This is a genomic window from Streptococcus nidrosiense (assembly GCF_042140045.1).
Taxonomy (GTDB): Bacteria; Bacillota; Bacilli; order Lactobacillales; family Streptococcaceae; genus Streptococcus; species Streptococcus nidrosiense.
This window is the reverse complement of the sequence record NZ_CP152419.1, coordinates 489,606-547,276: the sequence shown is the minus strand read 5'-3', so window position 1 is coordinate 547,276 and position 57,671 is coordinate 489,606. Positions and strand designations below refer to the sequence as shown.

Genomic DNA, 57,671 nt, shown 5'->3' with positions numbered 1-57,671 from the left:
CATCGACAAAAACCACATCCTTGGCATCATCTCCAGCTTGAACGAGTTCGAGTGCTCGACTAGGTAGATACACCAAGTGGGCGATAGTAACCGTCCAGCCCCGCGGATCACGGCCTGGTGTAGACACTGTCATCAACTGCTCGATTTTTTCCAAAGGAAGGTCGAGATTAACCTCCTCTCTCACTTCACGCTGGCAAGCATGCCTTGCATCTTCACTCTTATCCATAAAACCACCGACCAAAGCCAAACAGTTTTGATAAGGATGGGCCTTACGACGGATTAGCAAGAGTTTGATTTTCCCTTCCACAAAGCAATAAGCTACCATATCCACCGTCACGCTTGGTTTTTCATACTGAGGAAGATCCTGTTTGCAGTACCAGTCTAAAAATTCCTTCTCCGTCGCATGAATCTCAAAATATTCTCTTTCTGTCATTCCAGCCGGGATTATCGTTTCAGTCATCCTATCCCTCCCTGACAGCTTTTGTCCATTGGTACCAACCAACTAAACTATTGATGGTGTAAACCCAGTACATACCTTGGATATGGATATTTTCACCCCACCAGAGGTAAATACTAAAGAGATTGGTTGCAATCCAGAAAATCCATTGCTCACGGTAAAGACGTGTCATCAAGAGCTGACCAACACCATTGGTCGCATCGGTAACACTGTCACGGAAAGGACGAGCGCTATGGATACTTTGGTAGGCAAAGCCCATGCCAATCCAGATGATGGCTGTCAAAGTCAAATATTTGAGCCAATCAATCAGGCCAAGTTTCTTAGCTTCAAAGTGAGATTCTTCTGGTTTTCCTTGCTCATTGATACGATTAGACAACCAAGTATAGAGACCAATGGGCTGCATCACAAAGAAATAAACTGTTGTCAAAACTTCTCCGTAGAAAGTAGCATTCATAGCTAGAACCAAATAGATTGCAGAGTTAATAGCTCCAAAAAGATAGTTGCTAGCCCGACCTTCTGCAACCAAGATAACGCAGACAATCCCTGTCCAAGAGGCCAAGAGACCAACCCAATCATGACTTTCCGTGTTTTGTGTAAACTCCAGAATAAGAGGGACACTTGATAAAGCAATCAAATAGAGCCACTGGAAAAGACTGCGTCCCACAAAGAGGTCTTTCCAAAGCAAACGCATTACTCCTGAAAAACCAATTTTACGAGCTTCTGCGTGAACATTTTTAAAATTTGCAATAAATCGAGTAATTTTTTCAGTTATTTTTTTCATTTTCTTCTCCTAATCTGCTTGGTAAATGACATCGATAGCTACTTTTGCTGCTTCATAATTTCCTAGATAGTCATCAGCTAGATAAACATGAGGGATAGTAGCTAGATATTGCTCCCTCATCATATCCAAATGCTGAGAAAAACTATGACGGATATGGTCTTCTGCCATGGTCATGTCGCGAAAACCATCATTGACATAAGAGCCGACAGGTTGCACAAAGAGGATTAAATCCCACTTTTCCTTGGCTAAGATGGAAACAAAGAGATTATCAAAGGTCTCTACGGACAAGTCCTCCTGCTCTTCAGTTTCCATGTAGTAATCGTAGTAGCCCTTGGTTACCAATGAGTTGGTGTCTGCAATGACCAAGCCTCGATTGGCATTGCTATCGATTAACTTGGAAGTTTGGTCATATTGCCCCAATAGAAGGTAATAATAGTCTTTTGGGGTAAGCTCATCATCTCGGACATTATTTTTTATCTGATACTCACGAGCATATTCCAGACTGACTGGCGCATCATAGAAGCGAGCTAAATCCTTTGCTAGAGTTGTTTTACCATTACTAGCACTTCCCATAATCAACACTTTTTCGTAAACTGACGGCGGAAAGGTTGAGCGATATATTTCCAATATTTGCTTGGATTTTCACGAATCATGCTAGCCGAAATTCCAAATTTTCTTTCCTGTAGAACAGTCTCGAAACCACGTTTTGACAATTCTTGTTGGTATTCGGACTCTCCTACAAAAAAGATTAGTTCCTCACCAGTCTGGTCATAGGAAATGGCCTGCAACATCTGATCCAACCACTCCTGCCAGCCCATTGGATAGCGAGGGATATTGGTTTCGTCAAGTTTACAAACAGAGGTCAACTCATCATCTCGAAATGCTTCACGAATATAGCGAAACCTCTTTTGTAGTGTAAGTCCAACCTGTTCACCACGATCTCCCTTATAACCTGAAACTACCACCCATACAGCATCGCATTGTCGTTTTGCTCTTTGGATTAAATCAATATGCCCCTGATGCAAGGGAGCAAAGGTTCCAAAAACCACTGCTATCTGTTTTTTCATGTCTTTTTAACCTTTTTATAACTTTTTATATTTTATATCATACTCTATCTTGTTCTGTTTGTCAAGACTTTTTTATTATTTTTTATAAAAACATTTCTTAATTATAAGATTTTTTTCTTGATATACAAAACTTGATCAGTAGAAATTCGTTTTTGAAATCCTTAAAATAAATCCACAATCCAAGTAGCTATTTGGGCAACAACTTTTCAAAAAAGAGGCTGAAACAATCTGTTCCAACCTCACATTTTTAAACAATCTCAAATTTTAATTGACCAGCTTTGACACCAATCTTCAGAGTCTTGCCAGCTTCCAATTCACCTTTAAGGAGAAGCTCTGCAAGTTTGTCTTCCACTTCCGTTTGTAGGGTTCTACGAAGTGGACGAGCCCCCATCTCTGGATCATAGCCTTGCTGAGCTAGAAGTTTAAGGGCAGATGCTTGGAGTTTCAAGTCAATTCCTTTTTCTGCAAGACTAGCAATCAATGGTTTGACCATAATCTTAACTACTTCTTGCATATCTTGACTTGACAAGCTATGGAAGACTACCTTCTCATCAATACGGTTGATAAACTCTGGACGATAAGCCTTTTTCAGCTCCTCAAACATCCGTTTTTCCATATTTTCTTGGTCAAAACGAATGTCCTTAGCTCCAAAACCAACTGTCTTATCATCACGAAGAGCTGTCGCACCAAGGTTTGAAGTCATGATGATGATGGTATTAGAGAAGTCAACCTTGCGACCCTTACTGTCTGTCAAGACACCATCATCCAAGACTTGCAAGAGCACATTAAAGATATCTGGGTGTGCCTTCTCTACTTCGTCAAAGAGCAAGACTGAGTACGGTTTGTTACGAACCTTCTCGGTCAACTCCCCGCCTTCTTCGTAGCCTACATAACCTGGAGGAGCTCCATTGAGACGACTGGCTGCAAATTTCTCCATGTATTCACTCATGTCAAAGCGGATAAGAGCAGACTCATCATCAAAGAGAACTTCCGCCAAGGCCTTGGCCAACTCGGTCTTACCAACACCTGTTGGTCCTAGGAACATAAAGGAGCCAATTGGACGTTTGTTATTGCGAATACCCGATTGATTTCGGCGAATGGCACGACTGATACTAGATACAGCTTGTTCCTGTCCGATAACACGTTTATGCAGTTCAGCTTCAAGATTGAGATACTTCTTGGCATCTGTTTGGGTCAATTTTTGAACTGGAATACCTGACAAGCGACTCAAGGTGGTCAAAATATCTGATTCTGTCACCAAGTCTTTATAGACTGGAACTTCCTGCTCTTTTGCAATGAGTTGAGCTGCTTGCTTCCATTTACCATCCATCAAGGCCTTATCAGCTGGTGTTAAACCTGACTCATCTTGTTTAGCGTGTTTCGATTTATTTTGCACTGTTGCAGCTGCTTCGTCCAATAGATCAATGGCTGAGTCTGGCAAATGACGACTCGTCAAATAACGATGTGCCATTTTGACAGCTGTTTCTACTGCATCGTCTGTAATTTGGACATGGTGGTGTTTCTCGTAAGTTGCTTTCAAGCCCTGCAAAATAGCCATACTATCTGCTAAACTTGGCTCCTCAATCATCACTTTTGCAAAGCGACGAGAAAGGGCTGCGTCTTTTTCGATGTGCTTTTGATACTCTTCCTGAGTGGTCGCACCGACAGTTCTCAGAGTTCCACGTGCCAAGGCAGGTTTCAAGATATTAGCCGCATCCAAGGTCGAATCGATCCCACTTCCTGACCCCATAATGGTATGAAGCTCATCGATAAAGAGGATGACCTTTCCATCTTCCTCAATATCTTTGATGATATTGTTCATACGTTCTTCAAAGTCACCACGGAAACGAGTTCCCGCAACCACATTCATCAAATCAAGTTCTAAAACTCGCATCTTAGCCATTTCATCAGGTACATCCCCGTTGGCAATACGTTGCGCAAGACCAAGTGCTAGAGCTGTTTTACCGACACCTGCATCTCCAACTAGGACTGGATTGTTTTTTGTCTTACGGCTCAAGATTTGAATCATACGAGAGATTTCTTGGTCGCGCCCGATGACTGGTTCCAATTTACCCGAACGAGCTTGCTCCGTAAGGTCATGCGTATAATCTTCCAAACCTCCACTTGGTGTCTGAGGCATACCCATCATATTAGCCATGGAATTTTGCTTATCCGCTACCGTACGATGACGCTGGCGAAGGGCCTTCAAATCTTCTCTAGTCCAACCAGCACGCGCTTCAAGACTTCGACGAAGTCCAGCAATCTTGACCTGATCCTTCTGATCTTCGTAAGAAAATCCCGCTTTTTCTAAAATGCGAGTAGCTAAGGCATTGCCATCATGTAAGATAGCATAAAGAACATGCTCTGTTCCCAATACCTTGGCATGTACGACAGATGCAACGTGCTCTGCTTCCAATAACAATACCTTCAACCGGTGTGAAAAAGGCAGCTCCTGATAATGTTCCTTATCGCTATACTTTGTTTCAGTCAACTCTACAGCAACTTCCTCCAGACGATCAATCTCATATGGAAATTCGTTCAAAGTCGCCCCAGCTACACTGTAACCATGATTGGCCATAGCAATCAATAGATGCCATGACTCTAGGTATTCTGCCCCAAAATGACTGGCGACCAGAAAGGCACTTTCTATACATTCTCTCAATGCTTTTGAATATTTCATTTAGTTCTATTTTCCTTTTCTATCTACCTCTTGTAATAACTGACGGAGCATATTGGCACGGATAAGATTGGCATCATCGCCTAAAACTCGGTCTGTCGCCATTGCTAATAATAGATTCATCTCCTGACGAGTCACCAAATCCTGCTCAAACAAGAGTCTTAAAACATCTTCAAAGATAGCTAGGCTAACTTCTTCACCTACCGAATACAATAAATCGCGGAGCATTTCATGGTGGTTTGAGAATTCAATCCGACCAATGCGAATATAACCGCCACCTCCCCGCTTACTTTCAACTAAATAGCCTCTGCTTTCAGTAAATCGAGTCTTAATCACATAATTAATCTGGCTAGGCACGACTTGAAAGGTATCCGCTAATTGGCTTCGTTGCAATTCAACCATACCCGACTGCTCCAAAATCGCCTTGATATAGGCCTCTATATGGTCTGATGTATTTTTAAATCTCATAGAACGCCACCTCTTTCTTTGAACCTTGACTATCTTTGACTATTATACCGAATTTTTCGATTTTTTAAAAGAAAAAGGGGCTGGTAATGAAGAATCCTCACCAACTCCCTATTTTTCTACTTATCTAAGCCTAATTCTGCCAAGATTTGCCGTTTATAGGCAATTTTTTGAACTTCCTTGTCTTCGGTTTCAGACCAGTCGAGTTTGACTTCAGAAACAATCTGCCCAGGCCTATTTTTCAAGATATAGATACGGTCACTAAGATTGAGGGCCTCCTCGATACTATGCGTAATGATGAGTGTCGTCAGGCCTAGCTGTTTATGAATCTCCAGATACCAAGCATGGAGTTCCATCTTGGTCATCTCATCCAAGGCGCTAAAGGCCTCATCTAGAAGAAAGAGCTTATGCCCAAAAAGATAGGTACGAAGCAAGGCCACACGCTGACGCATCCCCCCACTGAGTTCATGAGGGTACTTATCCCTTACAGCCGTCAACTGAAAGGTAGCAAGGATTTCATCCGCACGAGCAATGGCTTCTGCCTTATCCACCTTTTGGATCAAGAGGGGCAAAATGATATTGCCAAGTACCGTCTTGTGTTCCAAGAGTAGATCCTTTTGGAGCATATAACTCACGCGCCCCTTGGGATTTTCCTCACCGTCAAGAATGATTCGTCCAGACTGGACTTCTAAAATCCCTGCAATCAGGTTAAAGAGAGTAGTCTTTCCTACACCACTGGGGCCTAGGATAGAGACCACTTCACCTGAAGTCACTTGTAGGTTAATATCCTCTAAAATCTTTTCATCATCGTAGGCGTAGCTTACGTGTTCTAGTCTAATTTCTGTCATTATTTTACAAATTCGTTGGTAAATCCTTTATCTGTCAAGTCTTCCTTGAGGATTCCATTTTCTTTATCCCATTTGTAGAAGGCATTCCAGCGATCCGCATCAAATTGTCCCCATTTTTCCTTGTCGCTAGCATACTCTTTTGATAAGTATTTCTGAGATTCGATGACAAAGTCACGTTTATCCTTTAACTCAGGTGCATTCTTGATCAAGATATCAGCCGCTTCTTCTGGGTGATCCATAGCGTATTGGTAACCTTTTTTAATAGCTTGGATGACTTTACGAGCTTCTTCTTTGTTGTCTTTCAGATAGTCATTGTTAGCGATGATAACTGGTGAGTAGTAGTCAAACTCTTTGACGTAGTCTTTCAAATACATAAAGTTGGCATCCACTCCTTGCGATTTAGCAAGAATACCGTCCCAACCATAATAAATCCAAGCAGAGTCAAAAACGCCATTGGCAATCGGTGTGATCGAGTTCGAGTCGTTGTTTGGTACTTTTTCAACCTTCTCGAAGTCTCCACCTTGAGATTCTACCAAGGTTTTCAGCATAGCAAGCTCAGTTGGGTCATTCCAAGTTCCGTATTTCTTACCAACCAAGTCTTTTGGACTGGTTACATTATCAGATTTACGAGAGATGATACCTGATGTATTATGCTCAACGATCGCTGCAACGGCAGTAATACCTGCTCCTTTTTCCAATTTCTTAGCCATGTAGTCTTGGAAATAGATAGCAAAAGGTGCCTTGCCATTGATAACCAAGTCAGATGAGCTTTCTTCTGGTGGCAATTTCAAATCAACATCCACTCCAGCTTCTTTGAAATACCCTTTTTCTTTGGCTACATAAAGTCCCGTATGATTGGTATTTGGTGTCCAATCTAAGATAAAGTCAATTTTTTTGAGTTCTGCTTCTTTGTTGTCCTTAGAAGCAGTTCCTTGGCCACAAGCCACAAGCACGACAGCTAGAAGAGCTGTTACAATCGTTAAAAACACTTTCCATGTTTTCTTCATTTTTATTTCCTCTTTTCTTTTTACAAAACGCTCTATTTTAAGTACGTTTCCATTTAATCACATATTTTTCACTGATATCGACTAGCTTCATCCCCAGAAGACTGATCAGTGATACCAGAATAATAATCGCAAACATGGTATCATACTGAAACAGTTTCTTGGACTGAATCATGTAGACACCTAGTCCTTCAAAGCCTCCCAACCACTCAGACACAACTGTTGTGATAAAGGCATAGGAGACACTGACCCTCAGTCCTGCATAAAAGTAGGGCAGGCTAACAGGGATTTTAAAATGCCACAGGATTTGCCAAGGATTGGCTCGCATCAGACTAAACAAGGTCAGCATATCCTTGTCACAATGCCTAAAACCATCTAAAATACTGACGATGATAGGGAAGGTCGTCGTCAAGATAATCAAGACAATCTTAGGCAAGATTCCATAACCCAACCATAAAACTAGGATAGGGGCCATGGCAATGGTCGGGATGGTCTGGACAACCACCATCATGGGGTAAATCAGGTCATTGAGCCAACTCAGACTATCCATAAGAACGGCCATGATACAGGCAATCAAGACACCCAGCACCAAACCTAGTAAGGCTACTCTCAAGGTTGCCCAACTATGGTACCAAAGAAATTCTCTATCACGAACAAAAGACTGGAGGATTTCAAGTGGTGTCGGTAGGATGAACTTTGGTAAGAGTTTTAAGAATCCCGCCACCTGCCAAACGGATAAGACACCCAAAAATCCTAGCAGACTAATATGTCGTCTCATTATACTTTTCAAGTTTCTCATCGATGCTTAAAATCTCTCCTACATTTATTTTCACATTGGCAAAAACATTGTCTGCTCCTTGGCCCGCTACCTCTAACGCTTCTTTGAGAATGCGCATAAGCTCATCAAATTCTCCCTCTAAAACTGTTTCAAATGGTGTCACCACCATGGTCACTTCTTGAGCTTGCAGATAAGCAATGACCTTATCAATTACAGCTATGCGGTCAATCCCCTGTGACAGGGGCAGGACTTGTAAAGCAATGCTTGCTTTCATTCAAACCTCCTTCTAATTTACAGTTTTTCTTTATGAAAAAAGAAAAACCTCTTTCATATATGAAAAAGGTGCAAAATTAGGCCAAGTATCGTTCCCTACGCTGGCATTACCCAGATCAGGTGCGGTCGAAGTTTAACACTTCCTCTCAGACTGTACACAGACTCCCATATATTATATGGACATATGATAGCGCAAAATAAACAAGATGTCAAGGAAACTGCTTACAGAAAAAGAGGCGGCAAACCTTCTCTTTCTCTAATTATACCGATGAACTAGCTCTTTCGATTAAAGCATAGGGGCGAATAACTGAGCTACTTCTTTGATTAATGTTTGATACCAAGTAGGCTTGATTGTTCCAGGAAAAATTTCTTGTGATACTTCAAAAATCTCTTCAAAGTCCTTACGAATATCTACAATCGATGGTGTTTCGTACAATAAAACTGCATTTTCATAGTGGTGAACCAAGCTGCGATAATCAAGATTTATGGTTCCAACAACCGCAAATCGATCATCAACAATCATTTGCTTACTATGGATAAAACCAGGAGTATACTCGTAGATACGTACACCAGCAGACAAAAGGTTAGGATAAGACCCTCGAGTTACTAACTGGATGAGCTTTTTATCTGGGATAAATGGAGTTATAATTCTCACATCTACGCCTCGCATAGCCGCATTTTTGATATCCTCTGTCAAATCATAATCAATAATGAGATAAGGCGTGGTGATGTAGACAAAATCTTCCGCTTGATTAATCAGATTTTGATAAACGATTTTACCCACCTTCATTCTATAGATAGGCTTGGGTCCACTGCCATATGGGATACATAGACCGCCACCTGGTCGTGTCTGATTTTCCAAATGATACTGATCAAAATCACTGATTTCTCCACGGTTGATATACCAGTTCATGAGAAATAGTCTGGTAAAGGCCTGAGTCGCTGGACCATCTATCCGAATCCCACTATCTTTCCAGTGTCCAAAACGTTCAATCTGATTGATATATTCGTCTGCAAGATTAATCCCGCCAGTATAGGAAATTTGCCCATCAATGACTAATATTTTTCGGTGGTCACGGTTATTATAGGCCACTGTCATACGTGGAATCACCTTATTAAACTTATGAGCATCAATCCCTTTAGAGCGTAAATGAACAGTATAATCCCCCGGCAAGGTCACCATGCAACCAATATCGTCGTAGAGCATCTTGACCTCGACTCCCTGAGCTGCCTTTTCTTCCAGAATCTCAAGCATGCTATCCCACATTAACCCCTCTTCGACAATGTAGTATTCTAGAAAAATAAATTTTTTAGCTCTCTTTAGATCCTCCAGCATCTGTTGCCACATTTCCTCACCATTTGCAAAGAATTGTGAGTCTGTCTGATCATAAACTTCTGCATTACTGTCCATATGCAATAAGGCATTGATAATCCCGTAGGCAGATTTATCAGTTTCCTGTATATCTTTATGAAGACTATGTTCGTGCTTTTCATGAGATGTGATAGCACGAAGTTCCTGTAATTGTTTAAATTCCTTTTTTGATAATCGACGCTCACCAAACATGATATAAAGCAAGGGACCAAAAACAGGGACAAAAGTGACAATCAACCACGTCACCTTGCTTTCAGGCGACATAGAACGATTAACAATGGCTAAAACAGTTGCCACGCTGACCAGAAATACAAGAGCAACCCAAACAAGTGGAGCAATCTGGCTCATGTAAAGAATGACTGCAAAAACTACAAATAATTCTATCAGGATAATCGCAATACTAAAGCCATACTTGGACATCAATAGTCGAAATTTTCTAGTTCCCATAACTCCCCCTCAATTTCTAAGTCTACTCCCTAATTCAACGTCTGAAAACGCTTGTTACCTTCTAGTATACTTAGTTTCATAAAACTTAGCAAGTCTTTTCTGTTTAGGCCGATAGTTCTACCTATAAAATCATTTAAAAAGCAGGCAATTTACATTTGCCTGCTTTTTACAATTTCAACGCCAACATATTGACCGTCATACCAGCTGCAGTTCCCATCAAGAAGATAGTATCTCCTTCCTTCACATAGCCATGATCGAGTGCATAGGCCAAGCCAAAAGGTACAGCAACGGAAACCATATTCCCATACTCACTGACAATATTGAGATACTTGTCTTTGCTAACTCCTAGTTTATCCATAACAAGTGGTAATGCTCGGCTAGCTTGGTGTGGAATAATATAGTCTACAGCATCTTTAGAGATACCAGATTTCTCTTGGAATTCTTGGAACATTTCTGGAATGACACGAGCAGAAAGCAAGAGGATCTTCTTCCCTTTCATATCAAACATGAAATTGGTCTTAGTTTCCTCAGAGTACTCTTTTGGTTGATAAGAAGTCAGACCTCCACGGATTTCAGTATCGTGGACTCCCTCCGACCAAGTGCGTTGAAGGCTTGCTATCACTCCCTTATCCTTGTCACTTGCTTGGAAAATAAAGGCTGCGGCCCCATCACCAAAGAGTTCATAACTTTCTTTTTGCTTTGGATTGAGACCCAAGCTACCAACTTCACTAGATACAATCAAAACGCGATGATATTCTCCTGCTTCAATCAAATATGACATCGTTGATAGAGCAGAGATAAAACTTGTACAAGTCGTATTGATATCCATAGCTGGAATAGAAAGTCCTTTTGCCACGCGTTCATGGATCAAAGCTGCCGTACATGGAATAGGCTGAACACCTACCGCGCTAGCTGATACAAGGCAATCAATGTCTTTAATACTTAAGTTTGCATTTTCAAGTGCACGTTGGATAGCCGCTTCTGCCAAATCTAGCTGTGTTTGTTCATTTTCTACGACACGATAACGCGTTTGGTCTTTAAATTGCACTGTATTTTTTGGAAGGTAAACTCCATAGCCTGCAATTTCTACATGTCTTTTCACTTCTGTCATAATCTTTTGTCCTTTCATAAACGTTGGATACGTTTGAGCTTACGACTTGTATCCCATTGATAATCTGAAAATCGAATTTCAGGTACTTTAAACTCTTTTTGTTGAGCCAGGAGTTGGAACTGCTCTGTAATTGCTGTTTCAACTTGCTCATCCCTTCGACTCAGACAAACTTCTACTAACTTTTCAGAATGCTGTTTAACTTGATAATCTCCGACATTCTCCACAAAGAGAATGCAACGTCTGATAAAGTCAGGATAAATCGTGACCTGACCTCCATCTTGTCCATCAAAATAGAAGATATCGTCAGAACGTCCTTCAACCTTGTCAATCCTTGTATAATGAGATCCACAAGGACAAGGTTCAGGATTTTCAACCAAGATATCATTGAGCTGGTAGCGATAAACAGGCTGACTACTTCGCTTAAAGTCCGTAATCACTGGATAAAAACGGCGGTCATCTAGATACTGCTTTTCTACAAAGATAATGTCTTCGTTAAGATGCAGATTGCCAGCTGAGCAAGTGCAGGCTAGGAAACCTTCTGTCGCCTGATAAACTTGATCAATAATGGATAGAGAAAAGGCTGCTGCAATCCGTCCCCTATCACTATCTTCCAAGATTTCCGCCACCGAAACGATTTTTTGTGGGTGAATAGCTAACTCTCCATCCTTGAGACGCTTGCTCAATTCAATCAACATAGAAGCAGGTGCCACCACAATGGTCGGTTGATAATTGTTGAGACGCTCGATATGCTCATCTGTATTCTTGAAAATATCAAAGTACTCTAAACGAATAAGTGCCGTATTGATTGTCTGATACAATTCATTATCCGCTCTGAGGAAAAAGGCTATGCGATGTCCAAAAAGGTGACCTTTGGGCAACATCTTGGCTAGAATTGCCGCCGCCCACATACTTCTCTCTTTTTCGGTTGTGATAAAGAGTCCCCGGTGTCCAGATGTTCCAGAAGACAGCCCAACAGCTATTTCTCCTTTGAGTTCTGTAAAATTTCGAGTCTTTTCACTTTCGATAGCCAAAGCCAAGGCCTCATCTCGATCCACTCCTTGAGTATTGAGCTCATTGAAATGCGTCATCATAAAAGCTTTATCCATATGGTCAAAGTCGTGAGGCACACCATTTTTAAAATAAGGTGATTCACGTTTTAGAAATTCCATATAGGCATCTAGTTGCTTTTTCTGATAGCTTTCTAAGGCTTCTCGAGACTTAAAATTATGAAGCCAACGAGTCTGGATAAAAGTTTTAAGAAAGGTTATTTTTTTCATACAAAATCCGCTCAATCCTTTCTATAGGGTCATGGCTGACAAGCGCTTCTATACCATCATTTAACACCTCTTCCAGCAACTCTGTTCCTTTGATATAGTCAGTCTTACTATCTTGAACCAAGGAAGGAATCAGATGCATCTGTTTCGTATAGGGTAAGAGGTCAATTCCCCAACAAAGATCCGCTGCGATAAAGAGACGATAATCTGGCATAAAGAGACAGGCTTGACCCTTAGCATGCCCATCAATAGAAGCTACCAGGATACTTCCGTCTCCAAAAAGATCATTGGTGAAAAAACGATAATTGAAGTTGGAGTTTTGCTGATCTGCCTTGATGACTGTCAATCTTTCCTCGAAGTCACTCGGCAAAAATTCTTTAAAAATTAAATCTTTTAGTTTGGGTTTCTTATAAACATCATATACTTCTTGAGTCAGTATAAAGGTTGCGTTCGGAAAGAAGCTAGCCCCTCCTAAATGATCTGGATGTAGATGAGACAGCAGGACATAATTAATTTCTTCTGGTTTAATTCCTTTAGCCTTCAGCAAATGCGAAATCTGATCCTGCTCTGTCATTTGAACGGGCGTCCCCAAGCGATATAAAGCATATCTTAGTTTTGTCTTAATATCGTAGTGATAGCCCGTATCATAGAGCAAATAACCTTTATCCCTGTGCTTGATAAGGAAAACTCCTGCTGGGAAAGTCATCTTTCTATTCTTGACACCTTTAAAGAGCAAGCCGGCATAACTCGTACAATATCCCGCTGGGAAATACTCAATGCTTTCGATAATCTTGGACATATTGTTCAATCCCTTCTGAAATACTAATTTTCGGACGATACCCCAATTCCCTCTCAGCCTTGCTAATATCCAGTGTTTGACTATAGCGAAGCAAGTAATAGGTATATCGTGTCAAAGGTGGTTCCCCTTTCAGATTCAAGGACTTGTAAAGAAACTCTAAACTACTTGCAATTCCCGATAAGAGATATGCTGGAATTTTTCTATACCTGATTGGGTAGCCCAAACCTACCAAACTTTCCTCTAGCAAATCTCTAAAAGCCCTCGGTTCACCATTAGTAATGTTATAGACCTCACCTTTTGCTTCTGGGACTTCTAAGGCTAAACGGATTGCGAGAGCAACATTTTCCACGCAAGTCATGTCCATGAGCTGACGCCCATCTCCAATTAAAGGAATACCAATTTTTTGACTAAGATTGATAACCCGTGGCAGGATGCTAGTATCTCCAATCCCAAAAAGCCCCCGAGGTCTCAAGATAATACTAGGAACATCTGGATAATCTTTAAAGAGTTTCTCTGAAGCCAATTTGCTACGGATATAATTATTGAGATTATTTCCCTCTGGAGCATCACTTTCTTTGATCCCTAGTTGATCTTTTGGAGCAGCATAGATGCTTGGTGAGGAAACATAGACTAAACGCTGCATACCTGTTTGGCGACATGCCTCGAGAACATATTTGGTTCCTAAAACATTGGCCTGATAAAAATCTTCCCAGGGACCCCAAACTGTTGACAGAGCTCCCGCATGAACGACCATATCCATCCCCTTGCAAGCTTCTACTACATCCTCAGCTTTGGTCAGATCTCCCTGAAAAAAACTAACCGAAGAATTCTCTAAAGAGCGACCAACCTGACTATTTCTACCAAAGGCTCTTACTTGATAACCATGTTCTACTAGTTCTTCTACTACATATTTACCCAAGAAACCAGTGGCTCCTGTAACTAATACTTTTTTCATCATTCTTTCTCCTTATCTGCTAACAGACGGTGGATTTCGCTTTCCAAAATTTCTGTTGGATGATAGGATTGTGCAGCCTGGCGGAGATTCTCCAATTCTGGCCAATTTTCTTTAGCTATTAATTTTTCAAAGGCCTGCCCAATCTCCTTGCTATTATCTCTTTTAGCTGTAAAAGCAACACCCGCTTCCACACCACGAACGGCATAATCAAATTGGTCGTAGTCATGAGGCAAAATCAAAGCTGGTTTACCATAAATGATACACTGATAAAAAATCCCAGCTCCACCATGATGAATCACATAATCCATCTGAGGAATGTATTCTTTGTAAGGAAGATAAGAAACAAGGGACAGATTCTCCATCAGATTCTCACACTGAAAAGGTTCTCCACCAACTCCACGAGTCACAAAAAAGTGAAAATCAGGATGCGCTTTGGCTAGTTGCTTCGCTTGAAAGATCAGATTATCTTTGGCCCATGCCAGTTGTGTCCCACAAGTAACCAAAACCTTTTTTCGATTAGGGAAAACCGACAAATCTAATGGATAATCCTCTCCAGCCTCAACAGAAGCACCAGAGGGCCCTACCCATTTATAGTGTTTTGGGAATCCTTTTTTTAACTCTACTTCTTTCATCCCTATACCAAGGATTGAATATGGAGAATAAATAGTCTCTTGGTCCAGCTGATTATAGAGTCTAAAATTATATCTCTTTAAACGATCACGAAACGAAAAAGATACAATCCGTTTCACTAACCGAGTTCCCTTTCTACCTAAAAATTGTACCGCAGCCTGCCAGGCATTCTTGGGACTCCCCATCCCACCGATTAGACATGGCGGGCCATCAGTAGTCTCTAAAACAAATTGTGTAGCCATGGTAGTTATCCAAGGAATACCAAGTTGATTAGCTACAAGACCACCAGATAAGGTTATAAAATCAGCAATAACAATATCTGGACGATTCTTTTGCCACTCATCCAATAATTGATCTGAAACTGAGTTAATTAAATCAATACTAGCAGACAACTGCCGATAGGCTGAAATAATTCCTAACTGCTCCTTATTGTTGGCAGCTTTTTCAAATTCCTTTACGTGTCCTTCTAAAATGGGAAGAACCTGAAAACCAACCGCCTCTGCAACAGCCTTTTTCTGAGGACCTGTAAGTAAACGAATCTCATACTGAGGATTTTGTAATAGTGGTGCAAGTAAATTCAAAGTAGGATAGAGATGCCCACTTAAGGGAACAGCCACTACATCGATTTTGATTTTCTTCATAATCCTAGCATATCAAATTTTCCAAAAAAGAACTATCACGAGGATAGTTCTTCTTAAATATTATTGGTTTTAAATCATAGGAATAGTATTTGATTCCCTAGTACATTATTTAAATATTCGGGAGGAATTCCTAATGTAAGAATCTTAAATTTACAATCCCTACAAAATTTTCCAAAAGAGCTTTGCTTAGAACAATTCCTTGTAGAAAGCAATAGTTTCTTCCAAAGTTGGCATGAATGGATTACCTGGTGCACAAGCATCAATCAAGGCATTCTTAGAAAGGTATTCAAAGTCAAAGTCTTTTTCTTCGATACCAAGCTCAGTCAGCTTCTTAGGAATACCGACAGTCTCAGAAAGTTTTTCAATTTCAGAAATAGCATAAGCCGCACATTCCTCATCTGATTTTCCTTCGATTTGCATACCCAAGGCCTTAGCAACATTACGGAAGGCTACAGGTACACGTTTGGCATTTTCACGCTCAACGACTGGCAAAAGCATAGCACAGCAAACGCCATGAGGCAAGTTATAGACAGCACCCAATTGGTGAGCCATTGAGTGAACATAGCCGAGTCCAGCATTGTTAAAGCTCATTCCTCCAAGGAAGATAGCATTAACCATACCTTCACGAGCTTCGATGTCGTGCCCGTTTTCTACTGCACGTGGAAGATATTCTTTGATCAGCTCGATAGCTCCGATAGAGAGTTTCTTAGTCACATCATAAGCACCTGGTGTTACCAAAGCTTCAACAGCATGAGTAAGAGCATCCATACCAGTAGCAGCAGTCAAAGCTTGAGGTTTTGAAACCATCAATTCAGGGTCATTAACAGAGATAAGAGCAAGACTGTTCTTATCAACCATTACCATTTTAACCTTACGTTCTTCATCAGTGATAACGTAGTTGATAGTAATTTCTGCTGATGTACCTGCAGTAGTATTGATCGCTACAACAGGAAGGCCTTTTTTAGCAGACTTATGCAAACCTTCATAATCCTGTGGCTTACCGCCATTAGTAGCGATTACAGAAATACAGCTAGCTGCATCCTGTGGAGAGCCACCACCGACAGAGATGATAAAGTCACAGTTATGCTCTTTCAAAGCAGCGACCCCATCCATGACATTTTTACAAGTAGGGTTCGGTTCAACATCACTAAAGATAACATAAGCAATTCCTTCATCATCTAAAGGTTTTAAAATTTTTGGCAAGATATCACTTGATTCAATATACTTATCTGTCACTAAAAGAGCCTTAGTATAGCCCAACTCCTTAACATAAGGACCAACTTCATTTACCACACCTTTACCAATAAGGTTGACTGCTGGAACGTAAAATGTTGCCATATTTTTTCCTCCTTGCGTTTTTCACGCTCTATATTTAGGTTAATTATATAATATATTTTCTGTATTTTCAAATATTTGTGATTTTTTTAACAAATAGGAGATTGAAAAAATATTTTAATAAAATTTCATAAGGAACAGATAACTAGACAAATTTGAGATGGATTATTTTATTGAAAAAAAATGGCTCTATAATTTCTGTAATGGGTAAAACCACCGTAGGAATTATGGAGCCTATTTTGTTGTAGAAAAAAAGCCTCATATGACCTATAATGAAAAGCGACAAAACAACTCATTAGAAAGATTCATATGGAACAATTACATTTTATCACAAAACTCCTTGATATCAAAGACCCTAACATCAAGTTTCTAGATATCGTCAATATGGATACACACAAGGAAATCATCGCTAAACTGGACTATGACGCCCCGTCTTGCCCTGATTGTGGAAATCAAATGAAGAAATATGATTTTCAAAAACTGTCTAAGATTCCTTACCTTGAAACGACGGGCATGCCTACTAGAATTCGCCTTAGAAAGAGTCGATTCAAGTGCTATCATTGCTCGAAAATGGCTGTCGCTGAGACCTCTCTCGTCAAGAAAAAACACCAAATTCCTCGTATTATCAACCAAAAGATTGCTCAAAAGTTGATTGAAAAGACTTCTATGACTGATATTGCCCATCAGCTATCCATTTCAACTTCAACTGTTATTCGTAAGCTCAATGACTTTCACTTTAAGCATGATTTTTCTCGTCTTCCAGAGATTATGTCTTGGGATGAGTATGCCTTTACCAAGGGAAAGATGAGCTTTATTGCACAAGATTTTGACAAGCTCAATATCATCACCCTTCTTGAAGGAAGAACACAAGCTATCATCCGCAATCACTTTCTTCGCTACGATAGAGCTGTTCGCTATCAGGTGAAAATCATTACTATGGATATGTTTAGCCCTTACTATGACTTAGCTAGACAACTTTTTCCGTGTGCTAAAATCGTTTTGGATCGTTTTCACATTGTTCAACATCTTAGCCGAGCTATGAGTCGGGTTCGTGTCCAAATCATAAATCAATTTGATCGAAAATCTCATGAATACAAGGCTATCAAGCGGTATTGGAAACTCATCCAACAAGATAGTCGTAAACTCAGCGATAAACGATTTTATCACCCTACTTTTCGCATGCACTTAACGAATAAAGAGATTCTAGACAAGCTTTTGAGCTATTCAGAAAAGTTGAAACACCACTATAATCTCATCAAACTTATCAAACGAAATGCTTTTGGCTTCCGGAACTTTGAAAACTTTAAAACCAGAATCCTCATTGCTTTGAACATAAAAAAGGAGAGAACCATGTTGGTCCTCTCCAGGTTATAACTTTTCATCAACCCACTACAGTTGACAGAGAGCCTAAAAAAAGAACAACCAGTGTTCTTACTCTGTAATATCAATCGGGAAGACAGGATTCGAACCTGCGACACCTTGGTCCCAAACCAAGTACTCTACCAAGCTGAGCTACTTCCCGAGTTAAATAGAAAAAATGCACCCTAGAGGAGTCGAACCTCTAACCGCCTGATTCGTAGTCAGGTACTCTATCCAGTTGAGCTAAGGGTGCTCATTATATGCCGAGGACCGGGATCGAACCGGTACGATCGTTACCAATCGCAGGATTTTAAGTCCTGTGCGTCTGCCAGTTCCGCCACCCCGGCCTCTCTAAGCGAACGACGGGATTCGAACCCGCGACCCCCACCTTGGCAAGGTGGTGTTCTACCACTGAACTACGTTCGCATCGACCTCTTGGTTATATTAAAAAAATGCCGGCTACATGACTTGAACACGCGACCCTCTGATTACAAATCAGATGCTCTACCAACTGAGCTAAGCCGGCTTATTTCTATTATGCGGGTTAAGGGACTTGAACCCCCACGCCGTTAAGCGCCAGATCCTAAATCTGGTGCGTCTGCCAATTCCGCCAAACCCGCAATGATGACCCGTACTGGGCTCGAACCAGTGACCCATTGATTAAAAGTCAATTGCTCTACCAACTGAGCTAACGAGTCTAAAATAACTTCCGTTATCTTAAACGGTCCCGACGGGAATCGAACCCGCGATCTTCGCCGTGACAGGGCGACGTGATAACCGCTACACTACGGGACCTATGGGAGTTAACGGGATCGAACCGCTGACCCTCTGCTTGTAAGGCAGATGCTCTCCCAGCTGAGCTAAACTCCCTTTAGCTAAGCGACTTCCTTATCTCACAGGGGGCAACCCCCAACTACTTCCGGCGTTCTAGGGCTTAACTTCTGTGTTCGGCATGGGTACAGGTGTATCTCCTAGGCTATCGTCACTTAACTTTGAGTAATACCTACTCAAAATTGAATATCTTTCAAATTTCACTTAAAATAATCACGCTTCGTATTCTCAGTTACTTTGGATAAGTCCTCGAGCTATTAGTATTAGTCCGCTACATGTGTCGCCACACTTCCACTTCTAACCTATCTACCTGATCATCTCTCAGGGCTCTTACTGATATAAAATCATGGGAAATCTCATCTTGAGGTGGGTTTCACACTTAGATGCTTTCAGCGTTTATCCCTTCCCTACATAGCTACCCAGCGATGCCTTTGGCAAGACAACTGGTACACCAGCGGTAAGTCCACTCTGGTCCTCTCGTACTAGGAGCAGATCCTCTCAAATTTCCTACGCCCGCGACGGATAGGGACCGAACTGTCTCACGACGTTCTGAACCCAGCTCGCGTGCCGCTTTAATGGGCGAACAGCCCAACCCTTGGGACCGACTACAGCCCCAGGATGCGACGAGCCGACATCGAGGTGCCAAACCTCCCCGTCGATGTGAACTCTTGGGGGAGATAAGCCTGTTATCCCCAGGGTAGCTTTTATCCGTTGAGCGATGGCCCTTCCATACGGAACCACCGGATCACTAAGCCCGACTTTCGTCCCTGCTCGAGTTGTAGCTCTCGCAGTCAAGCTCCCTTATACCTTTACACTCTGCGAATGATTTCCAACCATTCTGAGGGAACCTTTGGGCGCCTCCGTTACCTTTTAGGAGGCGACCGCCCCAGTCAAACTGCCCGTCAGACACTGTCTCCGATAGGGATCACCTATCTGGGTTAGAGTGGCCATAACACAAGGGTAGTATCCCAACAGCGTCTCCTTCGAAACTGGCGTCCCGATCTCATAGACTCCTACCTATCCTGTACATGTGGTACAGACACTCAATATCAAACTGCAGTAAAGCTCCATGGGGTCTTTCCGTCCTGTCGCGGGTAACCTGCATCTTCACAGGTACTAAAATTTCACCGAGTCTCTCGTTGAGACAGTGCCCAAATCATTACGCCTTTCGTGCGGGTCGGAACTTACCCGACAAGGAATTTCGCTACCTTAGGACCGTTATAGTTACGGCCGCCGTTTACTGGGGCTTCAATTCATACCTTCGCGTTTCCGCTAAGCACTCCTCTTAACCTTCCAGCACCGGGCAGGCGTCACCCCCTATACATCATCTTACGATTTAGCAGAGAGCTGTGTTTTTGATAAACAGTTGCTTGGGCCTATTCACTGCGGCTGACTTAAAGTCAGCACCCCTTCTCCCGAAGTTACGGGGTCATTTTGCCGAGTTCCTTAACGAGAGTTCTCTCGCTCACCTGAGGCTACTCGCCTCGACTACCTGTGTCGGTTTGCGGTACGGGTAGAGTATGTTTAAACGCTAGAAGCTTTTCTTGGCAGTGTGACGTCACTAACTTCGCTACTAAACTTCGCTCCCCATCACAGCTCAATGTTATAGAACTAAGCATTTAACTCAATTCACACCTCACTGCTTAGACAGACACTTCCAATCGTCTGCTTTAGTTAGCCTACTGCGTCCCTCCATCACTACATACTCTAGTACAGGAATATCAACCTGTTGTCCATCGGATACACCTTTCGGTCTCTCCTTAGGTCCCGACTAACCCAGGGCGGACGAGCCTTCCCTGGAAACCTTAGTCTTACGGTGGACAGGATTCTCACCTGTCTTTCGCTACTCATACCGGCATTCTCACTTCTATGCGTTCCAGCACTCCTCACGGTACACCTTCTTCACACATAGAACGCTCTCCTACCATACCTATAAAGGTATCCACAGCTTCGGTAAATTGTTTTAGCCCCGGTACATTTTCGGCGCAGGGTCACTCGACTAGTGAGCTATTACGCACTCTTTGAATGAATAGCTGCTTCTAAGCTAACATCCTAGTTGTCTGTGCAACCCCACATCCTTTTCCACTTAACAATTATTTTGGGACCTTAGCTGGTGGTCTGGGCTGTTTCCCTTTCGACTACGGATCTTAGCACTCGCAGTCTGACTGCCGACCATAATTCATTGGCATTCGGAGTTTATCTGAGATTGGTAATCCGGGATGGACCCCTCACCCAAACAGTGCTCTACCTCCAAGAATCTCTAATGTCGACGCTAGCCCTAAAGCTATTTCGGAGAGAACCAGCTATCTCCAAGTTCGTTTGGAATTTCTCCGCTACCCACAAGTCATCCAAGCACTTTTCAACGTGCCCTGGTTCGGTCCTCCAGTGCGTCTTACCGCACCTTCAACCTGCTCATGGGTAGGTCACATGGTTTCGGGTCTACGACATGATACTAAGACGCCCTATTCAGACTCGGTTTCCCTACGGCTCCGTCTCTTCAACTTAACCTCGCATCATATCGTAACTCGCCGGTTCATTCTACAAAAGGCACGCTCTCACCCATTAACGGGCTCGAACTTGTTGTAGGCACACGGTTTCAGGTTCTATTTCACTCCCCTCCCGGGGTGCTTTTCACCTTTCCCTCACGGTACTGGTTCACTATCGGTCACTAGGGAGTATTTAGGGTTGGGAGATGGTCCTCCCAGATTCCGACGGGATTTCACGTGTCCCGCCGTACTCAGGATACTGCTAGGTACAAAGACTATTTTGAATACGAGGCTATCACTCTCTTTGGCTGATTTTCCCAAACCATTCTTCTATAATCTTTGAGTCCACATTGCAGTCCTACAACCCCGAAGAGTAAACTCTTCGGTTTGCCCTTCTGCCGTTTCGCTCGCCGCTACTAAGGCAATCGCTTTTGCTTTCTCTTCCTGCAGCTACTTAGATGTTTCAGTTCACTGCGTCTTCCTCCTCATATCCTTAACAGATATGGGTAACAGGTAGTACCTGTTGGGTTCCCCCATTCGGAAATCCCTGGATCATCGCTTACTTACAGCTACCCAAGGCATATCGTCGTTTGTCACGTCCTTCTTCGGCTCCTAGTGCCAAGGCATCCACCGTGCGCCCTTATTAACTTAACCTTATTTTTCTGACCTTTCAGTCATAAACTCTTTATTAATACTACAGCGTTTTCGGTTTATTTTCTTGTTACTATTTGATATAGATATTCAATTTTCAATGTGCATTACTTGGTGATCTCTCACCAATGGAGCCTAGCGGGATCGAACCGCTGACCTCCTGCGTGCAAAGCAGGCGCTCTCCCAGCTGAGCTAAGGCCCCACAAGACCTCTCAAGACTAAACAAGACCAATGTGCTTTCCTTATCCTTAGAAAGGAGGTGATCCAGCCGCACCTTCCGATACGGCTACCTTGTTACGACTTCACCCCAATCATCTATCCCACCTTAGGCGGCTGGCTCCTAAAAGGTTACCTCACCGACTTCGGGTGTTACAAACTCTCGTGGTGTGACGGGCGGTGTGTACAAGGCCCGGGAACGTATTCACCGCGGCGTGCTGATCCGCGATTACTAGCGATTCCGACTTCATGTAGGCGAGTTGCAGCCTACAATCCGAACTGAGACTGGCTTTAAGAGATTAGCTTGCCGTCACCGACTTGCGACTCGTTGTACCAGCCATTGTAGCACGTGTGTAGCCCAGGTCATAAGGGGCATGATGATTTGACGTCATCCCCACCTTCCTCCGGTTTATTACCGGCAGTCTCGCTAGAGTGCCCAACTGAATGATGGCAACTAACAATAGGGGTTGCGCTCGTTGCGGGACTTAACCCAACATCTCACGACACGAGCTGACGACAACCATGCACCACCTGTCACCTCTGTCCCGAAGGAAAACTCTATCTCTAGAGTGGTCAGAGGGATGTCAAGACCTGGTAAGGTTCTTCGCGTTGCTTCGAATTAAACCACATGCTCCACCGCTTGTGCGGGCCCCGTCAATTCCTTTGAGTTTCAACCTTGCGGTCGTACTCCCCAGGCGGAGTGCTTAATGCGTTAGCTGCGGCACTAAACCCCGGAAAGGGTCTAACACCTAGCACTCATCGTTTACGGCGTGGACTACCAGGGTATCTAATCCTGTTTGCTCCCCACGCTTTCGAGCCTCAGCGTCAGTTACAAGCCAGAGAGCCGCTTTCGCCACCGGTGTTCCTCCATATATCTACGCATTTCACCGCTACACATGGAATTCCACTCTCCCTCTTGCACTCAAGTTAAACAGTTTCCAAAGCGTACTATGGTTAAGCCACAGCCTTTAACTTCAGACTTATCTAACCGCCTGCGCTCGCTTTACGCCCAATAAATCCGGACAACGCTCGGGACCTACGTATTACCGCGGCTGCTGGCACGTAGTTAGCCGTCCCTTTCTGGTAAGATACCGTCACAGTGTGAACTTTCCACTCTCACACTCGTTCTTCTCTTACAACAGAGCTTTACGATCCGAAAACCTTCTTCACTCACGCGGCGTTGCTCGGTCAGACTTCCGTCCATTGCCGAAGATTCCCTACTGCTGCCTCCCGTAGGAGTCTGGGCCGTGTCTCAGTCCCAGTGTGGCCGATCACCCTCTCAGGTCGGCTATGTATCGTCGCCTTGGTGAGCCGTTACCCCACCAACTAGCTAATACAACGCAGGTCCATCTGGTAGTGATGCAATTGCACCTTTCAAGCAGATATCATGCAATATCTACTGTTATGCGGTATTAGCTATCGTTTCCAATAGTTATCCCCCGCTACCAGGCAGGTTACCTACGCGTTACTCACCCGTTCGCAACTCATCCGGAGAAGCAAGCTCCTCCTTCAGCGTTCTACTTGCATGTATTAGGCACGCCGCCAGCGTTCGTCCTGAGCCAGGATCAAACTCTCATTAAAAGTTTGAGTTCTCACTCATTTCTGTCACTGACAGATTTATTGTTTTTTTCATTGTTCAGTACTACAACCTTAGTTGTAGTGCCCTGCACATTGGTTCGTCTTGTTCAGTTTTCAAAGGTCTTTGTCACTCGTTTCTCTCAAGTGACAACTATATTAGTATATCACAGTCGCTTTCGCTTGTCAACACTTTTTTGAAACTTTTTTTAATTTTTTTCATTCAGTGTTCCAACTGCTTCATACTATAGTCCGTACGGGATTCGAACCCGTGTTACCGCCGTGAAAAGGCGGTGTCTTAACCCCTTGACCAACGGACCGGAGTTGTTATTTTCAACTCTTACTATTATACCGACTTTTTTTGCTTTGTCAACACCTTTTTTTAATTTTTTTTAGAAGTCTTGTAATGTTTCCTTCAGCTCTCTGAGAAGGGCTTTGCGGCCTTTAAATCGTTCGTCTGCCCAGAGGCGGTCGTAAGCTTCTTGTTTATCTTCTGGTAATTTTCTTCTATAAGTATTCAACAATTCATGAAGGGCGTAGTAATCATCCAACCACAATCCTCCTTCTGGTAGGCGATGGCTAATCTCCCCTACTTCTTCATAGGCCATCCGGTCTAGGCGACGCTTTTGACTCTCTTGTTTTCTGACGCTATCAAGGATTCGATTGCGAAATTTTGTTTTGAAGTAGATGTAGAGTTTCTTTTCTTCTTCCACTAGTTCTGGATCCTTTTCTAGAAGTTCATGGAGACAGATCATGCCTTCTTGATCCCAATCCTCTTTCTCCCACAGGTGGAGATAGTAGTCTTTTCTACATTTATGAACAATTCCTTTTACCTTTGCATAATACTTCTCAAGCATTTGCTTTCCCCCTTTCTCTGCTTTTAGTTTAGCAGAGAAAGGGGGAAAGAGGGGCCATCGTTCCTATCTTGTGTTTTTTCAAGTCCAAGGTGTATCAGGAAGCATGAATACTGACATGTGAGATTAAAAAAGACAAAGATTTGAATCCTTGTCTTTTAGCTTATAAACGTATTAGCGAAACAGATCTACAATGGTATCCCAAACTGTCTGAGCTTTTTCTTTAATTTTAGCATCCGAAAATGCTCTTCCTGCTTCATCGACCAGATTTTGCGCCCGTCCACGAATATCTGATAGTATATCATCAGACTGTGCACTAGTGTCACTTGTAGTTTGTTTAGGTGCGTTTTCTGGTGCAATGCCATTCATTTTATAAGCATTTTCAACTGTAAAAGTACTTCCTAGTGTATAAGGAAGAATTGTTTCTGCCATACTTCTAAAAATGTGAGCAGCACCATTCGAAGTCGAACCTGCTAAATAGTGATTTTCATCAGTAGTAGGGAAACCAAGCCAGTGGCTAATGACTAGATCAGGTGTATAGCCAATCACCCATTGATCACTCGTATATTCTGGATTGAAGGCAGCCTCTGTCGTTCCGGTTTTTCCAGCCATAACATAACCATCTGGAGACGAACTTATCCCCGTACCATTTGTAAAGGTTCCGAGCATCATACTTGTCATTTTATCAGCTACCGATTTGTCAACTACTCGTTTTTGAGTGTTTTTATGAGTAGCAATCACTTGACCACTAGCATTTTCAATACGAGTGATAAAGTGAGCATCCGGCATGAGTCCTTCATTTGCAAACACTGCGTATGCTTGGGCCATCTGAAGAGGGTTAGTTTCTACGCCACCACCTAAAGCCACTCCAAGCACACGATCTACATCGCTCATGTTGAGACCAAACTTTTCACCAGCTTCAAAGGCTTTATCTATTCCAAGCTCTTTAACAGTAGCTACTGCAGGTAAATTTAGAGATTTAGCCAAAGCTTGATACATGGGTACTTCTCGTGATGTCTTGATTCCTGCGTAGTTGTCTACTTTATAATCACCATATTGCATGGTATGATTATCCAACTCCTTATTAAGAGACCAGCCTGCCTCAACCGCTGGTGTGTACACTATCAAGGGTTTAATAGTAGACCCTGGACTTCTTTTGGATTGGGTTGCATAGTTAAAATTTCTGAAACCTGCTTTATCATCCCCGGCCACTCGACCAACAACTCCTCGAACTCCACCTGTTTTTGGTTCTAATGCGACACTACCAGACTCTGCATGTGTTCCATCTTCAGCTGTCGGAAAGAGAGAAGTATTTTGGTAGATAACCTGCATATTTGCTTGGTAATTTTGATCTAGCTCCGTATAAATTCGATAACCGTTATTAACGATTTCTTCCTCTGTTAGATTATACTTTTCAATAGCTTCATTAACAACTGCATCAAAATAGGAAGGATAACGGTAGTCTGATATTTTCCCTTCATAACTATCTTTCAACTGAGAAGCCATATCAACACTTGATGCTTCTGCTTCCTTATTTTTATCAAGATAGCCGGCAGCCACCATATTTTGCAAGACAGTATCTCTTCGATTAGTTGAATGCTCAATAGAATTCAGAGGATTGTACAATTCTGGGCCTTTAAGCATACCTGCTAAAGTGGCGGCTTCATCAAGAGTTAATTCCGATGCCGAAACACCAAAGTACTTTTTACTAGCATCTTCAACACCCCAAACTCCATTACCGAAGTAGGCATTGTTCAAATACATGGTTAGAATTTCTTTTTTACTGTATTTTTTGGTTAATTCTAAAGCAAGAAAGAATTCTTTGGCCTTTCTCTGCACAGTTTGATCTTGTGAAAGATAAGCATTTTTCGCCAACTGTTGAGTAATTGTAGATCCACCACCCGAGCGACCAGCTGTTAGGATAGCTAGGAAAAAACGACCATAGTTAATTCCACTATTTTTATAGAAGCTTCTATCTTCTGTCGCAATAACAGCATTCTGCAAATCTTCACTAATTTCCGAGAGCTCAACGTAGGTTCCTTTTTGGCCTGACAAGGCACCAGCCTCATTCTCTTCTCTATCAAAAATCACCGTTCGTGTTTTCAAAGCATTCTGCAAGTCTGTAACATTTGTCGATTTAGCCAAGGCAAATAGATAAACCCCAACAAACAAGCTTGCACTTAGTCCAAGAATTAGAAAGATTTTGGTCAGATGATAGCGACGCCAAAATTTTCGAATGGGTCCGACTTGCCCAGCTTTCTTTCGCCCATCTCTTGACCTTCTTAAATTAGTCGAGGTATTTTCTTCATTATTAACTTCATCGATTTCTATTTCTGCCATTTCAGATTCTTCTTTTTTAAATAAAGCAAGAAACTTTTCAAATAATGTATCTAATTTCATGCGTTTATTTTATCATCTTCCACATAGGAAGACAAGAATTTAGCTAGTTTCCCTATCCAAATAATCTATTTTTTGTTACAATATCTGTATGAAATTTACCTTTGTTATCCCTGATTCTTTTCCTGAAATGACTGTCAAAGTCTTCTTGGAGGAGCAACTACTCATTCCGAGAAAAATACGGCATTTCTTGAGAATTAAAAAGCACATTCTCATCAATCAAGAAGAAGTCCACTGGCATCAAACTGTCAAATCCGGAGATGAATGTCAACTGATTTTCGACGAGGAGGATTATCCTACAAAAGAAATTGTTTGGGGAAATCCTAATCTTGTCCAAGAAGTCTACCAAGACCAACATTTGATCATCGTGAACAAACCAGAAGGTATGAAAACTCACGGGAATCAACCAGAAGAAATTGCACTTCTCAATCATGTCAGCGCCTATGTAGGTCAAACTTGCTATGTCGTTCATCGGCTAGACAAGGAAACGAGCGGTCTCATCCTCTTTGCTAAAAATCCATTTATACTGCCCATCCTCAATCGATTATTGGAGAAAAAAGAGATTTCCCGCGAGTACTGGGCTCTGGTTGAAGGAAAAGTAGCTTCTAAAGAACTTATCTTCCGAGATAAAATAGGTCGCGATCGTCACGACCGTAGAAAACGGGTGGTGGATTTCAAAAATGGTCAATATGCTGAAACTCATGTAACTCGATTGAAGCAATTTCAAAGCAAGACCTCTCTGGTCCGCTGTAGATTAAAAACAGGACGTACTCATCAGATTCGAGTTCATCTATCTCACCACGGTCATCCAATCCTTGGAGATCCTCTCTACAATCCACATTCGAAAACTAAGAGACTAATGTTACACGCATTTAAACTATCCTTTGTCCACCCTCTGACTTTAAACCAATTAAGCTTTACTGCGCTATCAGACACATTTGAAAGAGAATTAAACCAAAATGGATGACATTTTCATCCATTTTTTCTTATAGATACAAAAAATAGATACAAAAAAAGTCCCATATGACCTATAATGAAAAGCGATCAAACAACTCATTAGAAAGAATCCTATGGAACAATTACATTTTATCACAAAACTGCTCGATATCAAAGACCCTAATATCCAGATTCTAGACATCATCAATATGAATACCTACAAAGAAATCATCGCTAAACTGGACTACGACGCCCCATCTTGCCCTGATTGCGGAAGTCAAATGAAGAAATATGACTTTCAAAAACATTCTAAGATTCCTTACCTCGAAACGACTGGTATGCCTACCAGAATTCTTCTGAAAAAGCGTCGATTCAAGTGCTATCATTGCTCGAAAATGATGGTCGCCGAAACCTCTCTCGTCAAGAAGAATCATCAAATTCCTCGTATTATCAACCAAAAGATTGCTCAAAAGTTAATTGAAAAGACTTCTATGACTGATATTGCACATCAGCTATCCATTTCAACTTCAACTGTCATTCGTAAGCTCAATGACTTTCACTTTAAGCATGATTTTTCTTGTCTTCCAGAGATTATGTCTTGGGACGAGTATGCCTTTACCAAGGGAAAGATGAGTTTTATCGCACAAGATTTTGATCAGCTCAATATCATTACTGTTCTTGAGGGAAGAACACAAGCTATCATCCGCAATCACTTTCTTCGCTACGATAGAGCAGTCCGATGTCGAGTGAAAATCATTACTATGGATATGTTTAGTCCTTACTATGCCTTAGCTAAACAGCTTTTTCCATGTGCTAAAATCGTTCTAGATCGTTTTCACATTGTTCAACATCTTAGCCGAGCTATGAGTCGGGTTCGTGTCCAAATCATGAATCAATTTGATCGAAAATCTCATAAATACAAGGCCATCAAGCGCTATTGGAAACTAATCCAACAAGATAGTCGTAAACTCAGCGATAAACGATTTTATCGCCCTACTTTTCGCATGCACTTAACGAATAAAGAAATTCTAGACAAGCTTTTGAGCTATTCCGAAGACTTGAAACACCACTATAATCTCTATCAGCTCTTGCTTTTTCACTTTCAGAATAAAGAGCCTGACAAATTTTTCGGACTTATTGAGGAAAATCTAAAGCAGGTTCATCCTCTTTTTCAGACTGTCTTGAAAACCTTCCTCAAGGTTAAAGAAAAGATTGTCAACGCCCTTCAATTACCTTATTCCAACGCCAAATTGGAAGCAACCAATAATCTCATTAAACTCATCAAACGAAATGCTTTTGGTTTTAGGAACTTTGATAACTTTAAGAAACGAATTTTCATCGCTCTGAATATAAAAATGGAGAGGACAATCGTTGTCCTCTCCAGATGTTAGCTTTTTATTCAACCCACTACAGTTGACAAAGAGCCCCAAAAAAGCAAGACCAGTTGGCCTTGCTTTTATCAACTCAAGAATTATTTAGCGATTTTAGCGAAGTATTCAAGAGTACGTACAAGTTGTGCAGTGTATGACATTTCGTTGTCGTACCATGAAACAACTTTAACCAATTGTTTACCGTCAACGTCAAGAACTTTAGTTTGAGTTGCGTCAAACAATGATCCGTAAGACATACCTACAACATCTGAAGATACGATTGGATCTTCAGTGTAACCGTATGATTCATTGGCTACTGCTTTCATAGCTGCATTCACTTCATCAACAGTAACGTTCTTTTCAAGAACAACTACCAATTCAGTTACTGAACCAGTTGGTGTAGGAACGCGTTGTGCAGCTCCGTCAAGTTTACCGTTCAATTCTGGGATTACAAGACCAATAGCTTTAGCAGCACCAGTTGAGTTAGGTACGATGTTAGCAGCACCAGCGCGAGCACGACGGAGGTCACCTTTACGGTGTGGTCCGTCAAGAATCATTTGGTCACCAGTGTAAGCGTGGATAGTAGTCATCAATCCTTCAACAACACCGAAGTTATCTTGAAGAGCTTTAGCCATTGGAGCCAAGCAGTTTGTAGTACATGAAGCACCTGAGATAACTGTTTCAGTACCGTCAAGAACGTCGTGGTTAGTGTTAAATACAACTGTTTTAACATCTGATCCACCAGGAGCAGTGATAACAACTTTTTTAGCTCCACCTGGGTGCAAGTGTTTTTCAGCAGCTGCTTTAGTAGCAAAGAAACCAGTTGCTTCAAGAACGATTTCTACACCGTCGTTAGCCCAGTCAATTTGTTCTGGATCACGTTCAGCAGAAACTTTAACGAATTTACCGTTAACTTCAAATCCACCTTCTTTAACTTCCACAGTTCCGTCGAAACGACCTTGAGTTGTGTCATATTTCAACAAGTGTGCAAGCATAACTGGATCTGTAAGGTCGTTGATGCGAGTAACTTCAACACCTTCTACGTTTTGGATACGGCGGAAAGCAAGACGACCGATACGTCCGAAACCGTTAATACCAACTTTAACTACCATTAGTGATTTCCTCCTTATGAAAATCATGAAAATTTTATTGTGAAAAGAGTAACTTGAATCACTACAAATCACCTTTCAACATACCTATTATATAACTATTTTAGTTTAATTGCAAGCGCTGGCCTTGTTTTTCTGATAAGCTTTGGTGATATTTTCATTTCTTTACTTAGCCTTGCAGCCTACTCCAATTCTATGCATTTCTTAATAAAAAATATATTCTCTAAGCATAAAAAACCGAGGTTTACCCTCGGTTTTGGCTGATAATCAATTATTTACGGCGTCCTGGTCTTTCTTTGTAACCATAGTAAGCATCTTCGATGATTTCTTGCATATGGTCAACCATTGGAAGACGTGGGTTAGCAGGTGAACATTGGTCTTCATAAGCAAGGAAGGCCAATTCACGTGAATGTTCTTTCCATTCTTTTTCGTCAATACCTTGTGCTTTGAAGTTCATTTGGATACCTACGCGCTCACCAAGTTCGTAGACAGCTTTTGCGTAAGATTCCACCCCTTCTTCTGGTGTAGAAGCTGGAAGTCCAAGCATACGAGCGATATCTTGATATTTCTCGTCTGCACGGTAGTAGTTGTACTTAGGCCATGTAGCTGTCTTAGCTGGGCGAGTACCGTTGTAACGGATAACGTATGGAAGCAAGATTGCATTTGTACGTCCGTGAACTGTGTGGAATTGTGCACCAATCTTGTGAGCCATTGAGTGAGAAATACCTAGGAAGGCATTGGCAAATGCCATACCAGCGATTGTTGAAGCGTTATGCATTTTCTCACGTGAGTGGAAGTCTGCATTCTTAACTGAGCTTTCAAGGTTTTCGAATACAAGTTTGATTGCTTGAAGAGCAAGTCCATCAGTATAGTCGCTAGCCATTTGTGATACGTAAGCTTCAGTCGCGTGAGTCAATACGTCCATACCAGTATCAGCAGCAACAAATCCAGGAACTGTCAATACCAAGGCAGGGTCTACGATTGCCACAGTTGGTGTCAATGAGTAGTCAGCGATTGGGTATTTACGGTTGTTTGCTTTATCAGAGATAACGGCAAATGGAGTTACTTCAGATCCTGTACCAGATGTAGTTGGGATAGCGATGAATTTAGTCTTCTTACCAAGCAATGGGAATTTGAAGGCACGTTTACGGATATCCATGAATTTTTGTACAAGGTCACGGAAGTCCACTTCTGGTTGTTCGTAGAAGAGCCACATTACTTTAGCAGCATCCATTGGTGATCCACCACCAAGAGCGATGATTGTATCTGGTTTGAAAGAGCGCATAATCTCAGTACCACGTTCAACTGTAGTGATATCTGGATCTGGTTCTACATCAGCAAATATTTGGTAAACAACCTTATTGCGACGAAGGTCAAGTTGTTCGATGATACGATCAAGGAAACCAAGCTCAACCATAGCGTGGTCAGTAACGATCATGACACGCTCAACGTCACGACATTTTTGAAGATATTGAATTGAATCACGTTCAAAGTATGTTTTTGAAGGAAGTTTCATCCATTGCATGTTATTTCTCCGTCTTCCGACTTTTTTGATGTTCAAGAGGTTAATGGCGCTAACGTTATCCCCAACTGAGTTACGTCCGTAAGAACCACATCCGAGTGTCAATGATGGCAAGAAGGCATTGTAAACGTCCCCGATACCACCGAAAGTAGAAGGTGAGTTACAGATAACACGAATAGCTTTAACAGCTTTACCAAATTCTTTAGTCAATTCTTCATCAGCAGTATGGATGGCAGCTGAGTGTCCAAGACCGTTAAATTCAACCATTTGACGGGCTTTAGCAATACCATCTTCACGGCTTTCAGCTTTCAAAACTGCGATAACTGGTGACAATTTTTCACGAGTCAATGGCTCGTTTTCACCAACTTCTTTACATTCTGCAGCAAGAATGTTTGTTCCTTCTGGAACAGTAAATCCTGCTTGTTCTGCAATCCAAGTTGCTGGTTTACCAACGATGTCAGCGTTCAATTTTGCACCAGCACAGTTTTTGCTGTTAGCTTTTACACCGAAGCAGAACTCTTCAAGGAGAGCTTTTTCTTTTTTGTTTACAAAGTAAGTGTGGTAAGATTTGAACTCTGCTACAAATTCATCGTAAATTTCTTTATCAATGATAACCGCTTGTTCAGATGCACAGACCATACCATTGTCAAATGATTTAGACATTACAATATCGTGAGTAGCTTGGCGGATGTTAGCTGATTTTTCAACATAAGCTGGAACGTTTCCGGCACCTACCCCAAGAGCTGGTTTACCACATGAGTATGCCGCTTTAACCATGGCATTACCACCTGTTGCAAGGATAGTTGCAACACCTTCGTGGTTCATCAATGCACTAGTTGCTTCCATAGATGGTTCAGTAATCCACTGTACACAGTTTTCAGGAGCACCTGCTTTAATCGCTGCATCACGAACGATTTGAGCTGCGTGAGCTGATGATTCTTGAGCTGATGGGTGGAATGCAAAGACAATAGGATTACGAGTCTTCAATGAAATCAACGCTTTAAAGATTGCTGTTGAAGTAGGGTTTGTTGTTGGAGTGATACCACAAACAACACCAACTGGTTCAGCGATAAGAGTCAATCCTGTTACATCATCTTCTTCGATAACACCAACTGTTTTAGTGTGGCGCATGTTGTTTACTACGTGCTCACAAGCAAATAGGTTTTTAGTTGCTTTATCTTCAAATACTCCACGTCCTGTTTCTTCAAAGGCATGTAAAGCCAATTCTCCGTGAGCATCAAGTGCTGCAACTGAAGCTTTTGCTACGATATAATCGACTTGATCTTGGTCGAGTTTACGCATTTCTTCAAGGGCAACTAAAGCATTTTGCACCAAACCATCGACATGCTTTTCAGCAGCGAGTTTCTTTTCTTCTGGTGTTACAGTTTTTTTATCAGCCATATTTTCCTCCATAGCTTTCAAGGATTGTAAGTCCTTTGTTAATTTTTTCACAAGTTCATTATAACTCTTTTTTAAACATTTGTAAACAGTTTCATATACATTTCACAAACTTTTTTTATTTGTTTGTGAAAACAATTTCAAATATACCCACACATGCACTTTTTCACTTAAAGTTTGTGAATTATTCCATAAAAGTTTTATTTTTCACAAACTTAGTTGTAAAACAGTCTTGTAAGCCGTTTTAATTTCCATGTAAGCGCTTTCTGTCATTCTGGAAGAATACCTCCTTCTAGGAGGAGGTTATTGTGCTTGTTGAAATAAACCTTGTTTGAAGTCCCCTTCATAGACTACTTCTTGTTCGGTAGTCAGTTTTCCTTTTCCTTCAGCTTGGCCATTTACAAAGGCTCCCTCATATACCCAACCTGCTTTAGCTTGGTAGGTACCTTTACCATTGAAGGCACCATTGCTAAATTCTCCAGTATAGGTATCACCGTTTGAGAAGGTAACAGTGCCCTGACCATTCATCTTACCACGAACTAGGCTCCCGTCATAAATAATAGCATCGTTATCAAGCTTAAGAACGCCCTGTTTTGGAAGATTGGTCAGAAATACGAGACCTGCACAGACAACAATGACGATCACTGTCGCAATTTCTAAACGGGGACGTGTTAAATAGACGCTATATTTTTCATAGAGTTTTTTTAAATTTTCCATGTTCACTCTCATTTTCTAAGCGACTTAACCAAGCCTGGCAACCAGCTAAAACTCGGTCATAAGTTTCTTCAAAATCACCTGTATACCAGGGATCTGGAACGCTTTCAGATGCAAAAGGCTGTATCTTATATTGTTGATCCTGTGGACACATCTGACGCAAATTAGTGAGATTAGACTCATCCATCCCAATGATATAGTCAAAATACTCAAAATCTTTTTTAGAAATTTGTTGGGAAGTTTTTGAAGTATCATAAGGAACACCATGACTTCGAAAGATTCCTTGCGTTCCTTTGTGGATTGGATTACCATGTTCCCAGGAAGAAGTCGCACGACTTTGAATCTCATATTTATCGGTCAGGGATTTCATTACAAATTCCGCCATGGGACTACGACAAATATTGCCAAGACAGACAAAGACAACTTTTTTCATCATTGTTCCTCTCATTTATAGAAAAACGGGAATGCATTCCACCCCGTTTTATTCTTCAATAGCACTGCCTTCTTCGATAACTGCACCTTCAGGTGTGACAGCTTCTTTGACTGGCAAAACTGTTCTAATTGCACCTAATTCGAAAGTCAAGTATACTCCGTCTACATCAAGTACAATCGTTTTGTTTTCAGTATCAACTTCGTCGACTGTACCGTAGAGACCACCGATAGTGATTACTTCGTAGCCTTTTTGAAGTTTGTTGAGGCTCTCTATACGTTTTTCAGCTTGTTTTTTTTGAGAACGTTGCATGAAGAACATCAAGCCGAACATCAAAACAAGCATAATCAAGAATGTTAAATTCCCACCCATTATTTTTTCTCCTTTGTAATTCAGATAAAACTACTATATCAAATTTCACTTGTTTTTACAAGATTGCACCTTGATTTTAGGTCAATAAAAAAACCAGAGCAAATGCCCTGATTTTTCTTATTTCAAGTTGTTTACAAGTTCTACTAAGTTTTCAACTGTAAATCCATATTCTGCTAAAACTTTTGGTGCTGGGGCAGATGCTCCAAAGGTATCAATACCAAGAACTGCTCCATCAAGACCAACGTATTTATACCAGTTTTGAGTTGCTCCCATTTCAACTGCCACACGGCGACGAACTGCATTTGGTAAGATTTCTTCTTTGTAGGCTGCATCTTGTACGTCAAATACATCTGTAGATGGCATGCTGACTACGCGAACTTTGCCACCTTGACTTGCCAATTCTTTAGCAGCTGCAACAGCAAGATTAACCTCTGAACCAGTCGCAATCAAAATAGTGTCAAAGTCAGTTGCATTTTCATAGACAACATAAGCACCTTTCGCAACCTTGTCAAAGTCTGTTCCTTCTTCAACAGTCAAGTTTTGACGAGTCAAGACAAGAACAGTTGGTGTTTTCTCGCTCTTCACTGCTTGATACCAAGCTGCTTGAGTTTCACGCGCATCTGCTGGACGGAAAACATTGAGGTTTGGAATCGCACGAAGACCTGCCAAGTGCTCAATTGGTTCGTGAGTTGGACCATCTTCTCCGACTGCGATTGAATCGTGGGTGAAGACATAAGTTACAGGAAGACCTTGTAGAGCTGACAATCGAACTGCTGCCTTAAGATAGTCTGAGAATACGAAGAATGTTCCACCATAAACACGAAGTCCACCGTGAAGAGCCATTCCGTTCAAGACAGTACCCATTGCAAATTCACGAACACCAAATTGGATGTTACGATTTAAGCGATTTGCATCATCTTGAAGTCCATCAGTTTTGATGTAAGTCATATTTGAATGAGCAAGGTCTGCTGATCCACCGAGGAAGGTTGGCAATTTAGCAGCTACTACATTCAAAGCATCCTGGCTTGAGTTACGAGTTGCTTGAGAGAAGCCATTTTCTAAAGCTGGGAAGTCTTCTGGAGTCAATTCAACTGGATCGCGCCCTTCGATGATTGCTTCCACTTCTGCAGCAAGTTCTGGGTGAGCTTCTTTATAATCTGCGACAAGTTTTGTCCATGCTTCGTATGCTGATGCACCACGGTCTGCAACATTTTCTTTGAAATCAGCATAAACTTCTGCTGGGATTTCAAATGGTTCGTAGTCCCAACCAAGGGCTTGGCGAGTTGCAGCAGTTTCGTCTGCACCAAGAGGAGCACCGTGTACAGCGTTAGTCCCTTGTTTGTTTGGAGAACCATAACCAATAACAGTTTTCACTTCGATCAAAGATGGTTTGCCTGAAGCCTTAGCTTCTTCAATAGCAGCATGAATAGCTTCTAAATCTGTTCCATCTTCTACCAAGGCTGTATGCCAACCGTAGGCATTGTAACGATCGCGAACACTTTCTGTGAATGAATCTTTTGTCTCACCATCCAAGTTGATATCATTTGAATCATAAAGAACAACCAACTTGTCAAGCTTTTGCAAGCCTGCATAAGAAGCAGCTTCGCTTGAGACACCTTCCATCAAGTCACCATCTCCACAGATAACGTAAGTGTAGTGGTCAAAGATGTTATAACCTTCACGGTTGTACTTAGCTGCAAGGAAACGTTCTGCTTGTGCAAAACCTGTCGCAGTCGCAATCCCTTGTCCTAGAGGACCTGTTGTTGCATCAACCCCTGCTGTATGACCAAATTCTGGGTGACCTGGAGTTTTAGAGCCCCATTGACGGAAGTTCTTCACTTCATCCATACTCACATCTTCAAAACCAGAAAGGTGGAGAAGGGCATAAAGAAGCATTGAACCATGACCAGCTGAAAGAATAAAACGGTCGCGGTTAATCCAGTTTGGTTGAGCTGGATTGATACGAAGTTCTTTAGTGAATAGGCTGTATGCCATCGGTGCAGCTCCCATAACCACCCCTGGGTGACCTGAGTTAGCTTTATTGATAGCGTCAATACCTAGAAAACGAATCGCATTAACAGATAGATTTGACATAGAATTTCCTTTCTCTTTGAGGTGATAGGTCTATCACATATTCTATTTGTACTATTATATGAAAATTATCCGTATCGTGCAACATACGGATAACCTCCAGAAAAAATTTTTATATTAAAGCAAGGCTTTGAATTGGATATTTGAGTCTTGTTCGAAGCAGTCATCAAAACCACGTGGGTGATGGTATTCTATTAAGTGTTGGTCTTGAGGATAAGTGTATTTACCACCAACTTCCCAGATAAATGGATGGAAATCGTATTGCAAGCGATCTTTTCTCATTTTCCAAAGTTCTAGGATTTCATTGGTAGAAGCCATGAAGTTAGACCAGATATCATAATGAACTGGGATAATGACTTTGGCACGTAGATTTTCTGCCATGCGAAGAAGGTCGATAGAAGTCATTTTATCTTGGATACCTACTGGGTTTTCACCATAGTTATTCAAAGCAACATCAATTTTGAAGTCTTTACCATGTTTTGCAAAGTAGTTAGAGAAGTGAGAATCAGCTCCATGATAGATGGTTCCACCTGGTGTTTCAAAGACATAGTTAACAGCCTTTTGAGCCATTTCTTCATCTGTAACAGCCAACCCAGCAAGTTCGCCGCCTGTTTCGTCAGCTCCATTTACTGGTAGAGTTACCAAGCAAGTACGGTCAAATGATTCTACCGCATGAATCTTCATGTCTTTTAGTTCGATAGTATCACCTGGCTTCACAACGATGATGCGTTCTTTTGGAACACCCCAGCCTTCCCAGATTTGTCCACAATGGTAAGGACCGATAAACTTAACATGATCTAACTTAGGATTGTTGAGAATTGCTGCAGCTGTGTATGGGTCGATATGGTCACTGTGGAAGTGTGAAACCAAGTAGTAATCTAGTTCGTTAATTGCAAATGGATCAATAACCATTGGCTGAACACGCAAGTTTGGTTGCAATTTACGAACACCTGCCATATTTGCCATTTGGTGTCCACGAACCATATCTTTCACTTTTTTGGTTGATTTTCCACGGTTTGACCAAAGGTCCATGACAACGTTAGCACCACCTGGTGTCTTAATCCAAGTACCACAGTTGCCTAGCCACCACATGGCGAAGTTGCCTTCAGGCACGACTTCTTCTTCGATTTCTTCATTCAACCATGTTCCCCACTCTGGGAAAGTAGCTAAAATCCATGATTCTCTCGTAATTTCTTTTACGTTTGGCATTTGAAATCCTCCATATTTTGTTCAAGTATTTATTTCATACTTAGTATAACACCGACCGATATATTAAAAAAGACCAAGAAAAACACAGGTTTGTGTTCATCATTGGACTGTGATGTTTATGATTCATCTAAAAAAGCTTGGATGACTAATTCTTGGTTGATTAAAAGTTGAATTTCTTCTTGTAATTTTGTCGCTGCATGTTTATCAGATATATAGGTGCCGATAATGGTTGATAGATTTTCCTTGAAGGTTCGACCGTCTTTTCTGAGGACCTTATTCTTCATAAAGTCTGTTATGCGTAAAATATCTTCTGCCTCAAGTATAGGATTTACCTTTAAAACCGGGAAACGACTCTCAAGTTCATCGTTGGTTGTGATTAGTAAATCAACCTGAGTAATATCCTCTACGCTTTTGAACTGCTCAGTTGTAAAGACTGCTCCTATCTGTTCATTTGGAAGATAGAAGCGACACTGTTTGAGTAAAAGTTTAGAGACGCCCACTCCTTCATCACACACAATATAAATCTTCTTGGTATTGTTTTGAATCGATGGAGTATACTTTAAAAAACCTCCAACATGAATAGTCAAATAGGCAATCTCATCATCCGTCAATCGAATCTGCCAAGCTTCTTCTAACACTTCTGCACATTTTTTTGTAATTACGAAAAGTTCACTATACTTAGAACGAATCTGACGTGTCAAAGGATTTTTTGAAAAAATACCATAGTTCTTTCTGAATAATAGCGCCTTACAATGAATCACAAGATTCCTCAATAAGTCTTCTTTCTGTTCAATCTCCATTCTGGTTTGGGATTCAAAATACCAAATAAACTCTTCTAAAGCCATTCTCAAATGCTGAAAATCTTTACTTTCTGCATGGATGTCTCGATCTTTTCGATAGGATAACAAAAGAATGGCTAACAGAGATCTATCTAATTCTGAAAATGAGATTCCAAACGTTTCAAACAAGCGCTCTCCTAGTTTTTTGGATACCTGATATTCAATTCTCTTTCGAATCAATGAAAACTCTTGCTCAATTTCTTGGTGTTTGTCCTGATTACGAGTAACGGTATCACATCCAAGTAGAAGATAGGGGAGGACCTGTAACATAAAAGTGACTTCATGATGGTTTATTTTTTTCCCCAAATCCTGCTCAACCAATGGAACCTGTTTTTTAAGAAATTGATTGACCTCATCGGAAAGAAGCATCTCACCGTCTAATCGTTCCTTGATTTTTTCCTCTAAAATAGCAACAAAGGCTGGATTTTCCTCCATAAAGATATGATAGAGAAGGGATTGAAGATACTGGATTTTATTAAGAGGATGTGCATTTAGATAGTAACCGCGAGATTTACTAACTTGAAGCGTTACTTGATACTGCTCTAATGTCAGCTGGTAACGAATAGTATTTAAATCATTTAGGACCGTATTTCGAGAGACTTCTGTTAATTCCATGAGTTTTTCAAGCGTGATTCTCTCTTTAGAAATACCAATCAGAAGGAGCATCAGCTGCATCCGCTCGTTGGCACTCATGATGTAATCATAAGAATCAACTTCGTCTAATAATTGACGACAAGCTTCTCTTTGTTCCTCGGTTAAGTGAATACCAATCCGAGGCAGACTGATGATATGCAAATTCTCATCGTCCAAAGCATCATTGATTTTATCAATGTGATAGTAGATTTTTCTTCGAGATTGAGCCAGATCTTTTGAAATCGTCATAATCGTTTTGGACGTTTCTTGATCCATCAAATATTGAAGCAAGTCACAGCTCGCCTTATCTAAAACCATAATTCATACTCCTCTATTTGTCAATCGCTTCCAAAACAACTTTATAATGGTATCACATTCGTACAGACTTTGCAATTATATGCTGTAAACTCCTAACAGTGGATACTGACAACTACAAAAGCGAGGCTTGGATCGAAATGTCCTAGCCTCTTTTCAATTCAATTTCTTATTTCTTTTGACCGTAATAAGCATTTGGTCCATGTTTACGTTGGTAGTGTTTTTCTAGGATGTACTGAGGAGCAGGTTCAACTCTTGGATTGATTTGCTCTGTAAAGCGATTCATCTTAGATACTTCCTCTAGTACAACAGAGTGATAGACAGCATTCTCTGGGTTTTTGCCCCAGGTGAATGGACCGTGATTACGTACGACAATCCCTGGTACTTCAACAGGGTTGAGACCACGACGTTCAAACTCTTCTACGATAACTAGGCCAGTATCTTTTTCATAGGCTACTTCTACTTCATCCTTAGTCAAACTACGAGCGCAAGGGATTGAACCGTAGAAGTAGTCTGCATGGGTTGTTCCGTAGAAAGGAATATCACGACCTGCCTGAGCCCAACCAACGGCTTCAGTCGAATGGGTATGGACCACACTAGCAATCTCTGGCCAAGCCTTATATAACTGCACATGAGTCGGAAGGTCCGAAGATGGTCTTAGATCTCCTTCTAGAACCTTGCCATCCAGGTCAGTTACCACCATATTTTCAGGTGTCAATTCGTCATAATCTACACCTGATGGTTTGATAACAATGACACCGAGTTCGCGATTGACTTCCGATACATTGCCCCAGGTAAATTTAACAAGTCCATGTTTTGGCAATGATTGATTGGCATCACAGACTCGTTTACGCATATCATTAATTACTTGATTCATCTTACATCAGACCTGCTTTCTTAATAAGTGGGTAGAGAAAGGCTTGGGCCTCTTGAATGGCTGCGCGTGTCTCTTCTACAGTTTCACAATTTTCAGACCACATTTCGATTAGGAAAGGACCATTATAATTGGTTTGCTTTAAAATATCGAAAGCTTCTTCCCATTTGACACAACCTTGCCCAAAAGGTACATCTCGAAATTGGCCCTTTGAACTTTCTGTCACTGCATAAGTATCCTTGAGATGGAGAGCTGCAATAGCATGGTGGCCGAGATAAAATTCACTGTAGACATCATTATGCCAGGCAGATACATTACCAATATCTGGATAGACAAAGAGGTATGGAGAGTCAATTTCTTTCTCTATAGCCAAGTATTTTTCGATGCTATTGATGAAAGGATCATCCATAATTTCAATAGCAAGTACCACCTGAGCTTCTTCAGCCCAGTCACAAGCTTTTCTCAAATTTTTGATAAAACGTTGGCGTGTCTGGGGTGACTTTTCCTCATAGTAAACATCGTAACCAGCTAATTGAATCGTACGAACTCCCAAATCTTGAGCTAATTCGATACATTTTTTCATGAGTTCCAGAGATTTTTCCTCTAGAACTGGATCATTTGATCCCAATGGATAACGACGATGACCTGAAAAACAGATAGAAGGAATACGAACTCCAGTCTCATAGATCGCTTTGACAATATCCAAGCGCTCGTCCTTACTCCAGTCAAGTCTGGCTAAACGCTCGTCACGTTCATCAATAGACATCTCGACAAAATTAAAACCTAACTCCTTGGCAAAATTCAAACGTTCCAGCCAAGTAAAGTGTGTCGGGGTTGCCTTTTCATAAATTCCAATTGGACGTGCCATGGTTTACCCCCAAATTCGTTTGATTTCATCCTTGAAGGCACGCGCTGCTCCTGCTGGATCCGCAGCTTCTGTAATTCCACGACCTGCGATAAAGGTAAAGACATCAACGCCTTCAAAGAGTTTGAGAGTATCTACATCTAGACCACCTGTTACAGAAACACGGAAGCCCATGTCAATGAGTTTTTTAACCTTATTAAGGTCTTTTTCACCCCAAGTTTCACCAGCAAGAAGGGCATCACGAGATTGGTGATAGATTGCTTGTGAGATACCTGCATCTAGCCAAAGCTGAGCTTGTTCAAAAGTCCAATCACCATAAAGCTCGATCTGGATTTCTCCTCGGTCTCCACGTTCAGCCTTGATAGCCTTTAGAGCTGCTTCCATAGTAGGGATGGTTGCACAACAGATGCAAGTCATCCAGTCCGCTCCACGAACGGCATTATTTTTGGCAACTGTTCCACCAGCATCGGCACATTTTGTGTCTGCCACAATAATCTTATCTGGGAAAAGGCTACGCAAGACTTCAACCAGTTCACTTCCAACTTGAAGCAAGCAAACAGTTCCAGCTTCGATAATATCTACTTCGTGACCAACAGAAACTGCTGCTTTAATCGCTCCTTGCAAGTCTGAATGGTCTAATGCAACTTGTAAATTAGGTATTCTTTTTGTCATTTCTTTATTCCTCTTTCTAACTTTCCAAATCCAATCCTTCGAGATAAGGGCTATCCTTAGATTCTTCGATCATCGTCAAAACATCTTCTTTAGTCTGGCAAGCCTGTAAACGTGCAATAGAATCTTCTAATTCAAACAAGGCAATGATTTGTGGAATGGCTACACTTGTGTGAATTTTTGAACTTGTTGCCGCTAGTGCCAACAAAACAGAGACCTCTTTCCCATCTGAAAATACAACAGGATTTTGTAAGGTAATCAATGAAAAGGCATCTCTTTGCACTCCAGCTTCAGGTCTAGCGTGGGGCATAGCCATACCTGGCATTAAGATATAGTAAGGGCCATACTCTTCAGTTGATTCGATAATAGCATCGTAATACTCTGGCAAAATTGCCCCACTTTCAATCAAGGGATCTACTGCTACCTTGACTGCTTCCTTCCAATCTTTAGCCTCTAAGCCTAGTCGGATTGAGTCATTGTCAATTAAAGCTTGTTTTAAATTCATATCTGCCTCCTTTATTTAAAGAGGGAGAAGGACAGAAACGATAACTCTCAGTTTCTGTCCAGCCCCCTCCAACCTTTTACTGTAGTGCTTGACTGAGTTTTTCAGTGATTTCTTTATCATCCATCAAGTTGTCAAGTCCAATTAACTTCCCATTAGTACGACCTTCCAATTCTTGGATCAAATGAAGAGAAGCGATTACGATGTCATAGCCTGCTGCTAAGCCTTTTGCTTCACCAACACTGCATGAATTGACTGTAAAGTCTGTTTGATTAAGCTTACGGAGGGCATTTTCAACCTTCATCTTGATAACCATAGATGAACCCATTCCATTTCCGCACGCTGCTAATACTTTAACCATTTTATTTCTCCTTTTCTAGACACTAAGCTTCTTCTTGAACTTCACCGTTGTAATATTTCTCTTTATCTTTTGCTTTTGCAAATTGAAGTTGAGGAATAACGAGCAAGAAGAGACATACAAGTACATAACCAACAATACCAAGGTATTTGAAGATATAGCCAAATCCAAGCCATGGGAATTCAAAGTCGATATTTCCATGGTAACCACCGTAAGATGCTAAGTCGAGAAGGGCTACACAGAGAGCTCCTAGAGCAACTTGTAGGACACCTGAGATGAAAGATAGGATAACGGCTGCTTTCCATCCGCCACGCTTATCAGCATAGACCGCGATGGCTGCATTATCAAAGAACACTGGTACAAATCCTGTAATAATAAGGACAGGGTTTTTAAAGACGATGAGCAAGACAATTGTAATCAATTGACCAATCAAACCAAAGGCAAATCCAGACAAGACCGCGTTTGGAGAACCGAATCCATAAGATGCTGCAACATCGACTGCTGGGAATGAACCTGGCAACAATTTGTTTGAAATACCTTGGAAGGCATTTGTCAACTCAGATACGAACATGCGGACACCTTGCATCAAAACGAACAAGTAAACTGAGAAGGTGAAGGCTGTTTGGATAATGTACATAAAGAAATCTTGTTTTGCAGGATTGAATAGAGTTCCTGAAGTGATGACTTCTTTATTAGACATAATGTCTGGACCCAAGATTAACAGAATGGCTCCAAAGAATACGAGCATCAAGGTAGCAGATGCAACAACTGTATCGTGGAAGATTGAGAGGAACTTAGGTAATTTAAGATTGTCTAGACTTTCTTCTTTCTTACCAAAGCGTCCTGCCACTTTATCTACAAACCAGATTGCAAATTGTTGTTGGTGACCAATCGCAAATCCGCCACCACCAGTCAGACGTTGAGTTGCCTCAACAGTCATATTTGAACTAACTGCCCAGTAAAGGCCACAGATGATACCGATTGCTGCTGTACCATAAGCATTGCGCAATTGTGGGACTAAGAATAGAACCATAAGAGATACAGTCGCAGCTTGTTGTACCATGATGTGACCAGTAATAAAGAGGGTTCTTACTTTCGTAATCTTGCGTAGAGCTACAAGCAAGATATTTACTCCAAAACCGATCAATAGAGCTGTAGTTGCAGTTCCGACGAAATCTGGAAACTCAGCTGCAATTTTGTTGTTTGCTGCAGCAAGGCCAAAGTAAGGGTCGATAACCGCTGCACCAATTTGGAATTTGTAGTTAAGGGCTGCCAAGATTGGACGGAAAGTTGTAACCAAACCACCAGCACCCACGTTGAGCAACATATAGCCTACTGTTGCTTTAACGAAACCTGAGAAAACATCATGAGCAGGTTTTTTCAAAAGTGCATATCCTATCAACACCAATAAACCTACGAAAAATGCGGGATTCTGCAAAATATTGCTAGAAAACCAATTTAGAACACTTGAAATGACTTCCATAATTGTTCTCCTTTTGAATTGTTTTTGTAAGTTTATTATATAATGTGAAAACGGAAACAAAAAGACCAAGAATTACACAGCGGACTGTTCACTCTTGGACTGTATGATTTATGATATTTTACGGATTATCTTATTTTCTTGTAGCTAGATAATAGGGAAGAATTTTATCATAAGACTTCAGTAGTGCTTCTACGATTTCTTCTTCAGATGAATTTTCTGTCACAGGAACATCTGCCTTCACTAAAACCTTTCGGACTTCCCGATGGAATAGTTTTTCTCTTAAAATTTGGCGATTTTCCTCAGTTGCCTCCATCTTTTGACTTTCTCCATCTGAGTAGACTAGATAGTAAATCCCTTCTACCACTGGAACTTCTAGGGCCTTAGCCTGTTTATCTAAAGTTCGCTCATCCTTCTTACGTTCAATAAAACTCACTTCTAGTGAAACTCCAAAATCAGAAGGGCTTCCATACAAACGAAGGGCCAACATAGGTTCTGTCACTCTTCCCTCACGCTGCAAATAGGCCCAGAAATGAGGTCGCAAACGTTGGGCTTGATTCATCCACTGACTCGATCTTTGCAGTATCCATTCTGGATGCCTTGCTTGAAAAGCTTTAGCCAGTTCTGTAAAAGCCTTTCTAGCTTCCTGTCCCTTACTCCTCAAATATAGCATTTTCTCAGCATCTTGTCCTGCCTTCTCTGGTTTTTGATACTGTAAGCCAGAGTATGCAAGGTAGTCTCTCATTGTATTCAACATAGGCTCAATCTCCCTTAGCTAGCAAAAAATCAGGGATACCCTGATTTTGCTTTGACTATTCTGTATCCACGACAACGTAACGATTTGGCTCATCACCTTCTGAATAACTAGTAACACCTTCCATACGTGAGATGATACGATGGATAATTTTACGTTCGCTACTAGACATTGGATCAGTCACCTGGCTTCGCCCCTCTTCTAGGACACGTGTAGCTAACTTCTGTGCATAGCTTTGCAAGACTTCTGCACGGTGCTCTACATAGTCATTAACATTGATGGTAATATAGAAGGTTCTTGAATAGCGGTTATAAAGATAATTTTGTGCTAAGAGTTGAAGAGATTTCAAGACCTTACCATGGTAACCGATAATACGACCCGGTTCATTGGTATCAATTTGCATATTGATAGAACGGCGATTTGAGGTACTTGAAATTGCTCCCTCAACATCCATATCATCAATAATACCTTGAACATAGTTGGTTACTTCTTCGACCACCTGGTCAATATCATAGGTCGGTTCAATCTTCAAACCTAGATTTTCTAAATCATCATTCTGCTCGACTTCTTCCTGCTCTTTAGATTCTTCTGGCAGTAAATCTTTTAGAATGGCAATATGACCAGTCTCCTCTAAAATTGTACTAGCTTCTTTCTCATTTTTAAGAATTTCGGCCTTAACTTCTTCAGAGATCCCTTGTCCTTCTTCCTCGATTTTTTTGATTGCTTCAACAACATGGCCTAAGTCTACTGTTGCTTCACTAACAGTCTTAACGGGTTCGTTCTTAGCATTAACTTCCTTTGGAACTCCCTTAACTGCTTGCTGATTTGCCTTCACAACAGTTGTCTCACTAATTGCTTCGATATCAACTTGCGCTGGTTTCTTCCCAAAAAGGCCAAAGAAACCTTTTTTCTCCCTTGAGACAACCTTGATATGCGCCTTCATTCTAGGAATCCCCAATTCCTTCAATCCCGTTTGGATTGCTTCCTCAACAGTTGAACCTGTAAATAATACCATTACAAGATTCCTCCTTACTTTTTCTTTTTCTGTGCTTTCTTGAGAGCTTTTCTCTTCTTGATTTCTAAATCCTTCTTAGCCTGTACTCCCGCCTCACGCTCTGCAATAATCTTAAATGGATTGTTGAGCAGATAGGTTTGGAGCACCTGATAAGCATTGGATACCGCCCAGTATAAGGCAACCCCACTTGGTGAATACATGGCAAAGAAGAAAATCATGACTGGCATTGCATACATCATTCCTGTCATGGCGCCATTTTTCTCAACCATGGCCTTATTGGATAACCAAGTGCTAAGGAAAGTAAAGATAGCTGCCAGAATAGGCAAAACAAAAGTCGTATCTACACCACCAAGGTTAATCCATAAGAAATGACCTGTTTTTAGAAATTCTACCCTACTCAAAGCTTGGAACAAGGCCAACAAGACTGGCATTTGGATTAAGATTGGCCAGAGAGAAGCTGACTGTTTGACACCATGTTGCTTGAACAACTGACGCATTTCTTGGTCCAACTTGGTACGGCTCTCCATATCCCGTCCCGGATAACGTTCTCGCAACTCCTTAACCAGTGGTTGTACTTCTTGCATCTTTCTAGATGCCACCATTTGTATCTGAAAGACTGGTAAAAGAATGGTTCTAATCAGAAGGGTAAATAAAATAATCCCCAGACCAATACTTGTATCAAATGATAAAAAGCGAATGATTTCAGCAAAAAAATAAACAAATTTACTCCAAAAATCTGTTGATTCAGCTGTAATCTCACTCGTCGTACCACTAGCCGTGCAGGCGCTCATCACAAATAAAGCAAGCACCATTAAGCTAGTCAACTGTAATTTCTTTTTCACTCCCATTTCCTTCCTGGTAAATCTTTGATAACTTTAATACGTGAAGTAGATTTTTTTCCATTTCCGCGTAGTCCAAGATCTCAACACCTTTTCGAGCAATCACAACAAAATCTACATTTTCAACCAGCTGATTTTTATGTTCAATCAGAATATGTCGAATTCTTCTCTTGATCTGATTCCTCGTGACAGCGTTTCCTAATTTTTTACTGACAGATAGGCCAACTCGAAAATGCTGTTCATTATTTTCTAATCGATAAATAACAAATTTACGATTAGCAAAACTCTCCCCTTTTTTAAATATTGCACTAAAATCTTTCTCTTTTTTTACACGAAAGCGTTTTTTCAAAATTCAACTCCATCTATTAAAACTACTACTATTATACCATAATTTTTCAAAAAGCCAATCATAGCAAGGTTTTAGCCCATTTTACAGAATGAAAAAACTGGTTTTATCCTTTAAATCATCTTATTTTTGAACAAATTTACAAATTTGAACATGCTATTTTCTTTATTTTCTCTTGAGATAAAACAAAAGTCACCCTTTGGAGTGACTTTTGTAGGAGATTATTATGAAAAAGTTAGGATTTTAATTAAATAAAGTTAGGAGGTCTTTATTTAATGGTTATAGTATACCTGTCTTTCCTTAAACCCAACTTAAACAGATTCCACTTCTTTTTAATTTTTAAAACTATGGATTGGAGCCGGGATTTGCCCTCCACGTGCAATGAAGTCAACAGACGAGGCACCGTTAACTTTCATGACTGGAGCCGTTCCTAGAAGGCCACCAAATTCAATCATATCGCCTTCTTTTCCTTTTGGAATAATACGTACAGCAGTTGTTTTCATATTGATGACTCCGATAGCAGCTTCATCCGCAATCATTGCCGCAATCGTTTCTGCAGGTGTATCTTCAGGAATGGCAATCATATCCAAACCAACTGAACAGATAGCCGTCATAGCTTCTAGTTTTTCCAAATTAAGGGAGCCGTTTTGCACTGCAGCAATCATCCCCTCGTCCTCAGAAACTGGGATGAAAGCACCTGACAAACCACCAACTTGGTTGCAAGCCATAACTCCGCCTTTTTTAACTTGATCGTTCAAGAGAGCCAAGGCAGCAGTCGTTCCATGAGTCCCAACTGTCTCTAGCCCCATTTCTTCAAGGACACGGGCTACAGAATCACCCACTGCTGGAGTTGGAGCCAAACTCAGATCGACAATTCCAAAATCAACTCCAAGTCGCTCACTAGCCATTTGACCAACTAATTGACCAATGCGGGTAATCTTGAAGGCTGTCTTTTTAACAGTTTCAGCAACAACATCAAAGCTCTGACCACGAACCTTTTCCAAGGCACGTTTAACAACACCTGGACCAGAAACACCGACATTGATGATGACATCTGCTTCACCAACCCCATGAAAAGCGCCTGCCATAAAAGGATTGTCCTCTACCGCGTTGGCAAATACAACCAATTTAGCCGCCCCCATATCAGATAAAGAAGCTGTTTCCTTGATAATGCGTCCCATATCCGCTACTGCAGTCATATTGATGCCCGATTTGGTAGAACCGATATTTACTGATGAACAAACCTTATCCGTTTCTGCCAAAGCACGAGGAATGGAGTTGATAAGGATTTCATCACCTTTTTGATAACCCTTTTGTACCAAGGCTGAAAAACCACCAATGAAGTCAACACCAATTTTTTTCGCAGCTTTATCCAGTGCTTTAGCTAAGACTACATAATCCGTCGCATCAGTAGCAGCACCAATCAAGGAAATTGGAGTTACTGACACACGTTTATTCACAATAGGAATTCCTAACTCAGCCGCAATTTCATCTCCAACAGCCACTAAATTAGCTGCTTTTATAGTAATCTTTTCATATATTTTGTCCGCAGCACGATTGATATCTGGATCAATACAGTCCAAAAGGGAAATCCCCATGGTAATGGTTCTAATGTCGAAGTTTTGCTCCTCAATCATTGCGATTGTTTCGGTAACTTGTCTAATATCCATAAATACCTCCTAGATATTGTACATAGCATCAAAAATAGCAGCACTTTGAATATTGATTTTGACATTCAAAGTCTGACCAAAAACCTCAAATTCGTTTCTAAGATGTGTAAAATCTTGTTTTTCATCACTAGATACCACAGCCATCATAGTAAAGAATTCGTCCAAGACTGTTTGTGAGATATCATCAATATTTAAGCCTAATTCAGCAATTTTTGTCGCAACACCTGCAACAATTCCAGATTTATCTTTACCAACAACAGTAATAATAGCTTTCATGATTAAACTCCATTTCTAACACAGAACGATATTCATTTTGGACAAAAATAAAATGAAAAAGGAGGATAGAGTAACTAAATCACTTAATAGTGAATAATTATCCAAGTTGAAACCCTAAAAAAATCTCTTAGGTGATCTTGTACCAGGATAATATTTTTTACCAAGTCGCTAGTTTAGAACTTAAAACTGATAATATATTGGCTCATAACCTCTTTATAGAATATTTTTGAAAAAATGAACATTGTTGATTTTCTTTTTCAATAGTATAGCATATTTCTTACTAAAATACTCAAAAACGCCTGCTTACGAAATTGTTCTTTAGTAAAAAACAATTTCGTAAACAAGCGTCTACCTTATCATCTTATGATGAGTGTTCCCGCTAGGACATAAGTCCTAGCGGTAGACCAGAGCTAGACTAAGAGCACAAGACTCCATCATCATAACACTCAACAAAATTGATGATTTTATACTAATTCGATGATCGCCATTGGCGCTGCATCACCACGACGTGGTTCAGTTTTAAGGATACGAGTGTATCCACCGTTACGTTCAGCATAACGAGGTGCGATTTCTGAGAACAATTTTTGAAGTACTGTAGTAGAAGTGTACTTATCAGTTGCTTCATCATAGTTTTCAGATGCGATTTCATTACGTACGAAAGCAGCTGCTTGACGACGTGCATGCAAATCACCACGTTTACCTAGAGTAATCATTTTTTCAACAGTTTTACGGATTTCTTTAGCACGAGCTTCAGTTGTCACGATTGATTCGTTGATCAAAAGGTCAGTTGTCAAATCGCGAAGCATTGCTTTACGTTGTGAGCTAGTGCGTCCTAGTTTACGGTAAGCCATTTATTCCTCCTTTATTTATCTTTTAATCCAAGACCCAAATCAATGAGTTTGACTTTCACTTCTTCCAAACTCTTGCGTCCAAGATTTCTTACTTTCATCATCTCTGCTTCAGATTTTTCTGTCAAATCATGCACAGTGTTAATACCGGCACGTTTCAAACAGTTATATGAACGCACAGACAAGTCAAGTTCCTCAATCGTACGTTCCAAGATACGGTCGTCCGATTCAGTATCAGCTTCTTTCATCACTTCTGCTGACTTAGCAATCTCTGTAAGATTTGTAAACAAATCAAGGTGCTCTGTCAAGATACGTGCTGAAAGCCCTAAAGCATCTTCTGGAATAATTGTTCCATTAGTCAAGATTTCAAGGGTTAATTTGTCGAAACCATCATTGCTACCTACACGAGCAGGTTCAACTTGATAGTTGACTTTTGTAACTGGTGTATAAATAGAATCTACAGCAAGTGTTCCAACTGGTGCATTATCTTTTTTGTTTTCATCAGCAGGTACATATCCACGACCACTGTTAACAGTCATTGTCGCTTTTAGAGAAGAACCTTCACCGATTGTAAAGAGATAATGATCTGGATTTACAATTTCAATGTCGCTATCTGTCAAGATATCTCCAGCTGTAATTTCAGCAGGACCTTGCACATCTAGTTCAATGATCTTTTCGTCTTTAACGTAAGATTTTACTGCAATACCTTTGATGTTCAGAATGATTTGCATCACGTCTTCGCGAACACCCGGAACTGTATCAAATTCATGCAATACACCTTCGATATTGATAGATGTTACAGCAGCCCCTGGAAGAGAAGCTAGAAGTACACGACGAAGAGAGTTACCAAGTGTTGTACCGTAACCACGTTCAAGCGGTTCGATTACAAACTTGCCATAATCTTTATTTTCATCAATTTTTGTTATATTTGGTTTTTCAAACTCGATCATTTAGTTACTCCCTCTTAAACGAAAAGCAGTGTAAGGTTATGATTATACACGGCGACGTTTTGGAGGACGAGCACCATTGTGTGGCACTGGAGTCACATCACGAATTGCTGTTACTTCAAGACCAGCGGCAGCAAGAGCACGAATAGCTGACTCACGACCAGAACCTGGACCTTTAACAGTAACTTCAACTGACTTAAGACCGTGTTCTTGTGCAGATTTAGCAGCAGCTTCAGAAGCCATTTGAGCAGCAAATGGTGTAGATTTACGAGAACCTTTGAAACCAAGAGCACCAGCTGATGACCAAGCAATTGCATTACCATGCACATCAGTAATCATAACAATAGTGTTATTAAATGTAGCGTGAATATGAGCAATACCAGATTCGATATTCTTTTTCACACGACGTTTACGTGTTGGTTTAGCCAAGACTTTTACCTCCTATATTATTTTTTCTTACCAGCAATCGCAACAGCTTTACCTTTACGAGTGCGAGCGTTGTTTTTAGTGTTTTGTCCACGGACAGGAAGTCCACGACGGTGACGGATACCACGGTATGAACCGATTTCCATCAAACGTTTGATGTTCAAGTTAACTTCACGACGAAGGTCACCTTCAACTTTAATTGCATCCACTTCACGACGGATAGCATCTTCTTGATCTGGTGTAAGATCGCGAACACGTACATCTTCTGAAATTCCAGCAGCTGCCAAGATTTTCTTAGATGTTGGAAGTCCGATACCATACACATAAGTCAATGAAATTACTACGCGTTTGTCATTTGGAATGTCAACTCCAGCAATACGAGCCATGTTTTCTCCTTTCTATCTTATCCTTGACGTTGTTTGTGTTTTGGATTTGCTGGGCAAATTACCATAACACGACCATTACGACGAATTACTTTACAGTATTCGCAAATTGGTTTGACCGATGGTCTTACTTTCATTTCTTATCCCTCCAAGTTTTTCGATTATTTAAAGCGGTAAGTGATACGTCCACGTGTCAAGTCATATGGACTCATTTCGACAGTAACACGATCTCCCGCTAAAATACGAATATAGTTTTTACGAATTTTACCAGAAACTGTTGCTAAAATCTGATGTCCATTTTCAAGTTCAACCGTAAACATTGCATTCGGCATAGTATCAACTACTTTACCTTCAACTTCAATCACATCGTCTTTTGCCACGCAAAAGTACCTCCATAAATTTCGATTTGATGCCTCTAGACACAGAGACAACAATTATAAGTCAGACTAACTCAGTATAACATTTGTAGAGACATTTTGCAAGCATGAAAAACGCTTTTATTTCAATTTTGTCAATACTTTTTCGATATCTGCAAAGACATCATTGATATCTTGATTACCTTCGATATCATGTACCAAACCTTTAGCACGATAGTGGGCAATAATCGGTTCACCTTGGGCAATATTGACATCCAAACGACGTTTTACTGTTTCAGGTTTGTCATCTTCACGTTGGTAATAGTCTTCTTCTTTGTAGTCAACTGGTGGGTTGAAAACTTTGTGGAAAGTTTCGCCAGTTTCACGGTGAATGATACGACCACTCAAACGTTCGAGTAGACATGATGGATCTACTTCAATATTGATTACACCCTCAAGTTCAAGACCAAGGTCTACCAAAATTTGATCCAAAGCGTGGGCTTGTTCAATGGTACGAGGGAAACCGTCTAAGAGGAATCCTTTTTCCTTAATGTCATCTTGAGCCAAACGTTCTTTAACGATTCCGTTTGTGACTTCATCTGGAACTAACTCGCCTTTGTCGATATAAGACTTAGCTAAGACACCCATTTCAGTTTGGTTAGCCATTGCCGCACGGAACATATCACCTGTTGAGATATGAGCAACATGAAATTGTTCGACAATTTTTGCTGCTTGTGTACCCTTACCTGCACCAGGTAAGCCCATAATCAAAAGATTCATGATTCAAACTCCTTTTTTATTTTTAAATAGAAGCAAAAATTCATTTCAACTCCTATTTAAAAACAAAATAGAAGAGAGGAGATAAAAATCTGACAAGGTCTTTGATTTTTAAACTCCACTCTCTGAGCAATAGTGAATTTTCTTTTCTATTACAATTATTCTGTTGTATTCATGAAACCAACATACTTACGTTTCAATAAATAACCTTCCAATTGTTTAATTCCTTCAATACCTGTTGAGATAATGATCAAAAGACTTGTTCCCCCAAAAGCAACTACTTCTGAAAGACCGAATAAATCCTTAGCTACAATAGGTAAAATAGAAATAACACCTAAGAAGAGGGAACCGACTGTTGCGAGACGACGAAGAAGTTTTGACATATACTCTTCTGTCCCTTTACCAGGACGGACACCGTGGATATAAGCACCGCTCTTTTGCAAATTTTCTGCTGCCTTCTCTGGATTAATCTGTACAAATGTATAGAAGAATGTAAAGAGGATAATCAACAGAGCGTACAAAGCGATACCTGTAGGAGCTGTTGTAGATAGTAACTCCTGAGCACTACGTACCCAGGCCCAATCAAGACCAGATGCACTTACAAATTGTAAAATTGCCGCTGGTGCTGCTGTAATTGAGCTAGCAAAGATAACTGGAATAACTCCTGCAGGGTTAATCTTCAATGGAAGATAGGAACTTGACGGTGCTCCTTGTGCTACCTTAGTATACTGAATTGGTATCTTATATTCAGCTTGTTGAACATAAGTTGTAAAGTAAACAATCAATAAGACTGCTACGATTAAGATAGCAACAAAAATGAGGGATGAAGTCAAGCGGTCGCTTGGTACGTTCACAAAATAGTCAACATAGATACCCTTGATCATATCAGGAATTGAAGCAACAATCCCCGCAAAGATAATCATGGAAACACCATTCCCATAACCCTTATCAGTAATTTGCTCTCCCAACCAAGTTACAATCATACTACCCGCTGTTAGGATTGCTCCAATCACAAGGAAAACTTGTGGTGTTAGAGGAACAGTCAAAAGTTTGGCTCCAGATAAAGCATTAAAACCAGCTGTAATTCCGATAGATTGCACGAATGCAAGAACAAGGGCAATATATCGAGTTGCCTGGTTCAACTTTCTACGACCAACTTCCCCTTGTTTGCCCCACTCTACAAACTTCGGTAATAAATCCATTTGTAAGAGTTGGACAACGATAGAAGCAGTAATGTATGGACTAACACCAAGTGCAAAAACTGAAAAGTTTTTCATGGCATTACCAGACACCAAACTTAACATATTTAGAAAAGATAGACCACTCAAAGCATTCAAGCTATTGGCATTCACCCATGGAACCGTAATGCTAGTCCCGATACGGAAGACAAAGACGATAAAAATTGTAAAAAGAATTTTTGATCGAACTTGCTTGACTTTGAAGGCTTCTCTCAATAATTTAAAAAACATAGGTCACCTCTCTTAGATGACTTCTACTGAACCACCTTTAGCAGTGATAGCTTCTTCAGCTGATTTAGAGAATTTAGCTGCTTTTACAGACAATTTCTTAGTCAACTCACCGTTACCAAGAATTTTGATACCTGATTTTTCAGCTTTAACAATTCCTGATTCGATAAGAACAACTGGAGTTACTTCTGCACCATCTTCAAAGACGTTCAATTGGTCAAGGTTAACAATTGCGTATTCTTTAGCGTTGATGTTAGTGAATCCACGTTTTGGAAGACGACGGAACAATGGAGTTTGTCCACCTTCAAAACCAAGACGTACTCCGCCACCGCTACGAGCTTTTTGACCTTTTTGACCACGACCAGATGTTTTACCGTTACCTGATGAAGTACCACGACCAACACGGTTACGAGTTTTACGAGAACCTTCTGCAGGTTTCAATTCATGAAGTTTCATTATATATTTTCTCCTCTTTTGTAAAATGCTAGCGCCGATAAGAGAGAAAAGGTTGTCTCTCCTATCAACTCGCCTATACGTTTGTCATCAAAGATGACTATATCTAGTTTTAGGGGATGGTATACTGCACATCCCCTAAAATTTAATTAGTTTACTTCTTCAACTGTTACCAAGTGAGATACTGCAGTGATCATACCACGTACTGCTGGGTTATCTTCTTTAATAACAGAGCTGTTCAATTTGCCAAGTCCAAGTGCTACAACAGTTTTACGTTGTGATGGAATGCGTCCGATTGGAGACTTAGTCAAAGTAATTTTAATTTGAGCCATTTTATCCCCTTTCTTATGCCAAATCAGAAACTGAAATACCACGAAGGGCAGCAACTTCTTCAGCGCGTTTCAATTGTTTCAAACCTTCAACAGTTGCACGAACAATGTTGATTGGAGTATTTGAGCCAAGAGATTTAGATGTAACATCAGCTACACCTGCCAACTCGATAACGGCACGAACAGCACCACCAGCGGCAACCCCAGAACCTTCTACAGCAGGTTTCAACAATACTTTAGCTCCACCGAATTCTGAAATAACTTCGTGTGGGATTGTTGTTCCAACCATAGGAACTTCGATCAAGTTTTTCTTAGCATCTTCTACTGCTTTGCGGATTGCTTCTGGAACTTCTTGAGCTTTACCAGTACCAAATCCTACGCGACCATTGTGGTCACCAACGACTACAAGAGCTGCAAAACGAAGACGACGTCCACCTTTAACAACTTTAGTAACACGGTTAACAGCAACTACGCGTTCTTCTAATTCAACTGCATTGTCTTTAAATGCCATTTTCTAGTGTCCTCCTATTAGAATTTCAATCCGTTTTCACGAGCTGCATCAGCCAAAGCTTTCACACGTCCGTGATATAGATATCCACCGCGGTCGAACACCACTTCTGAAATACCTTTAGCGTTTGCACGTTCTGCAACGAGTTTACCGACAGCAACGGCTTGTTCAGTTTTTGTTCCTTTTGAAACTTCTTTGTCAAGAGTTGAAGCACTTGCGAGCGTTACACCCGCTACGTCATCAATAACTTGAGCGTAGATGCCTGTATTAGAACGGAATACGTTCAAACGTGGGCGATCAGCAGTTCCAGAGAGTTTTCCGCGAACGCGACGGTGGCGTTTTTGGCGGAGTTTGTTTTTATCTGGTTTAGAAATCACAGTTTTCACCTCTTTAGTTTTAAATCGTGTGCTATGCACAAAGTTGGAAATGATATTGGTAGCTGAAAATCAACCACTCAATATTATTTACCTGTTTTACCTTCTTTAAGACGAACATATTCGCCAACGTAACGGATACCTTTACCTTTGTAAGGTTCTGGTGAACGAAGGCTACGTACGTAAGCAGCTGTTTGACCAACTACTTCTTTTGAAATTCCGCTAACAACGATTGTTGTTGGGTTTGGAAGTTCAAAAGTAATTCCTTCTGGAGCTTCAACTTCGTCTGGATGTGATTTACCAACAGCCAAAACAAGTTTTGATCCTTGAAGTTGTGCACGGTAACCAACCCCACGCATTTCAAGTTGTTTCTTGAATCCTTCTGATACACCAATAACCATGTTGTTCAAAAGAGCACGAGTAGTTCCGTGGATAGTTTTCATTTCTTTTGAATCGTTTGGACGGTGAAGAGTTACTTCAGTACCTTCCACACGAATTTCAATATCTTTTGAGAACTCACGAGTAAGTTCTCCTTTAGGTCCTTTTACAGTTACAACGTTGTCATTGTTAGTGATTTCAACACCAGCAGGCAACACGATAACTTTATTACCAATACGTGACATGTTTTTATTCTCCTGTTAAATTGTCAGGCCTTGTTGGCCAGTTTTCACGGGGTTAAATCGATTTCTCGATTTAAAGGAATATTTAGGTTTCAATTTCAAAGTGAATCTAGGCATCGTCTCGCAGGCATAACTTTGGGTTAGGCAAGAGACGATAACGACGAGTCACAAAGAAGTTGGGAGCTAAATATTACCAAACGTAAGCGATAACTTCTCCACCAACGTTCTTTTGGCGTGCTTCTTTATCAGTAAGCAAACCTTCAGAAGTTGAAAGGATAGCAATTCCAAGACCGTTAAGTACTTTTGGAAGGTCTT

The 57,671-nt window shown here is 40.9% G+C and carries 54 protein-coding genes, 11 tRNA genes, 3 rRNA genes, 1 pseudogene and 1 riboswitch (2 of these 70 cut by a window edge); of the genes and pseudogenes, 3 read left to right on the top strand and 66 right to left on the bottom strand.

The annotated features are described in order from the left end of the window. From AAFQ93_RS02745 to AAFQ93_RS02670, 16 genes and pseudogenes are all read right to left on the bottom strand, one after another. On the bottom strand, positions 1 to 460 hold the 5' portion of the coding sequence (locus AAFQ93_RS02745; protein ID WP_223140445.1) for an NUDIX hydrolase. The gene continues 314 nt to the left of window position 1, outside the view; 460 of the gene's 774 nt are visible here — the first part of the coding sequence; its start codon is at positions 458 to 460; the stop codon falls past the left edge of the window. Between the two features lies 1 nt (position 461). Beyond that, the gene (gene pnuC / locus AAFQ93_RS02740) at positions 462 to 1,238 is read right to left on the bottom strand and encodes a nicotinamide riboside transporter PnuC (RefSeq protein WP_375555516.1); all 777 of its coding nucleotides are present in this window, start codon (positions 1,236 to 1,238) and stop codon (positions 462 to 464) included. 9 nt (positions 1,239 to 1,247) lie between these two features. Next, a pseudogene (locus AAFQ93_RS02735) lies at positions 1,248 to 2,305 on the bottom strand (AAA family ATPase). A 247-nt stretch (positions 2,306 to 2,552) separates the two neighbouring features. Continuing rightward, on the bottom strand, positions 2,553 to 4,985 hold the full coding sequence (locus tag AAFQ93_RS02730; RefSeq protein WP_075228382.1) for an ATP-dependent Clp protease ATP-binding subunit: 2,433 nt from the start codon (positions 4,983 to 4,985) through the stop codon (positions 2,553 to 2,555). Between the two features lie 6 nt (positions 4,986 to 4,991). Then, complete coding sequence (locus AAFQ93_RS02725; protein WP_001211286.1) at positions 4,992 to 5,450, bottom strand: CtsR family transcriptional regulator; 459 nt, start codon at positions 5,448 to 5,450, stop codon at positions 4,992 to 4,994. A 116-nt stretch (positions 5,451 to 5,566) separates the two neighbouring features. Next, a complete protein-coding gene (locus tag AAFQ93_RS02720) occupies positions 5,567 to 6,295 on the bottom strand; it encodes an ABC transporter ATP-binding protein (protein WP_375555515.1) in 729 nt (242 codons plus the stop codon). Further along, positions 6,295 to 7,302 (bottom strand): ABC transporter substrate-binding protein, encoded by a 1,008-nt coding sequence (locus AAFQ93_RS02715; protein ID WP_375555514.1) that lies wholly within the window; start codon positions 7,300 to 7,302, stop codon positions 6,295 to 6,297. The genes AAFQ93_RS02720 and AAFQ93_RS02715 overlap by 1 nt, the downstream gene beginning before the upstream one ends. Positions 7,303 to 7,339: 37 nt before the next feature. Continuing rightward, a complete protein-coding gene (locus AAFQ93_RS02710; protein ID WP_247913368.1) occupies positions 7,340 to 8,098 on the bottom strand; it encodes an ABC transporter permease in 759 nt (252 codons plus the stop codon). Continuing rightward, positions 8,061 to 8,351, bottom strand: a complete 291-nt coding sequence (locus tag AAFQ93_RS02705) for an MTH1187 family thiamine-binding protein (RefSeq protein ID WP_375555513.1) — start codon at positions 8,349 to 8,351, stop codon at positions 8,061 to 8,063. The genes AAFQ93_RS02710 and AAFQ93_RS02705 overlap by 38 nt, the downstream gene beginning before the upstream one ends. Positions 8,352 to 8,426: 75 nt before the next feature. Beyond that, positions 8,427 to 8,529, bottom strand: a riboswitch (TPP riboswitch). A 107-nt stretch (positions 8,530 to 8,636) separates the two neighbouring features. Then, positions 8,637 to 10,169 carry a cardiolipin synthase gene (gene cls / locus AAFQ93_RS02700; protein WP_223140437.1) on the bottom strand — a complete coding sequence of 511 codons (1,533 nt, stop codon included), beginning with the start codon at positions 10,167 to 10,169 and terminating at the stop codon, positions 8,637 to 8,639. Between the two features lie 166 nt (positions 10,170 to 10,335). Beyond that, positions 10,336 to 11,280 carry a 3-oxoacyl-[acyl-carrier-protein] synthase III C-terminal domain-containing protein gene (locus AAFQ93_RS02695; protein WP_223140436.1) on the bottom strand — a complete coding sequence of 315 codons (945 nt, stop codon included), beginning with the start codon at positions 11,278 to 11,280 and terminating at the stop codon, positions 10,336 to 10,338. A gap of 14 nt (positions 11,281 to 11,294) precedes the next feature. Beyond that, the gene (locus AAFQ93_RS02690) at positions 11,295 to 12,557 is read right to left on the bottom strand and encodes a F390 synthetase-related protein (RefSeq protein WP_223140435.1); all 1,263 of its coding nucleotides are present in this window, start codon (positions 12,555 to 12,557) and stop codon (positions 11,295 to 11,297) included. After that, positions 12,535 to 13,353 carry an MBL fold metallo-hydrolase gene (locus AAFQ93_RS02685; RefSeq protein ID WP_223140434.1) on the bottom strand — a complete coding sequence of 273 codons (819 nt, stop codon included), beginning with the start codon at positions 13,351 to 13,353 and terminating at the stop codon, positions 12,535 to 12,537. Before AAFQ93_RS02685 ends, AAFQ93_RS02690 begins: the two co-directional genes overlap by 23 nt. After that, the gene (locus tag AAFQ93_RS02680; protein WP_223140433.1) at positions 13,328 to 14,308 is read right to left on the bottom strand and encodes an NAD(P)-dependent oxidoreductase; all 981 of its coding nucleotides are present in this window, start codon (positions 14,306 to 14,308) and stop codon (positions 13,328 to 13,330) included. Before AAFQ93_RS02680 ends, AAFQ93_RS02685 begins: the two co-directional genes overlap by 26 nt. Then, complete coding sequence (locus AAFQ93_RS02675; RefSeq protein ID WP_375555511.1) at positions 14,308 to 15,579, bottom strand: glycosyltransferase; 1,272 nt, start codon at positions 15,577 to 15,579, stop codon at positions 14,308 to 14,310. The genes AAFQ93_RS02680 and AAFQ93_RS02675 overlap by 1 nt, the downstream gene beginning before the upstream one ends. A 186-nt stretch (positions 15,580 to 15,765) precedes the next feature. Beyond that, positions 15,766 to 16,917, bottom strand: a complete 1,152-nt coding sequence (locus tag AAFQ93_RS02670) for an iron-containing alcohol dehydrogenase (protein ID WP_375555510.1) — start codon at positions 16,915 to 16,917, stop codon at positions 15,766 to 15,768. Between the two features lie 306 nt (positions 16,918 to 17,223). Here AAFQ93_RS02670 and AAFQ93_RS02665 point away from each other — a divergent pair, with 306 nt between their 5' ends. Further along, positions 17,224 to 18,288: an ISL3 family transposase gene (locus AAFQ93_RS02665; RefSeq protein WP_223140430.1), complete on the top strand. Its 1,065-nt coding sequence runs from the start codon at positions 17,224 to 17,226 to the stop codon at positions 18,286 to 18,288. A gap of 74 nt (positions 18,289 to 18,362) precedes the next feature. Here the strand turns inward: AAFQ93_RS02665 and AAFQ93_RS02660 are convergent. From AAFQ93_RS02660 to pbp2a, 16 genes are all read right to left on the bottom strand, one after another. Further along, positions 18,363 to 18,436 (bottom strand) — tRNA-Pro (locus AAFQ93_RS02660). A 16-nt stretch (positions 18,437 to 18,452) separates the two neighbouring features. Continuing rightward, positions 18,453 to 18,526: transfer RNA gene (locus tag AAFQ93_RS02655), tRNA-Arg, on the bottom strand. An 8-nt stretch (positions 18,527 to 18,534) separates the two neighbouring features. Then, a tRNA-Leu gene (locus AAFQ93_RS02650) sits at positions 18,535 to 18,620 on the bottom strand. A gap of 7 nt (positions 18,621 to 18,627) precedes the next feature. Beyond that, positions 18,628 to 18,699, bottom strand: a tRNA-Gly gene (locus tag AAFQ93_RS02645). 27 nt (positions 18,700 to 18,726) lie between these two features. Then, positions 18,727 to 18,799, bottom strand: a tRNA-Thr gene (locus AAFQ93_RS02640). A gap of 12 nt (positions 18,800 to 18,811) precedes the next feature. Continuing rightward, a tRNA-Leu gene (locus AAFQ93_RS02635) sits at positions 18,812 to 18,893 on the bottom strand. A gap of 5 nt (positions 18,894 to 18,898) precedes the next feature. Continuing rightward, positions 18,899 to 18,971 (bottom strand) — tRNA-Lys (locus AAFQ93_RS02630). Between the two features lie 24 nt (positions 18,972 to 18,995). Next, a tRNA-Asp gene (locus tag AAFQ93_RS02625) sits at positions 18,996 to 19,068 on the bottom strand. A gap of 2 nt (positions 19,069 to 19,070) precedes the next feature. Then, positions 19,071 to 19,143 (bottom strand) — tRNA-Val (locus tag AAFQ93_RS02620). 4 nt (positions 19,144 to 19,147) lie between these two features. Further along, positions 19,148 to 19,263, bottom strand: a 5S ribosomal RNA gene (gene rrf, locus AAFQ93_RS02615). 78 nt (positions 19,264 to 19,341) lie between these two features. Beyond that, a 23S ribosomal RNA gene (locus AAFQ93_RS02610) occupies positions 19,342 to 22,244 on the bottom strand. Positions 22,245 to 22,370: 126 nt separating this feature from the next. Then, positions 22,371 to 22,443, bottom strand: a tRNA-Ala gene (locus AAFQ93_RS02605). A gap of 50 nt (positions 22,444 to 22,493) precedes the next feature. After that, positions 22,494 to 24,038, bottom strand: a 16S ribosomal RNA gene (locus AAFQ93_RS02600). The 16S, 23S and 5S rRNA genes sit together here with 11 tRNA genes alongside, the layout of an rRNA operon. A gap of 242 nt (positions 24,039 to 24,280) precedes the next feature. Beyond that, positions 24,281 to 24,352: transfer RNA gene (locus AAFQ93_RS02595), tRNA-Glu, on the bottom strand. A 72-nt stretch (positions 24,353 to 24,424) separates the two neighbouring features. Further along, entirely contained in the window at positions 24,425 to 24,889 is a 465-nt protein-coding gene (locus AAFQ93_RS02590) for a sigma-70 family RNA polymerase sigma factor (protein WP_223140429.1), read from the bottom strand. A 171-nt stretch (positions 24,890 to 25,060) separates the two neighbouring features. Further along, entirely contained in the window at positions 25,061 to 27,286 is a 2,226-nt protein-coding gene (gene pbp2a, locus AAFQ93_RS02585; RefSeq protein ID WP_223140428.1) for a penicillin-binding protein PBP2A, read from the bottom strand. 88 nt (positions 27,287 to 27,374) lie between these two features. On the opposite strand from pbp2a, the gene AAFQ93_RS02580 reads away from it, so the two are divergent. Both AAFQ93_RS02580 and AAFQ93_RS02575 read left to right on the top strand, forming a co-directional pair. Next, the gene (locus AAFQ93_RS02580; protein ID WP_375555509.1) at positions 27,375 to 28,250 is read left to right on the top strand and encodes an RluA family pseudouridine synthase; all 876 of its coding nucleotides are present in this window, start codon (positions 27,375 to 27,377) and stop codon (positions 28,248 to 28,250) included. A 103-nt stretch (positions 28,251 to 28,353) separates the two neighbouring features. Further along, positions 28,354 to 29,610 carry an ISL3 family transposase gene (locus AAFQ93_RS02575; RefSeq protein WP_045763715.1) on the top strand — a complete coding sequence of 419 codons (1,257 nt, stop codon included), beginning with the start codon at positions 28,354 to 28,356 and terminating at the stop codon, positions 29,608 to 29,610. Between the two features lie 80 nt (positions 29,611 to 29,690). On the opposite strand, the gene gap is transcribed toward AAFQ93_RS02575, so the two are convergent. The 34 genes from gap to rpsH form a co-directional block, all read right to left on the bottom strand. Beyond that, the gene (gene gap, locus AAFQ93_RS02570) at positions 29,691 to 30,701 is read right to left on the bottom strand and encodes a type I glyceraldehyde-3-phosphate dehydrogenase (RefSeq protein ID WP_045762475.1); all 1,011 of its coding nucleotides are present in this window, start codon (positions 30,699 to 30,701) and stop codon (positions 29,691 to 29,693) included. A 268-nt stretch (positions 30,702 to 30,969) separates the two neighbouring features. Continuing rightward, complete coding sequence (adhE, locus tag AAFQ93_RS02565; RefSeq protein WP_375555768.1) at positions 30,970 to 33,621, bottom strand: bifunctional acetaldehyde-CoA/alcohol dehydrogenase; 2,652 nt, start codon at positions 33,619 to 33,621, stop codon at positions 30,970 to 30,972. A gap of 300 nt (positions 33,622 to 33,921) precedes the next feature. Further along, positions 33,922 to 34,335, bottom strand: a complete 414-nt coding sequence (locus tag AAFQ93_RS02560; protein WP_223140425.1) for an MORN repeat-containing protein — start codon at positions 34,333 to 34,335, stop codon at positions 33,922 to 33,924. Next, positions 34,310 to 34,765, bottom strand: coding sequence for a low molecular weight protein-tyrosine-phosphatase (locus AAFQ93_RS02555; RefSeq protein ID WP_223141134.1), 456 nt, complete (start codon positions 34,763 to 34,765; stop codon positions 34,310 to 34,312). The genes AAFQ93_RS02560 and AAFQ93_RS02555 overlap by 26 nt, the downstream gene beginning before the upstream one ends. A gap of 48 nt (positions 34,766 to 34,813) precedes the next feature. Further along, positions 34,814 to 35,134 carry a preprotein translocase subunit YajC gene (gene yajC, locus AAFQ93_RS02550; RefSeq protein ID WP_223140424.1) on the bottom strand — a complete coding sequence of 107 codons (321 nt, stop codon included), beginning with the start codon at positions 35,132 to 35,134 and terminating at the stop codon, positions 34,814 to 34,816. A 117-nt stretch (positions 35,135 to 35,251) separates the two neighbouring features. Then, positions 35,252 to 37,228 (bottom strand): transketolase, encoded by a 1,977-nt coding sequence (gene tkt / locus AAFQ93_RS02545; RefSeq protein WP_223140423.1) that lies wholly within the window; start codon positions 37,226 to 37,228, stop codon positions 35,252 to 35,254. Positions 37,229 to 37,342: 114 nt separating this feature from the next. Continuing rightward, complete coding sequence (gene ulaG / locus AAFQ93_RS02540; protein ID WP_223140422.1) at positions 37,343 to 38,434, bottom strand: L-ascorbate 6-phosphate lactonase; 1,092 nt, start codon at positions 38,432 to 38,434, stop codon at positions 37,343 to 37,345. A 116-nt stretch (positions 38,435 to 38,550) separates the two neighbouring features. Continuing rightward, positions 38,551 to 40,224 (bottom strand): transcription antiterminator, encoded by a 1,674-nt coding sequence (locus AAFQ93_RS02535; RefSeq protein WP_223140421.1) that lies wholly within the window; start codon positions 40,222 to 40,224, stop codon positions 38,551 to 38,553. A 166-nt stretch (positions 40,225 to 40,390) separates the two neighbouring features. After that, positions 40,391 to 41,098: an L-ribulose-5-phosphate 4-epimerase gene (locus AAFQ93_RS02530; RefSeq protein ID WP_075230987.1), complete on the bottom strand. Its 708-nt coding sequence runs from the start codon at positions 41,096 to 41,098 to the stop codon at positions 40,391 to 40,393. Position 41,099: 1 nt separating this feature from the next. Further along, positions 41,100 to 41,963: an L-ribulose-5-phosphate 3-epimerase gene (locus AAFQ93_RS02525; protein WP_223140420.1), complete on the bottom strand. Its 864-nt coding sequence runs from the start codon at positions 41,961 to 41,963 to the stop codon at positions 41,100 to 41,102. A gap of 3 nt (positions 41,964 to 41,966) precedes the next feature. Then, positions 41,967 to 42,632, bottom strand: coding sequence for a 3-keto-L-gulonate-6-phosphate decarboxylase UlaD (locus tag AAFQ93_RS02520; RefSeq protein WP_061863926.1), 666 nt, complete (start codon positions 42,630 to 42,632; stop codon positions 41,967 to 41,969). Between the two features lie 16 nt (positions 42,633 to 42,648). Beyond that, entirely contained in the window at positions 42,649 to 43,134 is a 486-nt protein-coding gene (locus tag AAFQ93_RS02515; protein WP_223140419.1) for a PTS sugar transporter subunit IIA, read from the bottom strand. A gap of 76 nt (positions 43,135 to 43,210) precedes the next feature. Beyond that, positions 43,211 to 43,492 (bottom strand): PTS sugar transporter subunit IIB, encoded by a 282-nt coding sequence (locus tag AAFQ93_RS02510; RefSeq protein WP_000241466.1) that lies wholly within the window; start codon positions 43,490 to 43,492, stop codon positions 43,211 to 43,213. 22 nt (positions 43,493 to 43,514) lie between these two features. Next, positions 43,515 to 44,972, bottom strand: a complete 1,458-nt coding sequence (locus AAFQ93_RS02505; protein WP_060956301.1) for a PTS ascorbate transporter subunit IIC — start codon at positions 44,970 to 44,972, stop codon at positions 43,515 to 43,517. Between the two features lie 130 nt (positions 44,973 to 45,102). After that, complete coding sequence (locus tag AAFQ93_RS02500) at positions 45,103 to 45,726, bottom strand: HI_0552 family protein (protein WP_375555508.1); 624 nt, start codon at positions 45,724 to 45,726, stop codon at positions 45,103 to 45,105. Between the two features lie 55 nt (positions 45,727 to 45,781). Further along, positions 45,782 to 46,738 (bottom strand): RNA-binding cell elongation regulator Jag/EloR, encoded by a 957-nt coding sequence (jag, locus tag AAFQ93_RS02495; RefSeq protein ID WP_049504883.1) that lies wholly within the window; start codon positions 46,736 to 46,738, stop codon positions 45,782 to 45,784. Positions 46,739 to 46,752: 14 nt separating this feature from the next. After that, a complete protein-coding gene (locus AAFQ93_RS02490; RefSeq protein WP_186821479.1) occupies positions 46,753 to 47,580 on the bottom strand; it encodes a YidC/Oxa1 family membrane protein insertase in 828 nt (275 codons plus the stop codon). Continuing rightward, a complete protein-coding gene (gene rnpA, locus AAFQ93_RS02485) occupies positions 47,555 to 47,926 on the bottom strand; it encodes a ribonuclease P protein component (RefSeq protein WP_045762469.1) in 372 nt (123 codons plus the stop codon). The genes AAFQ93_RS02490 and rnpA overlap by 26 nt, the downstream gene beginning before the upstream one ends. A gap of 329 nt (positions 47,927 to 48,255) precedes the next feature. Further along, a complete protein-coding gene (locus AAFQ93_RS02480) occupies positions 48,256 to 49,593 on the bottom strand; it encodes a PFL family protein (protein WP_223140417.1) in 1,338 nt (445 codons plus the stop codon). Positions 49,594 to 49,602: 9 nt separating this feature from the next. Further along, positions 49,603 to 49,869, bottom strand: coding sequence for an ACT domain-containing protein (locus tag AAFQ93_RS02475; protein ID WP_000644115.1), 267 nt, complete (start codon positions 49,867 to 49,869; stop codon positions 49,603 to 49,605). Positions 49,870 to 50,333: 464 nt separating this feature from the next. Then, positions 50,334 to 50,720: a 50S ribosomal protein L17 gene (rplQ, locus tag AAFQ93_RS02470; protein ID WP_000331495.1), complete on the bottom strand. Its 387-nt coding sequence runs from the start codon at positions 50,718 to 50,720 to the stop codon at positions 50,334 to 50,336. An 11-nt stretch (positions 50,721 to 50,731) separates the two neighbouring features. Next, positions 50,732 to 51,667, bottom strand: coding sequence for a DNA-directed RNA polymerase subunit alpha (locus AAFQ93_RS02465; RefSeq protein ID WP_000568996.1), 936 nt, complete (start codon positions 51,665 to 51,667; stop codon positions 50,732 to 50,734). Between the two features lie 42 nt (positions 51,668 to 51,709). After that, on the bottom strand, positions 51,710 to 52,093 hold the full coding sequence (rpsK, locus tag AAFQ93_RS02460; protein ID WP_001118385.1) for a 30S ribosomal protein S11: 384 nt from the start codon (positions 52,091 to 52,093) through the stop codon (positions 51,710 to 51,712). A 17-nt stretch (positions 52,094 to 52,110) separates the two neighbouring features. Continuing rightward, on the bottom strand, positions 52,111 to 52,476 hold the full coding sequence (gene rpsM / locus AAFQ93_RS02455) for a 30S ribosomal protein S13 (protein WP_000090783.1): 366 nt from the start codon (positions 52,474 to 52,476) through the stop codon (positions 52,111 to 52,113). 17 nt (positions 52,477 to 52,493) lie between these two features. After that, a complete protein-coding gene (rpmJ, locus tag AAFQ93_RS02450; protein WP_001808836.1) occupies positions 52,494 to 52,610 on the bottom strand; it encodes a 50S ribosomal protein L36 in 117 nt (38 codons plus the stop codon). Between the two features lie 24 nt (positions 52,611 to 52,634). Beyond that, positions 52,635 to 52,853 (bottom strand): translation initiation factor IF-1, encoded by a 219-nt coding sequence (infA, locus tag AAFQ93_RS02445; RefSeq protein ID WP_001029883.1) that lies wholly within the window; start codon positions 52,851 to 52,853, stop codon positions 52,635 to 52,637. A gap of 117 nt (positions 52,854 to 52,970) precedes the next feature. Beyond that, the gene (locus tag AAFQ93_RS02440; RefSeq protein ID WP_223140416.1) at positions 52,971 to 53,609 is read right to left on the bottom strand and encodes an adenylate kinase; all 639 of its coding nucleotides are present in this window, start codon (positions 53,607 to 53,609) and stop codon (positions 52,971 to 52,973) included. A 155-nt stretch (positions 53,610 to 53,764) separates the two neighbouring features. Then, on the bottom strand, positions 53,765 to 55,075 hold the full coding sequence (gene secY, locus AAFQ93_RS02435) for a preprotein translocase subunit SecY (RefSeq protein ID WP_049526520.1): 1,311 nt from the start codon (positions 55,073 to 55,075) through the stop codon (positions 53,765 to 53,767). Between the two features lie 12 nt (positions 55,076 to 55,087). Next, positions 55,088 to 55,528, bottom strand: coding sequence for a 50S ribosomal protein L15 (rplO, locus tag AAFQ93_RS02430; protein ID WP_000766079.1), 441 nt, complete (start codon positions 55,526 to 55,528; stop codon positions 55,088 to 55,090). A gap of 146 nt (positions 55,529 to 55,674) precedes the next feature. Then, entirely contained in the window at positions 55,675 to 55,857 is a 183-nt protein-coding gene (gene rpmD / locus AAFQ93_RS02425) for a 50S ribosomal protein L30 (protein ID WP_000057243.1), read from the bottom strand. 13 nt (positions 55,858 to 55,870) lie between these two features. Beyond that, positions 55,871 to 56,365, bottom strand: coding sequence for a 30S ribosomal protein S5 (gene rpsE, locus AAFQ93_RS02420; protein WP_000874203.1), 495 nt, complete (start codon positions 56,363 to 56,365; stop codon positions 55,871 to 55,873). Positions 56,366 to 56,382: 17 nt separating this feature from the next. After that, on the bottom strand, positions 56,383 to 56,739 hold the full coding sequence (gene rplR, locus AAFQ93_RS02415; RefSeq protein ID WP_000624044.1) for a 50S ribosomal protein L18: 357 nt from the start codon (positions 56,737 to 56,739) through the stop codon (positions 56,383 to 56,385). An 83-nt stretch (positions 56,740 to 56,822) separates the two neighbouring features. Next, positions 56,823 to 57,359 carry a 50S ribosomal protein L6 gene (gene rplF, locus AAFQ93_RS02410; protein WP_000086625.1) on the bottom strand — a complete coding sequence of 179 codons (537 nt, stop codon included), beginning with the start codon at positions 57,357 to 57,359 and terminating at the stop codon, positions 56,823 to 56,825. 187 nt (positions 57,360 to 57,546) lie between these two features. Beyond that, a protein-coding gene (gene rpsH, locus AAFQ93_RS02405; RefSeq protein WP_000245504.1) for a 30S ribosomal protein S8 crosses the window boundary here: on the bottom strand, positions 57,547 to 57,671 show its 3' portion. The gene runs 274 nt beyond the window's last position; 125 of the gene's 399 nt are visible here — the last part of the coding sequence; its start codon lies beyond the right edge, outside the window; it ends in the stop codon at positions 57,547 to 57,549.

What these genes read in the sequence shown, in the direction of transcription:
- pnuC (WP_375555516.1), bottom strand. Translation starts at nt 1,238, where the DNA reads ATGAAAAAAATAACTGAAAAAATTACTCGATTTATTGCAAATTTTAAA.
- AAFQ93_RS02730 (WP_075228382.1), bottom strand. Translation starts at nt 4,985, where the DNA reads ATGAAATATTCAAAAGCATTGAGAGAATGTATAGAAAGTGCCTTTCTG.
- AAFQ93_RS02725 (WP_001211286.1), bottom strand. Translation starts at nt 5,450, where the DNA reads ATGAGATTTAAAAATACATCAGACCATATAGAGGCCTATATCAAGGCG.
- AAFQ93_RS02720 (WP_375555515.1), bottom strand. Translation starts at nt 6,295, where the DNA reads ATGACAGAAATTAGACTAGAACACGTAAGCTACGCCTACGATGATGAA.
- AAFQ93_RS02715 (WP_375555514.1), bottom strand. Translation starts at nt 7,302, where the DNA reads ATGAAGAAAACATGGAAAGTGTTTTTAACGATTGTAACAGCTCTTCTA.
- AAFQ93_RS02710 (WP_247913368.1), bottom strand. Translation starts at nt 8,098, where the DNA reads ATGAGAAACTTGAAAAGTATAATGAGACGACATATTAGTCTGCTAGGA.
- AAFQ93_RS02705 (WP_375555513.1), bottom strand. Translation starts at nt 8,351, where the DNA reads ATGAAAGCAAGCATTGCTTTACAAGTCCTGCCCCTGTCACAGGGGATT.
- cls (WP_223140437.1), bottom strand. Translation starts at nt 10,169, where the DNA reads ATGGGAACTAGAAAATTTCGACTATTGATGTCCAAGTATGGCTTTAGT.
- AAFQ93_RS02695 (WP_223140436.1), bottom strand. Translation starts at nt 11,280, where the DNA reads ATGACAGAAGTGAAAAGACATGTAGAAATTGCAGGCTATGGAGTTTAC.
- AAFQ93_RS02690 (WP_223140435.1), bottom strand. Translation starts at nt 12,557, where the DNA reads ATGAAAAAAATAACCTTTCTTAAAACTTTTATCCAGACTCGTTGGCTT.
- AAFQ93_RS02685 (WP_223140434.1), bottom strand. Translation starts at nt 13,353, where the DNA reads ATGTCCAAGATTATCGAAAGCATTGAGTATTTCCCAGCGGGATATTGT.
- AAFQ93_RS02680 (WP_223140433.1), bottom strand. Translation starts at nt 14,308, where the DNA reads ATGAAAAAAGTATTAGTTACAGGAGCCACTGGTTTCTTGGGTAAATAT.
- AAFQ93_RS02675 (WP_375555511.1), bottom strand. Translation starts at nt 15,579, where the DNA reads ATGAAGAAAATCAAAATCGATGTAGTGGCTGTTCCCTTAAGTGGGCAT.
- AAFQ93_RS02670 (WP_375555510.1), bottom strand. Translation starts at nt 16,917, where the DNA reads ATGGCAACATTTTACGTTCCAGCAGTCAACCTTATTGGTAAAGGTGTG.
- AAFQ93_RS02665 (WP_223140430.1), top strand. Translation starts at nt 17,224, where the DNA reads ATGGAACAATTACATTTTATCACAAAACTCCTTGATATCAAAGACCCT.
- AAFQ93_RS02590 (WP_223140429.1), bottom strand. Translation starts at nt 24,889, where the DNA reads ATGCTTGAGAAGTATTATGCAAAGGTAAAAGGAATTGTTCATAAATGT.
- pbp2a (WP_223140428.1), bottom strand. Translation starts at nt 27,286, where the DNA reads ATGAAATTAGATACATTATTTGAAAAGTTTCTTGCTTTATTTAAAAAA.
- AAFQ93_RS02580 (WP_375555509.1), top strand. Translation starts at nt 27,375, where the DNA reads ATGAAATTTACCTTTGTTATCCCTGATTCTTTTCCTGAAATGACTGTC.
- AAFQ93_RS02575 (WP_045763715.1), top strand. Translation starts at nt 28,354, where the DNA reads ATGGAACAATTACATTTTATCACAAAACTGCTCGATATCAAAGACCCT.
- gap (WP_045762475.1), bottom strand. Translation starts at nt 30,701, where the DNA reads ATGGTAGTTAAAGTTGGTATTAACGGTTTCGGACGTATCGGTCGTCTT.
- adhE (WP_375555768.1), bottom strand. Translation starts at nt 33,621, where the DNA reads ATGGCTGATAAAAAAACTGTAACACCAGAAGAAAAGAAACTCGCTGCT.
- AAFQ93_RS02560 (WP_223140425.1), bottom strand. Translation starts at nt 34,335, where the DNA reads ATGGAAAATTTAAAAAAACTCTATGAAAAATATAGCGTCTATTTAACA.
- AAFQ93_RS02555 (WP_223141134.1), bottom strand. Translation starts at nt 34,765, where the DNA reads ATGAAAAAAGTTGTCTTTGTCTGTCTTGGCAATATTTGTCGTAGTCCC.
- yajC (WP_223140424.1), bottom strand. Translation starts at nt 35,134, where the DNA reads ATGGGTGGGAATTTAACATTCTTGATTATGCTTGTTTTGATGTTCGGC.
- tkt (WP_223140423.1), bottom strand. Translation starts at nt 37,228, where the DNA reads ATGTCAAATCTATCTGTTAATGCGATTCGTTTTCTAGGTATTGACGCT.
- ulaG (WP_223140422.1), bottom strand. Translation starts at nt 38,434, where the DNA reads ATGCCAAACGTAAAAGAAATTACGAGAGAATCATGGATTTTAGCTACT.
- AAFQ93_RS02535 (WP_223140421.1), bottom strand. Translation starts at nt 40,224, where the DNA reads ATGGTTTTAGATAAGGCGAGCTGTGACTTGCTTCAATATTTGATGGAT.
- AAFQ93_RS02530 (WP_075230987.1), bottom strand. Translation starts at nt 41,098, where the DNA reads ATGAATCAAGTAATTAATGATATGCGTAAACGAGTCTGTGATGCCAAT.
- AAFQ93_RS02525 (WP_223140420.1), bottom strand. Translation starts at nt 41,963, where the DNA reads ATGGCACGTCCAATTGGAATTTATGAAAAGGCAACCCCGACACACTTT.
- AAFQ93_RS02520 (WP_061863926.1), bottom strand. Translation starts at nt 42,632, where the DNA reads ATGACAAAAAGAATACCTAATTTACAAGTTGCATTAGACCATTCAGAC.
- AAFQ93_RS02515 (WP_223140419.1), bottom strand. Translation starts at nt 43,134, where the DNA reads ATGAATTTAAAACAAGCTTTAATTGACAATGACTCAATCCGACTAGGC.
- AAFQ93_RS02510 (WP_000241466.1), bottom strand. Translation starts at nt 43,492, where the DNA reads ATGGTTAAAGTATTAGCAGCGTGCGGAAATGGAATGGGTTCATCTATG.
- AAFQ93_RS02505 (WP_060956301.1), bottom strand. Translation starts at nt 44,972, where the DNA reads ATGGAAGTCATTTCAAGTGTTCTAAATTGGTTTTCTAGCAATATTTTG.
- AAFQ93_RS02500 (WP_375555508.1), bottom strand. Translation starts at nt 45,726, where the DNA reads ATGTTGAATACAATGAGAGACTACCTTGCATACTCTGGCTTACAGTAT.
- jag (WP_049504883.1), bottom strand. Translation starts at nt 46,738, where the DNA reads ATGGTATTATTTACAGGTTCAACTGTTGAGGAAGCAATCCAAACGGGA.
- AAFQ93_RS02480 (WP_223140417.1), bottom strand. Translation starts at nt 49,593, where the DNA reads ATGGATATTAGACAAGTTACCGAAACAATCGCAATGATTGAGGAGCAA.
- AAFQ93_RS02475 (WP_000644115.1), bottom strand. Translation starts at nt 49,869, where the DNA reads ATGAAAGCTATTATTACTGTTGTTGGTAAAGATAAATCTGGAATTGTT.
- rplQ (WP_000331495.1), bottom strand. Translation starts at nt 50,720, where the DNA reads ATGGCTTACCGTAAACTAGGACGCACTAGCTCACAACGTAAAGCAATG.
- AAFQ93_RS02465 (WP_000568996.1), bottom strand. Translation starts at nt 51,667, where the DNA reads ATGATCGAGTTTGAAAAACCAAATATAACAAAAATTGATGAAAATAAA.
- rpsM (WP_000090783.1), bottom strand. Translation starts at nt 52,476, where the DNA reads ATGGCTCGTATTGCTGGAGTTGACATTCCAAATGACAAACGCGTAGTA.
- rpmJ (WP_001808836.1), bottom strand. Translation starts at nt 52,610, where the DNA reads ATGAAAGTAAGACCATCGGTCAAACCAATTTGCGAATACTGTAAAGTA.
- AAFQ93_RS02440 (WP_223140416.1), bottom strand. Translation starts at nt 53,609, where the DNA reads ATGAATCTTTTGATTATGGGCTTACCTGGTGCAGGTAAGGGTACACAA.
- secY (WP_049526520.1), bottom strand. Translation starts at nt 55,075, where the DNA reads ATGTTTTTTAAATTATTGAGAGAAGCCTTCAAAGTCAAGCAAGTTCGA.
- rplO (WP_000766079.1), bottom strand. Translation starts at nt 55,528, where the DNA reads ATGAAACTTCATGAATTGAAACCTGCAGAAGGTTCTCGTAAAACTCGT.
- rpmD (WP_000057243.1), bottom strand. Translation starts at nt 55,857, where the DNA reads ATGGCTCAAATTAAAATTACTTTGACTAAGTCTCCAATCGGACGCATT.
- rpsE (WP_000874203.1), bottom strand. Translation starts at nt 56,365, where the DNA reads ATGGCATTTAAAGACAATGCAGTTGAATTAGAAGAACGCGTAGTTGCT.
- rplF (WP_000086625.1), bottom strand. Translation starts at nt 57,359, where the DNA reads ATGTCACGTATTGGTAATAAAGTTATCGTGTTGCCTGCTGGTGTTGAA.